The following is a 57,671-nucleotide window of genomic DNA, read 5'->3' on the forward strand; positions in this document are numbered from 1 at the left end:
TTTTTTTCTTTTCAACCGTGATTCCATCCTCGTCATGCTTCTCCTTTGCTACATGCTTGGGCGAATAAACCACCAAAAAATATACAATCGAAACAAAAATGTACATGCTTACCGGGTTGATGTACCTGGCTCTTTTACCTGCCAGATAATCGAGTGTAACTTTACCGGGTTTGGTTAGGAGTGGGGCAAGCGTTTGGAAAAATTTGTTATCGAAATGAAAATAATGGGCAATACTATGACTAATAAAAGCCCAGAAACTTTCTTTTAACTCTAAATTGGGCTGACCGCATTTACTGCAATAATGTGATTCTACATGCGAACCACAGTTTAAACAATCGTGTTCTTTTCTGTACTTACCGGCTGACATAAGAGGTTATTCGGAAATTATTTAATGTGGAAATTATAAATGATTAATGGCTTCTACTTCGGCACGGGTGTGTTTATGCTTAAATATTACAACAAAAACGACTGCAATAATGAGCACATAAATGGTAAAAGTTAGCCAGATGTTATGCCAGTCTTTTACATCTAATGCCCTGCTCAAATCTCCGTTTGGCAGCACATCAATGCCTTTGTTTTTAAGGAATTTAAGCAAGTGTACGTTGTCTTCTTCACTTCTTACATATTTGGAAAGTGAACCAATACTATGATAATAAGTAGTAAAGAAACGGCTAATCATCCAGCCTGAAACCAAACTGCCGAATACGGCTCCAAAGCCATTGGTCATCATCATGAATAAACCCTGGGCAGAAGAACGGATTTTTGGTGCAGTAGATGTTTCTACAAACAACGATCCCGATATGTTAAAGAAATCGAATGCCATACCGTAAACGATACAAGAAGTAATAATCATCCAGAGATTGGTTGACGGATCGCCGTAGGCAAATAAACCAAAACGTAACACCCAGGCAAACATCGCAATGGCAATAACCCATTTAATTCCAAATCTCTTCAAGAAGAAGGGGATAGCGAGGATAAAAAGTGTTTCAGATACCTGCGAAATCGATAAAATGATGGTTGAATATTTAATTACAAATGATTCGGCAAAAACCGGGAATAACTTAAATTCATCTAAAAAAACATCGCCATAAGCATTGGTTAACTGTAATGCCGCCCCTAAAAACATCGAGAAAATAAAAAACAAGGCCATTTTATAATCGGCAAAAAGCTTAAAAGATTCGAGCCCAAGTTTTTGTGCAAATGTTTTCTTGTCGCTGATTAAGTTAAGTGGCTTACAGGCCGGCAGTGTAAAAGAATATACCCCTAAAAGCAAGGCACTTATACCAGCAATGTAAAACTGGTTGGCACTGGCTTTATTGCCCGTTAAATTGGTAATCCACATGGCAGCAATGAAACCGATGGTACCCCAAACCCGGATGGGTGGAAAGTCTTTAATCACATCGAAATTGCCGTTTTTTAGGGTAGTGTAGCTAATAGAGTTGCTTAGCGCAATGGTTGGCATGTAAAAACACATGGCCACCAGTATTACCCAGAAAAAGGTGTGTGGGTTATCTACCTGTGGCAGATAAAACATGGTTGCTGCGTAAAGAATATGCAGAATAGCATAAAGTTTTTCTGCGTTGATCCATTTATCAGCTAAAATACCGGTAATTGTAGGCATAAACAGCGAGGCAATGCCCATTGTAGAAAAAATGATTCCAAAATCTGCGCCATCCCATTGTTTGGTTCCAAACCAATAATTTGCAATTGTAATTAACCAGGCAGCCCATACAAAGAATTGCATGAAACTCATTATAGTTAAGCGAAACTTAACGTTCATAATAATAGTTTAGTTTTGATTTTTGAAAGTAAAAGCTGAATATAGAACTATTTTAAGTCATAATCCAAAATGAGCCTTAATTATTTTAAACAATTTGGATCATTTTGGATTTTAGCTTTTTTATTGGGAAGATTTTGTAGAAAAATCTGAAAAGATTTATTTTTTTTAATACCTAAGGAGGGAAAATTAGGATGTTCCGCGTTTATTCAGTTCATCTCTTAACCTTGCGGCTTTTTCATAGGCTTCTTCAGCTATGGCCTCCTGTAGTTTTTGTTGCAACTCTTCTAAGGTAAGATCGCTATAGCCCGGTTGCTGGCCTGCGGTAGGCAAGGTGTCGGCTTCAGGTTCCTTAGCAATCGAATCCATATTTTCGAGAAAAAGAAAATCATTTCCTTCAATTACAATCCCTGCAGAAGCGAGGATAAATTCGTAGGTATAAATCATGGCGTTAAACCTTACCGCCAGTGCGATTGCGTCCGAGGTACGGGCATCAACTTCATGCGTGTTTTTGCCGTCGCTACAAATCAGTTTGGCATAAAAAACACCGTCAACCAGATTGTAGATAATGATTTCCTGAATGTTGATATGAAAAGTATCAGCCATCGATTTAAACAGGTCGTGCGTTAATGGCCTGCTTGGAGTCATTTTTTCAATTTCTATGGCAATGGCCTGGGCTTCGAAGGCACCGATAATAATGGGTAAGCGCCTGCGTCCGTTCACTTCTCCTAAAACAAGGGCATAAGCACCAGATTGCGTCTGGCTGTAAGATAAACCTACAATATCTAATTTAACTTTTTTCATATTTACGATAAGACCTTACAGGTTTTTAAAACCTATAAGGTCTGTAAAATATTATCCCTTATGTGCTTTTAATGCCTCAATTAATTTTGGTACAACTTCAAAAGCATCACCAACGATACCGTAATCGGCTACTTTGAAGAAAGGAGCTTCCGGATCTTTGTTAATTACTACAATCACTTTCGATGAACTTACGCCTGCCAGGTGCTGGATAGCGCCAGAAATACCAATTGCAATGTATAAATTCGGGCTGATGGCAATACCAGTCTGTCCAACGTGCTCCGAGTGAGGTCTCCAATCTGCATCAGAAACTGGTTTAGAACAAGCAGTAGCAGCACCCAATAAGCCGGCAAGCTCTTCAATCATTCCCCAGTTTTCAGGGCCTTTTAAGCCTCTGCCTGCCGATACTACCAGCTCAGCATCAGGTAACGAAACTTTATCGGTAGCCCTTACAATATCTTTAATAACAGTGCCCAGGTCTGATTGTTTAACATCAGCGGCAAAGTTTTCTATAGTTACATCGGTAGCATTTTCTTTAACACCAAATGCATTCGGGTTTAAAGCAATTACTTTGTTGGCAGAAGTTAATTCGGTAATTGCAAAAGCCTTCCCAGAGAAAGCGGTTTTCTTAACTGCAAATTTACCGTCAGTACTTGGCAATTCAACAGCGCCATCGGCTAAACCTGCTTTAAGTTTTACTGCAATACGTGGCGCTAAACCTTTACCTGAGAAAGAGTTAGATAATACCACAATTGCTGCACCTTCTTTCTCGGCAGCAGCAGCAATAACACTGGCATAAGCCTGGTTAACGAAAGATTTTAACTGATCGGCACTTACATTTAATACTTTGGCTGCACCGTATTTTCCAAGTTCTTTTAATTCACTTTCGGCAACATCGCCAATAGAAATGGCGGTTAAGCTGGTAGATTGTTGATCGGCAATGGCTTTGGCATAAGAAACAGCTTCGAATACTGATTTCTTAAATTTGCCTTCAGCTTGTTCTACATATACTAATACTGACATATATTTATCCTTAAATCCCTTAGCGGGAGTATTATAATTTATTATTATTGATTTATCTCTGCTCGGTCAGGCAACTGAATTGCTAACTGACTAGATTACCTTAGCTTCGCTATGTAACAGGTTAATTAGCTGCTCGGTTTGATCGGCAGGAATTAATTTTACGGTTCCGCGAGGGGCAGGGGTTTCGTATTTAGTTACCCTGGTAACTTCATCGATGGCCACAGCCTCTACAACTGCCAAAGGTTTTGTTCTTGCGCTCATGATACCGCGCATGTTAGGGATTTTAGGTTCTGCTACACCTTCAGCACAGCTGGCTACAAATTTACCCGAAACGGTTAATACTTCTTTACCACCTTCAATTTCTCTTTCGATAGTTGCAGTATCACCGTCTATATCAAGTTTTTTAATAATTGATACTGAAGGGATATCTAAAAATTCGCCAACCATGGCTGCAACCTGGTTACCATTGTAATCGATAGATTCGCGACCGGTTAAAATAACATTGAAATCTTTGTCTTTAGCGTATTCTGCAATTTGCTTAGCCACAAAATAAGCATCTCTTGGAGCTGCATTTACCCTAACGGCATCATCGGCACCAATTGCCAGTGCTTTTCTGATGGTTGGATCGTTGGCGGCTTCGCCAACATTGATAACGGTTACTGTTCCTTTACCACCTTCAGTTAGCTCAATTGCCCTTGCTAAAGCAATTTCGTCGTACGGGTTAACAATATATTGTACTCCTGCGGCATTGAATTCGGTATTATCGTTGGTAAAAGTTATTTTTGTCGTTGTGTCTGGCACATTACTGATACAAACTAATATTTTCATATGTTATATGTTTATTATATAAGGTCTTTCTGCAAATTTAATTAAAAAAGCAAGGAATAAAAATGTCAACAACCCGTTTAAGTAAGTTATTAGATTTTTTAGAAAGTGATCCCAACGATCCGTTTATACTATATGCCTTAGCCACAGAGTATAACGCGCAAAATGATAAAGAAAAAGCCTATTCTTTTTACCTTCAGTTAACTGATCAGCATCCCGATTACGTAGGCACCTATTACCACCTCGGCAAGTTACTGGAGAAAGATGGCCAGAAAGAAAAGGCGATTGAAATTTACCAGAAGGGAATGCAGGTAGCACGAAATAAGCGCGATATGCATGCTTTCTCCGAATTGCAAGGCGCTTATAATTCGGCAGCAGGATTAGATTATGAAGATGATTAACCCAATTTTCAGTTAACAGTTATCAATTGACAGTTTGTAAATTACAGTTATCAGTTTAGATTAATGCAACCCAAACCTATTGCTGCCAAAAAGCAGTGGCTGTTTATCCGGAATGTTATTTTTTTTACATTCACCTCTTTTGGTGGGGCACAGGCGCATCTGGCTTTATTGCTTAAATATTTTGTACAGAGCACTAAATTTATCTCAGAAGAGGAGCTTTTGGAGTTAAATGCGTTGGCGCAGGTATTGCCCGGACCGGCCTCTACGCAAACATTGGTAGGTATAGCCTGGAAAGTGGGAAAGCTGAAACTGGCTATCATTACCTTCCTGATCTGGATTTTACCAACGGCAAGTATTATGACTTTTGCTGCTATCAGTTATGCCATGCTCGATCAGAAGCAAAAATTTAATGCAGTTTTAGAATATATCCAGCCCATTGCCCTCGGTATTGTGGCTTATGGTGCCTGGCAGCTGGGCAAAAAGGTACTTTCTTCTCAGGTATCGATATTCCTGGCCATTGCTTCGGTTATTGCTACATTGGTTTTGCGTAATGCCTATGTTTTTCCATTATCGATATTAATCGGTGGGATGATCTCATCGGCCATCGAAACCCCGAAAGAGGAAGCCGAACTCAGGGTTAAACTGTTTTCGAACGTTAATCCCCGGAAATTAATTTATTTTTTGGGTGCCTTATTGCTTTTCGCCCTGGTGGGCGCTATCATTAACCGTACATCGCCTTTTAGTTTGCCTATCCGTTTACTGGAGAATTTTTACCGTAACGGCATACTGGTTTTTGGAGGCGGGCAGGTGCTGGTGCCTTTAATGTTTACCGAGTTTGTGGAGATGAAGCATTATCTGCATGCCTCGGGTTTTTTATCGGGTTTTGCGCTGCAACAGGCCTTACCCGGACCAACCTTCTCTTTTACCAGCTACCTGGGGGCATTAAGCATGAAAAATTTTGGCTATGGCCTATGGGGGCAGATTTTAGGCGGTTTAATTGGTGTAATCGGTGTTAATTTACCGGGATTAATTCTCGTTTTGTTTATCGTACCTTTTTGGGATGACCTTAAAAAAATCTCGCGAATTAAGCACAGCCTTTCGGGTATTAATGCAGTAAGTGTTGGTTTTATTATTGCCGCGTTTATTCTGCTGTTAATTCCTATGGGTTTTAACTGGCTGTTTTTAGGCATTATGCTGGTTACGTTTTTGTTACTCAACTTTACAAAGGTGAGCCCGCCAATTATCGTATTGGCCGGTATATTACTAGCCTATTTGTTTTAGTATCAGAATAAAATATCTCCGGAAGCTATAATGATCTATCTGGTGGGTGAGGACCCCCACCTCTAGCAAGCGCTATTGAGCGGTGTCTGCACCGCCCAATAGAGAAACATACCTCCCGAACTTTTAATTATAGGTTTTTAGCTAAACAATATATGCTCTGAGCTTATAATTATATGTTTTTAGTTAATCAATATATGCTCCGAGCTTATAATTATATGTTTTTGTTTAATCAATATATGCTCTGAGCTTATAATTATATGTTTTTAGTTAATCAATATATGCTCCGAGCTTATAATTATATGTTTTGTTTAATCAATATATGCTCTGAGCTTATAATTATATGTTTTTGGTTAATAAATATATGTTCCGAGCTTGTAATGATCTAGGTAGGTGGGGACACCCACCTATAGCGTGTCTAGTGGGCGGTGTCCCCACCGCCCATTTGAGCAGAATCATCATTTCGATTGGAGCCAGGCGGTTTTTCACCGGCGGCGGAATGCCTGCCCGTACAGGCGGGGAGAAATCTATAAAGATAGATTTAGTGTCGTTGAGCACTTCGTGGTTCTCGGCTCCGAAGGAGCTGTCATTTTTCTCAGAAATTTAAACGTTTCTATATGTCTGGGACCTGTAATTATAGGTTTTAGCTAAAAAATGTGAAGCGGTTTAAAAATAAATAAAAATCACAGGTGTATCAGATATATAAAACACTCGTCATTGCGAGGAGGAACGACAAAGCAATCTTAATGCGCTTGATAAGCAGCGATCGTTGTAAGATTGCTTCGTCGGCTGAAAAAGCCTTCTCGCAATGAAGACCCCGGAGGGGCTGTCACTAATATTGATTATTTTGAGAAGTGTCTGGTTAAAAACGAAAAGGGCCTGTATCTGATAAGAATACAGGCCTTTTTATTTATGGTGTGATCCTGATTACAAGGATCATAGCTGGATTTAGTTAACCGGGTCCTTCGACTACCTTTTTCGATTCATTGGGAGGCTGAGGATGACAACTGATTATTAAAACGGTGGATCATCATCACTATAATCATCCATTTTTGAAGGACGGATAATCACATTACTTTGCTTTTCAAAATCTTGCGATGGGTACATTCCGGCTGCCGGATCGGCTGCAAAAGAACTTGGTGGTGCATTAAAATCATCTTCAAGATCCTGGAATTTAACAAACTTACCTACGAATTTAAGCGGTACAATACCGGTTTCACCGTTACGGTGCTTCGCAATAATTACCTCACCAATACCCGCCTGCGATCTTCCTTGCTCATCTTCGGTAATACCATAATATTCAGGGCGGTATAAGAACAATACCATATCCGCATCCTGCTCAATTGAACCTGATTCACGTAAATCGGATAACATTGGCCTTTTTCCCTGTAAACCAGGTCTACTCTCTACCGCACGACTTAACTGTGATAGTGCCAGTACCGGCACATCGAGTTCTTTGGCAACAGATTTTAGCGCCCTCGAAATACTACCGATTTCCTGCTCACGGTTACCACCACCTTTACCTTCGCCTTTACCATGCATTAGCTGCAAGTAATCGACAATTACCAGTTGAATGTCGTACTGCGATTTTAACCTACGGCATTTAGCCCTGAACTCAAAAATATTTAGTGCAGGGGTATCGTCAATTAATAGGGGAGCTTCGGTTAAGCGGCCAATTTTACTGTGCAGCTGTTGCCATTCCCACTCCTGTAAATTTCCTTTTCTGATTTTTTCCTGCTCAATTTCGGCTTCTCCCGAAATAAGACGATTAACCAGCTGAACCGACGACATCTCCAAAGAGAACACCACACATGGTTTGGCAAAATCAACCGTTGCGTTACGTGCACAGGTAAGTACGAAGGCCGTTTTTCCCATCGCCGGACGAGCCGCGATAATTACCAAATCCTGTTTTTGCCAACCCCCTGTAATTCTATCTAAGCCTGTAAAACCGGTTGGAACCCCCGTTAAACCATCTGTTTTTGTTCTTAATTCTTCGAGTGATGCTAAGGACTGCTTAATGATATCCTCCATTTTCTGCGTATCTCTTCGCAGGTTATTCTGGGCAATTTCGAAAAGCCCTTTTTCAGCCTGGTCAAGCAAATCGAAAATATCAGTGGTATCTTCGTAAGCATTGGTAATAATTTCAGTCGATATCCTGATCAGCTCGCGCTGGATATATTTCTGAGAGATAATACGGGCATGAAACTCAATATTGGCAGCAGAAGCAACCCTGTTGGTTAGGCTGGTGATGTAATATGCACCACCAACAATCTCCAGCGCGCCCATGGTGCGCAATTCGGAAGTAACGGTTAAAATATCTACAGGTTTCGATTTTTGGAACAAAACGTGGATGGCCTCAAAAATCTTTTGATGGGCGATATTATAAAATACATCCGGCTTTAAAACATCAATTACAGCCGATAGGGCATCTTTTTCGAGCATGAGTGCTCCCAAAACTGCCTCTTCCAGGTCTAGTGCCTGTGGTGGGATTTTCCCCATCGAACTCACTGTATTGCTCAGTCTGCTCTTTCGGGCAGCGAAGCTGTTTTTTCCGCCTTGTTCATTATCGTTACTCATTCCACAAAAGTAGTTAAATTTTGATGGGCTTGCTTGAATAAGTTACTAGCTCTTTGTTAACAAATTGAAGCATAATCAAATTGATTTTTTTAAGCCTTTTGGCCAGGATAATTTTTTTTGAACAATTAAATGTGAATAAGAATAATATTGATGAGGGCTAAAACATTTTATTTGAATACTTTTGCCTAACAATTTCAAAACATGGATAATTTTAGAAGACCACAACGCGCAAAAGAGAATAATGAGTTTATATTTGGTATCAGGGCTGTAATAGAGGCTGTTAAGGCTGGAAGAGATATTGAAACCATTTATCAGCAACGTGGTTTAGGTGGCGAATTGTTTTTAGAATTGAAGGCACTTTTAAAAGATACCTTAATCCCTTTAAATTCGGTTCCTATCGAGAAACTGAACCGGATGTCGCAGAAAAACCACCAGGGGATTATTGCTGTAATATCGCCCATTACCTATCAAAATATTGAAGATATTGTACCTGCCGTTTTTGAAAAAGGAGAGGTGCCGCTGATTCTGGTTTTAGATAGTGTAACCGATGTACGTAACATGGGCGCTATTGCCCGTACGGCTGCTTGTGTTGGCGTTCATGCCATTGTAGTGCCGTTAAAAAATGCGGCGCAGATCAATGCCGATGCCATTAAAACATCTGCTGGTGCTTTGTTTAATATTCCGATTTGCCGTCACGCCAACCTGCATAAAACCTGCTTGTTTTTACAGGATAGCGGCTTACAGGTGGTAGCTTGTACGGAAAAAACAAACGATTTAATATATGCGCCTGATTATACCATGCCAACGGCAATTGTAATGGGCTCAGAAGATGAAGGAATTTCGAACGACTTACTTAGGGTAGCCGATCATTTGGCTAAAATACCAATGGCGGGAAAAATCGAATCGCTGAATGTTTCAGTAGCAGCCGGGGTAATTTTATACGAAGCGATCAGACAGAGGAAGGTGTAAGGTAAGGATGTAAGAGGGAAAATGTGAGATGGAAGAGGGAAAATGGGAAATGGGGGATATCGAACTACGCTCCATCAACCATCTTACCTCATCCATTTTCCATCCTTATATAAATTTATTTCCGAAGCGCGATTTTACTTCTGCAACGAATTCTTTAACGCGTTGCTCTTCGTTTCTGGGGCAAATCATCAGCATATTATTGTTTTCTACTACAATGTAATCGTGCAGACCCTGCATAATCACCAGCTTATCTTTAGGTACATTTACCATGCAGTTCGATGAGTCAAACATAATTACCTGCTCTGAAGGGATAACGGCATTTCCGACATAATCTTTCTCTGCCATCTCGTAAATCGAAGCCCAGGTACCCAAATCCGACCAACCAAAATCGGCTGGAAGCACGTAGACATTTTCTGCCTTTTCCATAATACCAAAATCGATAGAAATATTGGTGCACTGGAAATAAGCGTTGTTGATAAACTCTTTTTCACCTGTTGTATTCATATCAGCCCGGCCCAGATTAAATATCTCATACATATCTGGCAAGTGTTTCTCAAAAGCTTTCAAAATAGCTTTAGACGACCAGATAAAAATGCCCGCATTCCACAAAAAGTCGCCGCTTTGAATAAACGATTTGGCCAGTTCTAGGTTAGGTTTTTCTGTAAAAGTTTTAACCTTGTGTAAATCGGTATCGGTATTGAGTACGTAATCTGTATGCTGTATGTAACCATAGCCTGTATCCGGGCGGTTCGGTTTAATGCCCAAAGTAATCAGGCAATCGTTTTTCGAAGCAGCATCCAAAGACTGTCCGATCGATTTTATAAACTCATCCATATCAGCAATAGTATGATCGGAAGGCGCAACCACAATGGTCGAATTTGGATTTAATTCGGCAATTTTAAAACTTCCGTAGGCAATACATGGTGCTGTATTTCTGAGTAAGGGCTCTGCTAATATTTGGTTTTCGCTTAACTGCGGTAGTTGTTCTTTTACAAGGTTTACATAAATTTCGTTGGTAACAATAAAAATATTCTCAGGCAGACAGATTTTTAAAAATCTGTCATAGGTGCTTTGTATCAGTGTTTTACCAATGCCAAAGAAATCAATAAACTGTTTTGGATATTCTGTTTTGCTTACCGGCCAAAAACGGCTTCCTACGCCGCCGGCCATAATTAAGGCATAATAATCTTTATTCATTTTATGTTTTAAAATTACACAATCCCCTCGTTTAAGAGATCGTGTAAATGGATGATGCCAAAGTAAGTGTTTTGTTCCAGAACTAACAACTGTGTTATGTTATTTTGTTTGATAATCTCCAGGGCATCCACTGCCAATGCATCATGCTGGATGCTCTTTGGTGTTTTGCCCATAATATCTTCGGCTTTTAAATTTTCAATCGTATTGTTGTTTTCCAACATCCTTCTGATATCGCCGTCGGTAATTACCCCAAGTACATGGTTGTTGTTATCTACAACAGCTACAGCACCCAAACGGTTTTTACTAATTTCGATCAGCACATCTTTTACGGAGGCCTCTGGCGAAATGGATGGTTTTTCGTTGGATAGGGCCAGGTCTCTCGCTTTCAAATAAAGTTTTTTACCCAATGATCCGCCGGGGTGGTATTTGGCAAAATCGGTTTCGTTAAACTCGCGGCATTCCAGTAAACATATAGCCAGGGCATCGCCCAGGGCCAGTTGTGCAGTGGTACTGGTTGTTGGAGCCAAGTTATGCGGGCAAGCTTCTTTTTCGAAAGCTGTGTTCAGAATCAGATCTGCCTGTTCGGCCAGGAAAGAGCCTAATTCGCCCACCATACCAATTAAAAGGTTGCCCGATGTTTTGAGCAAAGGAACAAGTACTTTAATTTCGGGCGTATTGCCACTTTTAGAGAGGCAGATAATGACATCGTTTATCTGGATCATGCCCAAATCGCCGTGAATTGCATCGGCAGCATGCATAAATATGGCTGGTGTACCGGTTGAATTAAAGGTTGCCACAATTTTTTGGGCAATAATGGCACTTTTGCCAATTCCGGTTACAATCACCCGGCCTTTGCAGTGTAAAATGCTGGTTACGACTTTTTCAAAATCGTTGTTGATATTTCTGGCAACGTTTAATATTGCTGCTGCTTCGAGCTCTAAGGTGCTTACAGCCGATTGTATAATTGATTTTTTACTTTTCAAAGAGAAAATAATTGTCTGTTAATACTTGAAATTCTTGTAAAATTATGTTATTTTGGATAGAAAAATAGCATCGCATATTTTATTACACAAAATGGACGTGAAAAAGTCGTTATTTGATAACCTACAAAATTTCTTCGGGTTTGACAATTTCAAGGGTGATCAGGAGTCGATCATAACAAATATTTTAGAAGGCAATAACACATTTGTTATTATGCCAACAGGCGGAGGAAAGTCGATTTGCTATCAGTTACCAGCTTTAATGAGCGAAGGGACGGCAATTGTTATTTCTCCGTTAATTGCATTAATGAAAAACCAGGTAGACCAATTGCGGGCTTTTGGTGGAAATGACAGTATCGCTCATTTTCTGAATTCATCTCTCAATAAATCTGAAATTACGCAAGTTAAATCTGATCTCTTAAGCGGTCAGACCAAATTATTGTATGTTGCGCCCGAATCGCTGGCGAAGCAAGATAATATTGAATTTCTAAATCTGATTAAAATCTCTTTTGTTGCCGTAGATGAGGCACACTGTATCTCTGAATGGGGGCACGATTTCAGGCCGGAATACCGCAAAATAAAACAGGTTATTGCAGGTTTGGGCAATAATATTCCCATTATAGCTTTAACGGCGACTGCTACACCAAAAGTGCAGCAGGATATTATGAAGAACCTGGGGATGACAGAAGCTACCCTGTTTAAATCATCCTTTAACAGGCCGAACCTGTTTTACGAAATCCGCCCCAAGCGCGATATTACCAAAGAGATTATCAAGTACATTAAATCCAATCCCGGTAAATCGGGTATTATTTACTGTTTAAGCCGTAAAAAAGTAGAGGAAGTTGCCGAAGCTTTAAACTTAAACGGTATTAGTGCTTTGCCATACCACGCAGGTTTAGACCCCAAAGTGAGGGCAGAAACACAGGATAAGTTTTTGATGGAAGATGCCGAGGTGATTGTAGCTACTATTGCCTTTGGTATGGGGATCGATAAACCGGATGTACGTTTTGTAATTCACCACGATGTGCCTAAAAGCATGGAAGGCTATTACCAGGAAACGGGCAGGGCCGGACGTGATGGCGGCGAAGGGGTTTGTATTGCTTTCTACTCGCAAAAGGATGTAGATAAGCTGGCTAAGTTTATGAAAGATAAACCGGTTTCGGAAAGAGAAATTGGTACACAGATATTAAAAGAAGTAATTGATTATGCCGAATCGGGCGTTTGTCGCCGTAAACAGATTTTGCATTATTTTGGCGAAAACTTTAACGAAACAGGCTGTAACTGCATGTGCGATAACTGCAAGAAGCCTAAAAAACAGTTTGATGTTGAAAATCAGTTATCTACACTTTTAAAATTCATCGACAAAACAGGCGAGAAGTTTGATGATGCCCACTTACTGAACGTTTTCTTAGGTTTAGAAACCGCCCAAACCATTGCTTACGAACACAGCAAAGTGCCTGAGTTCGGTATTGGTAAAGAAGACGGCGAACTGATGTGGAAATCGATTGTGCGCCAGGCAGTGCTAAATAATTTCCTTTTTAAGGATATCGATAATTATGGTTTATTAAAATTAACCAGACAGGGAAAAGATTTTATTGTTAATCCGTATAGCCTGAAGTTTATTTTAAACGAGCCTATTGAAAGTGGTGCCGACGATGATGATGACGACGTTAAACAGGGAACAGGCGCTTTAGATACGCACCTTTTATCGCTGCTGAAAGATTTACGTAAAAAAATTGCCAAGCAGAAAAACGTTCCGCCATTTGTCGTATTCCAGGATCCTTCACTAGAGGAAATGTGTACGCATTACCCAATCGCTATGGATGAACTTCGTCAGATCTCGGGTGTAGGCTCAGGAAAGGCGATGAAATTCGGCACACCTTTTATCGAACTGATTAAAAAATATGTAGAGGATAACGACATTGAGCGCCCTATCGACCTGATTATTAAAACTCAGGCCAATAAATCGCAAATGAAAGTATCTATCATTCAGAATATCGACAGGCAGATAGGTCTAGAAGATATTGCAGATTCAAAAGGCATCACCTACGAGGAAATCCTGAAGGAGGTAGAATCGATTGTAAACTCCGGAACAAAACTCAACCTGAATTATTTCATTGATGAAGTAATTGACGACGACAGACAGGATGAAGTTTTTGATTATTTCAGGGCAGCAGAAAGCGATTCTATTGATGAAGCCTTAAACGAGCTTGGCGAAACTGACTACACGCGCGAAGAAATTCAACTGATGCGCATTAAATTCATGTCAGAACTAGGGAATTAATGTAAGATGGGAGTGGTAACATGGATTATGTATCCAGTTATGATTCCCATCTTCTTTTAATTTTCCATCAAACATCTTCCATCTAACATTTTACATCATTCATCACCCATCATCCATGCTTAACTACTTAGATAAAATAAAAAATACAGATTCAGGAAATTTCTTTTTAATGGCTGGTCCATGTGCTATTGAAGGCGAAGAAATCGCCATGCGTATTGCAGAGAAGATTATTACCATTACCGATAAACTTCAAATCCCTTATATTTTTAAAGGTTCTTACCGCAAAGCCAACAGAAGCAAAGGCAGTTCTTTTACAGGCATTGGCGACGAAAAGGCCTTAAGGATTTTAGAAAGGGTTGGCCGCGAATTTGGTGTGCCTACGGTAACCGATATTCATGAAAGTGACGAAGCGGCTATGGCAGCAGCTTATGTAGATGTGTTGCAGATTCCGGCGTTCCTATGTCGCCAAACTGATTTGTTAATTGCAGCAGCCCAAACCGGGAAAGTAGTTAACGTTAAAAAAGGCCAGTTTTTATCGGCTGGTTCAATGAAATTTGCGGTAGAGAAAATTAAAGAAGCTGGTAATGATAAAGTGATTTTAACCGACAGGGGCAATACTTTTGGTTACCAGGATTTAATAGTTGATTATCGCGGTTTACCCGAAATGCAAAGTTTTGGCGTACCCGTGGTAATGGATTGTACGCATAGCTTGCAGCAGCCCAACCAAAGCAGCGGCGTTACTGGTGGTAAACCCGAATTGATTTCGACCATTGCCAAAGCAGCTATTGCCGTTGGTGCCGATGGCCTGTTCATCGAAACACATCCCGATCCGGCTAATGCGAAATCAGATGGTGCCAATATGCTGCATTTAGATTTGCTTGAAGAAACTTTAACCAAACTGATCCGTATCAGACAAGCGGTTTTGTAATGGTTTCAAACAAAGGAGTTTTTTTAACTGCAGAGTGGCGTAAGCTTGCACTTGCACAGTATGCTGTGGATAAGGAAATTCTTTTAAAATATTTACCGCCTAATACTGAACTGGATAGTTGGGAGGGGAAATATTATGTTAGCCTGGTTGGATTTATGTTTGTCGACGTAAGGCTGCTTGGCTTCAATATTCCTTTTCATAGTACTTTTGAAGAAGTAAACCTGAGGTTTTACGTGAGGTTTAAAGCGGGAGATGAATGGAAACGTGGCGTGGTATTTATTAAAGAATTTGTACCTAAGCCGGCGATTACTTTTGTAGCCAATACGCTTTACAAAGAGAACTACCAAACCCTGCCCATGAAACATATCTGGATTGAACAGGAGCATCAGCTGGAGGTAGCTTATCATTGGAAAAACGAAACGTGGAATAAATTTTCTGTTACTGCAGACCCAATAGCCAAAGATATCGAAGTAGGAAGTGAGGCCGAATTTATCACCGAACACTACTGGGGTTACACTAAAATTGACAACCAGCATACTTCAGAATATGGAGTAGAGCACCCACGCTGGAAAGCCTATGCAGTTAAAGATTATAGTATATCGGTAGATTTCGGACTTAATTACGGTGATGAATTTGCCTTTTTAAACCAGGCAAAACCTGATTCAGTGATGCTGGCAGAAGGATCGGAAATCAGGGTATTAAAAAGGGAAGCGTTTTAGATAGGGATCGTCATTTCAAATTAGCACAGGGTATTGATCTATCGGTTGGTGTCAACACCAACCGAAATAAAAACTTTATATGCTGTTTTAATCTCCATGCCAATGCTTTATTGCTTTCCTTCAGTCCTTATCAGGCGTGTGAGAACACTCACCTCTAGCAAATGTAGGCCGTCATTCCCGCGCAGGCGGGAATCTTAAAGCTATGGCGATGTGATTTCACGATTATTGTAATGCTGAATGCAATGAAGCATCTTTTGCAGAATGTGTTTCATTTGAGGGAGGTTCTTCTCTACCTTACCATTGACAGATATATAAAATAATCGTCATTGCGAGGAGGAACGACGAAGCAATCTTACAACGATCGCTAGTTGAAATTGAAGTATTGCTTACCCTCCCATAGTAGTAAGATTGCTTCTTGCCTCGCAATGACGACTCCGAAGGGACTCTCACTGGTATTGATTTTTATGCAATAAATTATTCCTCAGAATTACATTAAACCTTCGTAATCACGAAAGAGGTTCTTCTGTTATTTTTCCTGCCCAGTTCAGTTTTATTATCCGCAATTGGCTTGCTTGCGCCAAAGCCTTTAAAAGTCAGCCTTTTGGCATCAATCTGGTTTTTAATCAGGTAATCGTACACTGCATTGGCGCGGTTAAAAGATAATTTCTCGTTCAGTTTATCGTCGCCCACATTGTCTGTATGTCCTTGAATTTCGATATTAACCGATTCATTTTGGTGCAGGAACTCAATTAATAAATCGAGCTCACGGATGGAAGCGGGTAGGAGGTTAAATTTATTGGTGTCGAAAAAGATATTGCGAAGGGTTACGTTACCACCTTGTTTTATTTTTTCGATCTCTACTGTTATCTGGTAGGGTTTGTTAATGTCGGCGGCTTTGAGCTCGAAATTTTCTGAATAAAACAGGTAACCTTCAGCGTTTACATTAAACAGATAATCGCTTCCTATGGGCATTACCGCAAGGAATTCGCCCGTTTCAGGATCGGTATAATCATCAAAAACGGTTTTGTTGGTTTTAAGATCGATTACCTGAACGTTGCTTCCGATGGTTTTTTTAGTGTCTTTATCTCTTACTATGCCTTTAACGTAGGTAATTTTAGCAGGTCTGGCTTGCTCCGGAATGCCAAAACTGTAAATGTCCTGCGCACCAAAGCCATTCTTTAAATTAGACGAAAACAAGCCAAAATTTCCATCGGCGCTTACTACCAAACCACTTTCATCATCGAACGAATTAATGGGATAACCAATATTAACCGGTTTCTGCCATTTTCCGCTGTCATCCATGCGGCTGTAGTAAATATCCTTGTTGCCAAAACCCGGCCATCCATCTGAAGAGAAGTAGAGAGTTTTCCCATCTACATGTAAGAAAGGCGTATTTTCATCGTAAGCGGTATTAATATCCGGACCAAGGTTCACTGCTGGTCCCCACTTGGCGTCGTCGGTAATGGTGCTTTTCCAGATATCGTAACCACCAGACCCTCCGGGGCGGTTGCTGATGAAATACAAGGTTCTGCCATCCGGACTAATAGCGGGTTGCGATTCCCAATATTCGGAGTTTACCGGCTTACCCACATTGTAAGGCTCGCCCCAGTCTTTGCCTTCGCGGTGCGAAACGTAAATGTCGCACCTGCCTAAACCGTCGGGGCGGTTACAACCTGTAAAAAACAGGTATTTACCATCTGGCGAAATGGTTTGTGCACCTTCATTATAACGGGTGGTATTTATTTTGGCTGATAACGGCGTAGCGGAAGTCCAGGTATTGTTTTTAAACTGCGAAGTCCAGAAATCTTCGTTGCCATTAACCTGTCGGGTAAATATCAAGGTTTCGCCATCTGCAGTCAATGCAGGGAAATACTCAGCATCTGTTGTATTTACCCCTTCACCGAGATTGCTAGGCGAATATTTTACTGGTTTTTTAACCGCCGAAATGGCGAAATCGCAATCCAGTAAGTATTTCTTTGCTTTTTTAGCGCGATCGGATGAAGCATCGAGGGCTAAAAAGGTGTCGAAATCTTGTTTTGCCTTGGTGTAATCCTGCGTAGCAAATTCGGTTTCTGCCAGGCCAAAAATAACCTCCGGTTTTACGCTTTTATTAATGAGTATGGCTTTTTGATAAGCTCCTTTAGCTTCGGGATATTTCCGCTGGATTTTGTAAACCCCTGCCAGAACAATATAGGCATTTTGGAATAATGGATCGCTTTCAACAGCACTTTTCAATAACTGTTCAGCACCTGCAAAATCCTGCTTTTGGATTGCAGCACCTGCGTTCTCAAAAGAATTTTGTGCTTTTTTATTGCCCGAGCCTTGCGCAAATGCACAAAAGCTCAAAAAACTAAAACATAGGAACAGACAAAACCTCATACATTAACATTTGGTTATAAAGCTAATGTATTGTTTTTAAGGAATATTTAAAAATTTGTGTGTTTGTAAAGAAATTTCCCACTTTGGATTAGCCATCACATAGTCGATAATCATTGGTGTAATTTCCTTTGATTTTGACCATTCAGGCTGGAGATAAAGCTTACATCCCGGCGATACCATTGCTGCATATTCTTCGGCCCATTTAAAATCGCTTTTATTGAAAACAATTACTTTCAGCTCGTTGGCAAAAGGGGTAATGTCTGGCCTTGGCGCTTTAAATTTTTTGGGTGATAAACAAATCCAGTCCCAGTTGCCCGATAGCGGGTAAGCACCAGAAGTTTCGATAAAGGTTAGAATTCCTCTTTCTTTCAGCTTATTGGTCAGGTAATCGAGGTTGTAAATTAAAGGCTCACCACCGGTAATTACAACGGCTTTACCCGGAAAGCGGTCGGCATTTTCTACAATAACATCCGAAGCGGTTAGCGGGTGCATTTCGGCATCCCAGCTTTCTTTTACATCGCACCAGTGGCAACCCACATCGCAACCGCCCAAACGGATAAAATATGCCGCTTTGCCGGTGTTAAATCCTTCGCCCTGTATGGTGTAAAATTCTTCCATTAAAGGAAGTAATGTGCCGTCTTCTGGAATGTCTTGTTTCATTTTTGAGGATGCAAATATCTTAAAAAAATATGGGGAAGCAGTTCCTATTTCGAAATTTAATAGAAAGATGAAATAATACTGATATTTATTTGCCGTATTTTAGCTGTATGAAGTGGTTTAAAGCCTTAAATAACAATCAGATTCCCCGTGCCAACGACATTAAAACCATTTCGGTTGATGGCAAACAGATCTGTGTAATCAATAATGAAGACAAGCTTATCGCTACCCAATCACATTGTCCGCATGCAGGGGGGCATTTTAGCGGTGGCTGGTGTAAAAATGGTAATTTGATTTGTCCTATTCACCGTTACGAGTACAGCCTCGAAACCGGAAGAGGAGCAGAAGGGCAGGGAGATTATATTCGCATCTATCCAACCGAACTGAGGGAAGATGGCTTGTACATTGGCTTTGAAGAAAGCTGGTGGAGTAAACTTTGGGGGTGATTGGTTTATTAGTAGGTTAACTGGTTAATTGTTTAAATCGGTTAACTGGCTCCAAACTCCAAGCGCCCAACTCCAAACTGTTTTATGGGTTAACTGGTTAATTGTTTGAATTGGTTAACTGGCTCCAAACTCCCAACTCCAAACTAAAACTTTTCGCTTTAGTCTTTAAGCTTTTACACTAAAAAAGCGATCCAAAAATGAACCGCTTTCCAGTATTTTTCGGGGATTGGGTTTTACCTTAAACCTTCCGCCTTATAACCTTCTACCTTTAAGAATATATCTCTTTCCTTGCCGATGCCAATGTATTCTTCAATAAACCTACAATGGTCATTAAACCTACGCCGCCTGGTACCGGAGTGATGTAAGATGATATTGGCGCAACATTGTCGAAATCGACATCGCCATACAATTTAAAGCCCGATTTGGTTTCAGTAGAATTTTCGCGGTTAATGCCCACATCGATAATAATGGCACCTGGTTTAACCATATCAGCTGTAACAAAGTTCTTTTTACCGATAGCTGCTATTACGATATCGGCCTGCAAAACCTGTTCTTTTAAATCTTTTGTACGCGAGTGGGTAAGTGTTACGGTACAGTTTCCCGGATTTGCATTACGGGCCATTAAAATACTCATTGGGCTACCCACAATATTACTGCGGCCAACCACAACGCAGTGCTTGCCGGTTGTATCGATATTGTATTCTTGTAACATGAGCAAAATACCGTAAGGCGTTGCCGGAATAAAGCATGGTAAATTGCGCATCATTCTGCCCAGGTTTACGGGGTGGAAACCATCTACATCCTTGCGGTAATCGATCTTTTCAGTTACTTTTTCAGGGTCGATGTGTTTAGGTAGCGGTAATTGAACAATTAAGCCATCTACATCATCATCCTGGTTAATTTCTTCAATTTTAGCCAGCAGTTCAGCTTCTGTAACCGAGTTGTCATAACGGTGAAGAGAAGATTTAAAACCTACCTTCTCACAGTTTTTCATCTTACTTGCCACATAAGTTTCGCTGCCACCATCGTTACCTACTAAAATGGCAACTAAATGCGGCTTGCGCCCTGTTTTATTCAAAAACTCAGCTGCTTCTTCGGCAATCTGAACTTTAACTTTTTCTGATACGTATTTACCGTCTAATAGTTTCATGTTTAAATATCGGGGTAGCAAGTATAAAGTATCAAGATTTCAATTGCTTGCAACTTGATACTTTACACTTGATTCTATTTTTAGTCTAACTTCAAAACCGCCATAAATGCAGATTGTGGGATTTCTACGTTACCCACCTGGCGCATGCGTTTTTTACCTTTTTTCTGTTTCTCCAATAACTTACGTTTACGGGAAATATCACCACCATAACATTTCGCGGTTACATCTTTACGTAAAGCGCTCAATGTTTCGCGGGCAATAACTTTAGCACCGATAGAAGCCTGGATTTTAATTTCAAACTGCTGACGTGGGATCAGTTCCTTTAATTTCTCACAGATTTTCTTACCGAAATCGTAAGCGTTACTGCGGTGAATCAATGAAGATAATGCATCAACAGGTTCATCATTAATTAACATATCTAAACGAACCAAATCCGATTTACGGTAACCAACCTGATGATAATCGAAAGATGCATAACCTTTAGAAATGGTTTTCAGTTTATCATAAAAATCGAATACAATTTCGCCCATTGGCATTTCGAAAACCAATTCTACACGATCCGATGTTAAGTAGGATTGATTAACAATAATACCACGTTTTTGGATACAAAGCGACATTACCGGACCGACAAACTCAGCCTTGGTAATAATATTGGCTTTGATAAAAGGTTCTTCAACAGAATCCAGTTTGCTTGGGTCTGGTAAATCAGATGGGTTATTTACAACAATTTCGACACCTTTGGTTGTATGCGCAATGTACGATACGTTGGGGACTGTCGTAATTACCGTCATGTCGAATTCACGCTCTAAACGTTCCTGAATAATCTCCATGTGCAACATGCCCAGGAAACCACAACGGAAACCAAAGCCTAAAGCTGCAGAACTTTCCGGTTCGAAAACGATAGAAGCATCATTTAGCTGCAACTTGTGCATCGCTTCGCGTAATTCTTCAAAATCTTCGGTATCAACCGGGTAAATACCGGCAAATACCATTGGTTTAACTTCTTCAAAGCCTTGAATAGCACCCTCAGCCGGTCTGGCAACTGTTGTGATGGTATCACCAACTTTTACTTCTCGCGCTTCTTTAATGCCGGAAATAATATAGCCCACATCACCAGTTTTAACCACATTCCGTGGAGCCATATCCAGTTTCAAAATACCAACTTCATCAGCCAGATATTCTTTACCTGTATTGATGAACTTTACTTTGTCGCCTTTTTTAATTTCGCCGTTTACTACTTTATAATAAGCAATGATTCCTCTGAATGAATTAAATACAGAGTCGAAAATTAATGCCTGTAATGGAGCTTCAGCATCACCAACAGGAGCTGGAACTCTGTCTACAATTGCTTGTAAAATTTCAGGGATTCCCATTCCGGTTTTACCAGAAGCAGGAATAATATCATCACGGTCACAACCTATTAAATCAATTATCTGGTCTTTAACCTCTTCAGGCATTGCGCCCGGTAAATCCATTTTATTTAAAATCGGGATAATTTCAAGGTCGTGCTCTAAAGCCAGGTATAAGTTCGAAATGGTTTGGGCCTGTATACCTTGCGAAGCATCAACGATCAGCAAAGCGCCTTCGCAGGCAGCAATTGAACGTGAAACCTCGTAAGAAAAATCTACGTGCCCAGGTGTGTCGATCAAGTTAAAAACATATTCTTCACCACCAACTTTATAGTTCATTTGTATGGCATGACTTTTAATTGTAATGCCCCGCTCGCGCTCCAAATCCATATTATCGAGCAATTGCGCCTGCGCTTCACGCTGCGAAATCGTCGCTGTATATTCTAATAACCTATCAGCCAGGGTACTTTTACCATGGTCGATGTGTGCAATAATGCAAAAATTACGTATATGCTTCATCTTTGCGCAAAGATATGTTTTTTAATGGAAAATGTAAGAGGGAAAATGGAATGCTGTGATGGCTGAATTTTTATTGTTTTGGAAAGCAAAAACAGTGGTTCTTCGGCTGTGTTAGCTTTCTTAAACTTTATCCTGACTTTATTTTCAATGCTCTTCCAACGTGAAGTCGGAAGCTGCATTAATTACTGATAAACAGGATAAACACAGATAACATTGGTCGATCTGTGTTTATCCGTGTTTAATAAACTAAACCTTGATTTTCTTCCACTTGCCTTTTTTAAACAGGATGTATGCAGCTACAGCGATACCTGCTTCGGCGGTTGGTATTGCTATAAATACGCCTGTTGGTCCCATTTCTAAAAACCTGGCCAAAAAGTAGGCTAAAGGAATCTGGAAAAGCCAAAAAGCAAAAACATTAATTTTGGTAGGTGTCCAGGTGTCGCCGGCACCATTAAACGCACTGCTAAAAACCATGGCTGCACCGTAAATAACAAAACCAATACTTAAAATTTTAAGCGCTTTACTGGCAACGGTAATCACTTGCATATCGGCTGTAAAAAACGCTGCAAACAAATGGCCACAGGTTAAAAACAATACACTCACCACAGCCATGAAAATTATAATGTATTTTAAGGTTTGGAAAACAGATTTTTCAGCACGGTCTATATGTCCGGCACCTAAATTCTGCCCAACCAGGGTGGCAGCAGCATTGCTTAAACCCCAGGCTGGTAGCATAAAGAACATCATTAAGCGCAGAGCGGTTTGGTAACCTGCCGAGCCTGTATCGCCACCTGTAGTGGCCACCAGTTCAGCCAAAAACACCCAGCTGCAACTCGCAATTACAAACTGGAAAATGGCCGGTGCCGCAATTTTTACAATGGCTTTAATCTGCTCCCAATCGGGAATAAAATGACTGATGCTGATTTTTAATGCATTTTTACCGTTAAAAAGGTTGTAAACCTGGTAGGTTACACCCAAAGCCCGACCAATGGTAGTGGCAATAGCAGCACCGGTTAAACCAAATGCAGGTATCGGGCCAAAACCGTTGATGAAAACAGGGCAGAGAATAATGTTGGCAATATTTGCGATCCATAAACTTCGCATGGCTATGGCGGCATTTCCGGCACCCCTGAAAATACCATTAATTAGAAACAGCAAAACAATAATGATGCTACCGCCCATCATAATGCGCACGAATGAAGTACCGTGGTCGGCGGTTACTGTAGTTGCGCCCATCAGCAATAAAATATCGCGGGCATAAATTAAGCCTAAAATACTGATAATGAGGTTAACGCTTACGGCAATTAAAATAGTTTGCATACCTGCCTTTGAAGCAGCTTCAGGGTTTTTCTCACCTATTCTGCGGGCTACAACAGCCGTAGCGGCCATACTTAAACCGATAGCCAGCGAATAAATAATAGTTAATACAGATTCTGTTAAACCAACGGTTTGTATCGCGTTACTGCTATTTTCCAAATGGCCAACAAAATATAAATCAACCAGTGCGAAAACAGATTCCATGGCCATTTCAAGCATCATGGGGATTGCCAGTAAAATAATGGCCCTTTTGATACTAATAGCTGTTAGGTCGACCTCGTGGCCCTTTATAGCCTGCACGAGCAGCTCGAAAAAAGAAGATAGTTTGCCCTTTGTCTTTATGGACTGTGACATATAATAAAGTTAAAATGTAATGAATAAACCAAATGATACGCATTACGCGCACATACCTAAAATTAAAATCGGAGGGAATCCTCGGTATTTAGAACCTCAAACGGATTGCAGATACTATCATGGTACTGGTCTTTTTGATAGATCAAAGATAAAGAAAAATTCTAAACGTCAAATTTTGAGGACGATTATTTTAGTTGGTGGTTAATTTTGCCATGGAGGCACGGAACTCACGGATTAATATTTTGATCAAAACGCCTGCATAACTAATTTATACACTAATCCATACGGCTCACAGACCATTGGTTTAACTTTAAAAGTTCTGATGGTTAATCTGCGCAACTAATTTATACACTAATTCATAATCTACGGTTCACAGACAGTTGGTTTAACTTTAAAAGTTCTGATGGTTAATTTGCCACGGAGTCACGGAACTCACGGATTGATATCTTCAAGCAAATGATCTGTGTAATCCAATAAACCTTTAAATACTGTAAGCTTTGATCATTTCCTCAGTAACCTTAGTGCCTCTGTTGGTATTCAGGTCAATTAATACGTAGTCAAAAATGCCATCAGAAGCTACCTTGCCGGTTTTTTTGTTAATGATTTCGAACTGCACTGAGCAACCTTTTTCGTGCATGGTTAAAATTCCCGTGCGGATCAGCATCAAATCGTTCATCAACAGGGGGCGCTTGAAATTGATATCAACGCGGCTTACCACCCAGCCTAAGCCTAATTTGGTGAAATGTTCCCAAGGCATTCCGTAAAATTTTTCCATCTGCTCGTAACGTGCAGCCAATACATAATCCAAATATTTACTGTTGTGCACATGGTTAAACATGTCTATATCATCCGGACGTACGCGCAATTCGCTTTCAAAGATGCTGTATTGATTCTTTTCCAAGGGTAAATGTTTTGTGCAAAAGTATACAATTGTATATTTTTATTGCTCTTTTTTCGTATTTTTGATAGATGGGCAGGTTAAAGCTATATGACACAAGTATTCCACGCGAAACAATTGTTGAAGCGCGTGAAAGTGTTTATCTAAACCGAACCTCCGTACATAGCTTCTTTGCTGTGTTGCAGCTCAACCACATTTCTGTTGCCATGAATGGTGGTAAGCCTTTAAAATCGCCTCAAGGCAAAGGGTTAGTGATCCGCAAACCGACCGTATAATTTTCTTCTATGTCTTTTGATAAAGAAAATCCTGAAATGCTTTTGTTGTTGGCGACATTTGGGCAGTTTAACGTTAATTATTTGATTGTTGGTGGTTTTGCCGTTAACCGATACGGTTATAATCGCACTACCAGTGATAGATATCTATCTTAAAGACACAAAAGATAACAGGCAGAATCTGATTTATGCACTTGATAAAATGGGATATGGCAGATACGATATGTTATTGGATGTGCCTATTATTGCTGGCTACTGTGAAGTTTTAATGGATGATGGTATGTATGCAGATTTAATGACCGATATTCCAGGGTTAGATAAGACTAAGTTTGATGAATACTTTGAAATGGCTACAGTAGACGAAATCAATGGTGTTAAAGTGAGGTTTCTGCACTATAATCACTTATTGGATAATAAAAGAGCAACGAATAGACCGAAAGATCAACTTGATGTTTTAGAGTTGGAACGCATTAATAAGCGAAATTAAGTTTCTTGCTTTGCCTTAAGTTTTCTAAACCCGACATAGTAGGTGTTCTTTTACAAACCTTATGGGTTTCTCCAGCTAAGTTGCAGATTCAAAACCATAAATTTAAATAAAAGATCATGGAAAGGCCGGGAGTGTATCGACCGATTTAAAAAAACGGAGATTGATTTAATAAAATTAATTTATTTCCTTCGGCCCGGATTTATCATTACTCATAAACCTCCATTCTTGTTCATAAAGCGATTTATATTGAACCATAATTTTAATATCAGACTTTTCGATCAATGGCCCCAGGTATTCATCATCTATTTTGATTAAACTTAATCTTTCACCAACAGGTAGCACTTCATTTTTCCATAAATTTGTAAGCATTACCGCTTTTGTTGAATCTAGTTTGTGATCGGTTTTTATTTGTTTAAGAATTTCGGCTATGTTTTGATAAGGCTTAGACTTATAATAAAATGCATAATCGGATACAATTGCTGGCCCTAAACCTTGGTTTGTAATCAGAAGTTCGTAATGATAGGATTGAACTTTATCGTTGTTTTTTTCAGAAAAGCTATTGGAATAGCTCATTAATAACGGTTTTACTGATGCATATTGCTGAGTTCGTTGTAATCTGGTTTGGTATAATGTTATAATTATTGCGCAAATACTTGTTACAACTGCACATACTCCAACAACGGTATTTAATGATAATTTGGGTTCTTTGCTAACTTTCGGTTTTTGCATTTTGGGGTATTAATGGTGTCTAAGTCCTAAAATAGAAAAACTTCAGGATTCATTCTCATTAACGATTAAATATTTACGCTAATAATCAGGGGATTAAGAACTAAAAAAGTATCTGCACTGTCATTTGCTTTTAACCAAAAATAGCTTTATCTTTGCGCCACAATTAATTAATTTATTGCTTTAATATTATTCAAGAAATGTATTTAAGTCCAGAAAAGAAAGCCGAAATCTTTAAACAACACGGCGAAGTAGAAACCAACACTGGTTCTGCAGAAGGTCAGGTAGCGTTATTTACATACCGTATTGCGCACTTAACAGAACACTTAAAGAAAAATCGTAAAGATTTCTCTACACAGTTGTCACTTCAAAAATTGGTAGGTAAACGCCGCGGTATTTTGGCTTACCTATACAAAAAAGATATTGAGCGCTATCGTGCTATCATCAAAACTCTTCAGTTGCGTGATATCATTAAACAAAAATAAGCGCAAGTTTATCAGAAAAGCCATTCTTTAGAGGATGGCTTTTTACTTTACTGCAAAAAAAATAGCAGGGGATTATCATAGATAGATTTTTTAATTCTATCTTCGTTTGCAAAAACAAAAACATATATAAACAAAGGTGTGTAGAAAGAGGAAAACACACCATAATTCTATTTAAATGAATGTAATAAAAAAATCGTTCGACTTGGGCGATGGCAGAATTGTAGAAATTGAAACTGGTAAACTGGCTAAACAAGCTGACGGTTCGGTAGTAGTAAAAATGGGCGATACCATGTTGTTAGCAACAGTAGTATCAACAGTTGGTGCTAAACCAGGTACTGATTTTTTACCTTTATCGGTTGATTATCAGGAAAAATATGCGGCTACAGGTCGTATTCCGGGAGGCTTTTTACGTCGTGAGGCAAGATTATCTGATTACGAGGTTTTAATCTCTCGTTTGGTTGACAGGGCTTTACGTCCAATGTTCCCTTCAGATTATCACGCTGATACACAAGTGATGATTTCATTAATTTCTGCTGATAAAAATATCATGCCTGATTGCTTAGCTGGTTTAGCTGCATCGGCTGCATTATCAGTTTCAGATATTCCTTTCAACGGTCCGATTTCTGAAGTACGTGTTGCTAAAATCGATGGTAAATTGGTAATCAATCCATATGCCAGTGATTTAGAGCGCGCAACTCTAGAGTTTATGGTTGCTGGTTCGGCTAACGATATCGGTATGGTTGAGGGCGAGTGCGACGAGATTCAGGAAGATGAAATGGTTGAGGCATTGAAATTTGCACACGATGCCATTAAAAAACAATGTGCTATCCAGGTTGAATTAACTGAAGCTACAGGTAAAACTGTAAAACGCGAATACAACCACGAAGACCACGATGCTGATTTAAAAGCAAAAGTTTATGCCGATACTTACGATAAAGTATATGCATTAGCAAAATCTGGTTCGAACAAAGATGAGCGTAAAGTTGGCTTCACTGCAATTATTAACGAATTCTTCGAAGCAATGCCTGAAGATACTGCTGATTTAACTAAAGCAATGGCTAAACATTATTATCATGATGTTCAGTACGATGCGATCAGAAATCTATTGTTAGATGAAGGTATCCGTTTAGATGGTCGTAAAACAACTGAGATCCGTCCAATTTGGAGTGAAGTAGGTTATTTACCTGCAGCACACGGTTCGGCTGTATTTACACGTGGCGAAACACAATCTTTAACCACCGTTACATTAGGTAGTAAAGATGATGAGCAAATGATTGATGGTGCTTTCTTTAATGGTTACCAAAAATTCTTATTGCACTATAACTTCCCTGGTTTTTCAACTGGTGAGGTAAGACCAAACAGAGGTGCAGGTCGCCGCGAAATTGGTCACGGTGCATTAGCACAACGCTCTTTGAAAAAAGTATTACCACAAGGTGAGGCAAATCCTTATACTATCCGTGTTGTTTCTGATATTTTAGAATCAAATGGTTCGTCATCAATGGCAACAGTTTGTGCGGGTACATTAGCATTAATGGATGCCGGTATTAAAATCAAATCTCCGGTTTCAGGTATCGCAATGGGTTTAATTACCGACGAGAAAACTGGTAAATATGCTATCCTTTCTGATATCTTAGGTGATGAAGATCACTTAGGTGATATGGACTTTAAAGTAACTGGTACCGAAAATGGTATTGTTGCTTGTCAAATGGACTTAAAAATCAATGGTTTATCATACGAAGTTTTAACTAAAGCTTTATTGCAGGCTAAAGAAGGTCGTTTACACATCTTAAACGAGATGAAGAAAACCATCAGCCAGCCGAATGAGGATTACAAGCCACATGCTCCACGTATTGTTTCTTTAACTATTGATAAAGAATTTATTGGTGCAATTATCGGCCCTGGAGGTAAAATTATTCAGGAAATGCAACGCGAAACCGGCGCATCTATCTCTATCGAAGAAGTTGATGGAAAAGGTATTGTTGAGGTATTTGCTGATAATAAAGCATCAATTGATGCAGCAGTTACCCGTATTCGTAACATTGTAGCTAAACCAGAAATTGGCGAAATTTACCAGGGTAAAGTAAAATCAATTATGCCTTTCGGAGCATTTGTTGAAGTAATGCCAGGTAAAGATGGTTTATTACACATCTCTGAAATTTCGTGGGAGCGTTTAGAAACCATGGATGGTGTGTTAAAAGAAGGTGATAAAATCGAGGTTAAATTGTTAGACATCGATAAACAAGGTAAAATGAAACTTTCACGTAAAGTTTTATTACCAAGACCTGAAAAACCAGCTGCACCAAAAGCTTAATTAGGTAAATGTCATGCTGAACTTGTTTCAGCATCTCAATAACGAAAACCCTTTCAGTTAGCTGAAAGGGTTTTTTGTTTAATGTGAAACGTTTTCTTAGATTTATTGAGTTCTAAATCGCTTCTCTATTATGAAGAATACCGCACTGCTTTTGTTATTTTTAGTTTTGATTATGGCTTGCAACCAACAAGAGCATAAATCAAAAGGCAACACCAATAAAAAAAATACATCGAGAACCTTCGAAAACAAAGTAATTAATTTCAGCGAAAAAAGCTTGATTGCCTTTATGGATAGTGTTGGAAGGCTTTCAACTGATTCATTGGTGAAAAAAACTTCTTTTTATGCCGATTCTGTGTTTTTAGCTATTCAACAAATTAACCGGAAGTTAAATGAATTAGAATATAGTACATTAAAAACGGCTATTAAACAGAGATCAATAAAGATTGATCAAGCTGAAAAAATCTTTGGTAAAATAGAACTCGACAGTATTTATCTGGGTAAAAAAAATATTCCGGTTAAATTTTATGCTTTTGGTAAGGGGAGTAGAAATAAAAAGGAGTTTGCAATTTCTTTTGATGAAGATCGGGTCCGTGAAAGAACGAATCTTTATTTCTTTAATGCTGATTCACTGCTGGCGAAGAAATCGGTGTACAATCATTATGGTCTTGAACTTAATTATTATACAGATAGAGATGGTAAAACGATTGTTTATTATAGAGAAGATTATATTACAGGTTCGGGGATTTGGTGGAATAATTTAAATTTCTACAAATACTATAATAATCGTTTCATACCTGTATTGAATGAACTTTCTAATGGGAATTCTCAAGATGATATTTGGGGGCCGCGTGTGAAATGGTTGGAGTCTATTAAACTTAAAACTAATCCTTTGACTTTAAAGATGATTTATAATCATGGCTTTCGTGAATGGAAACATAAAGATGAATGGAAGTTAAATGATTTGTTAAGCGATTCGACTATTGTAAAATATACTTGGGACGAAAATAGCAAAACATTAAAAGGAGCTTACGAAAAATCGAAGATTACAAAACCACAAATTTTAACTTATTATGTTGAGGATAATGAGCTGCTATATATAAACGTTTTTTTTGATCTGTTAAAGCACAAGATGAGTAATAGAGAAAAAAGAAAATTAATCTTAACTTATTTAAATACAGTCAAAAACCACGAAGAAGACAGGCATTCCAAATGAATAATATATTTTTAAGCCTACATATAGAAGCTTTTCTTTGACATGAAATGATAACTTGAATGCTTCTCACTAAAAACTTTCATGGTTCTTTTGTAACTTGCAGTATTGCTACGAAAAAGGAAATTCTTACCAATTCGTCATGCTGATCCGATAGTTATCGGATTTATTTCAGCATCTTACCTGTTATTAAGACCCTGAAATAAATTCAGAGTGACGATTGCTTTTAGACTTTGCTTATGCAATATGAAAGCGATTTATTCGCATTATTGAAAGGATTAATACCTAAATATGAAATACATTATAGCCCCATCCATACTTTCGGCCGATTTTGGCAATTTGCAACGCGATATTGAAATGATTAACCAGAGTGAAGCCGATTGGTTTCATGTGGATGTGATGGATGGTGTTTTTGTTCCGAATATATCTTTTGGTTTTCCGATCATGGCTGCTGTTAAAAAACATGCAACCAAACCCCTTGATGTTCATTTAATGATTGTGGAACCTGATAAATATATTGGTGATTTTGCGAAAGCAGGAGCAGACCGCATTACTGTTCATTACGAAGCCTGTACACACTTGCATCGTAGCATTCAATTGATAAAGGCATCGGGCTGCAAAGCGGGGGTGGCATTAAATCCACATACACCAGTTACTTTATTGCAGGATGTAATTGAAGACCTGGACCTGGTGCTGATTATGTCTGTTAATCCCGGTTTTGGCGGTCAGGCTTTTATTCACAACACCTATAAAAAAATACAGGATCTGAAGGCATTGATTAAAGGCATTAATGACGATTTAATTATTGAGGTAGATGGTGGGGTAGGCTTGCAGAATATAGCTGCACTGGTATCTGCAGGTGCCAATGCTTTTGTAGCAGGAAATGCAATTTTTGCCACTGAAAGCCCTACAGCAACCATTTCTGAGATGAAACAATTAACCCATAATAGTGTGAGTATTTAATAGTTTTATTGCTAAATTGTTCTGATGATAATGAGTATTTTTTGCAGCAATAAATGCTGATACTTTTTATTGCCAAACAAATACCTGTTGATACTAAAAATGCTCAAATTACGGCTGCTCTTTCTGCTTATCATTGCCGGTTGCGGTTTAGCTGTTGCCCAACCGCTGGTTAGGGTTTCAGGGATCGTGCAAAATGAAGAAAAGCTTCCGCTGGCGCAAGTTACCGTTATCGTATTAGGACAGGCACAATCAACTGTAACCGACGAATTTGGTGTATATACCATTTATTCAAAATCCAAATCCTTTAGTATTAAATATTCCCTCTTGGGTTATCAGCCCCAAACCATCAAATTTAACGAACGTTCTGGGGCAAGGATATTGCAAAAAGTTAATCTGGTAGCCAATATTAACGAATTGGAGCAGGTAAACATTACCAATAAACAAAACCAGCTTAGCAACGCTACCACCATAAACGTTGCCGATATCGGTGCCATGCCCTTGGTTTCAGGTAATTTTGAAACGATGCTTAAAACCTTGCCAGGGGTATCTACCAATAATGAGTTAAGTGCGCAGTACAGCGTTCGTGGTGGTAATTTTGACGAAAATTTAATTTACATCAATGATGTAGAAATTAACCGGCCTGTACTGATCCGCAACGGCCAGCAGGAAGGGCTTAGTTTTATCAATTCTGATCTGGTTAGCAAAGCAAAGTTCTCTGCAGGTGGTTTTGAGGCAAGGTATGGCGATAAGCTTTCGTCTATTTTGGATATCAGATACGATAAACCAGATAGCAATCAAACCATATTAAGTACCAGTCTTTTAAATACCTCTTTAAGTACGAAACGGGTATTTAAGAACAGTTTTTTACTGGCTGGTTTGCGGTACAAAAACAATACGAGTGTTTTAATTAAGCAGGATGAAAAGGGAAGTTACAATCCCAATTATGCTGATGCACAGGTACTATATCAGTACGATTTTTCGCCCAAATTTAACCTCAGTTTTTTAAGTAATTTCAATAGTGGCCAGTTTAAACTAGTGCCTACCAACCGCGAAACCCAGTTTGGTACTTTAAGCACCACATTGAAGTTAAATGTAGATTATACCGGGCAGGAGATAGACGATTACCAAACTTTTGGCAGCGCCCTTACAGCAACCTACTCGCCGAGACCAAATTTAGTGGTTAAATTTATAAACAGTTATTTTAATACAATTGAGCGCGAACGTTTCGATATTAACGGAAGCTACGTTTTTGCAGAAGTAGACAATAGCTTTTCGGGCGAAAATTTTGGCCCGGTTAGTAAAAACAGGGGCATAGGTAGCTATTATAATTATGGCCGAAACAGCTTGAATACCCAGGTTTTTGCCTCGGAAATAAAAGTTGATCAGAATTTTAACAGCCATGTTTTTTCATGGGGACTTAAATTTGACCAGTCGAAGTATAATGATCAGTTGAATGAATACAACTATACCGATTCTGCAGGTTTTATTTTGCCTAATAATGGTAAAAGCATTGTAATGCAGAATGTAATTAACGTTAAGAATAACCTCGATATCAAAAACTACAGTGCCTATATTCAGGATAGTTACTCGCTTTCCAGCTCGGCTGAGCTACAGCTAGGTGCACGCGCTACTTACAGTTCTTTAAGTAAACAACTCTTAATCAGTCCGAGGATGCTGATTGCTTACCGGCCTAACTCTAACAATAAAATTTTAAGGTTTACGGCTGGCGTTTACAAACAACCGCCATCATACCGTACCATCCGCAATTTCTCGGGTGTTTTAAATATCGATCAGAAAGCACAAAGTTCTTATAATACCTCTTTGGGTTATGAATACGCCTTCGATGCCTTTGGCACACGCTTAAAATTTACTTCTGAAGCTTATTTTAAATATTCCGACAGGTTAATTCCTTACAAAATTGATAATTTAAGGATAAAATACCTCGCAAATGAAATATCGAAAGGCTATGCCTATGGTGCCGATTTTAGTATAGGAGGGGAGTTTGTGAAAGACCTGGTTTCTTATTTCAGGATGTCGGTGATGCATGCCAATGAAGATATTATCGGTGATAGTTACGTGCAAAACGGTACCACCATTTATCCGGGTTATCTAAAACGACCAACAGATCAGCGTTTAAATTTCTCTATTTTCTTTCAGGATAGGCTGTTAAACAGTCCGACTTATAAGGTACACTTAAATGCACTTTATGGTTCGCGCTTACCTATTGGCCCTTCACAAACGCCCAGGTATTCAGATCAGTTTTTTGTTCCATCTTATAAGCGTGTAGATATTGGTTTTTCAAAAGATTTCCTCGATGATGCGGCCCTGCACAAACCGAAATTTTTAGACCGTAATTTCAGTTCGGTGATTCTTTTTTTCGAGGTTTTTAACCTGCTCAATATTAACAATACAGTTTCTTACTTATGGCTAAAAGATGTAGACAATGTGCAGTACGCCATTCCAAATTATTTAACAGGCAGACAATTCAATTTAAAGCTGATTGTTAAACTGAAAAATAATTAAATAAGTGAACTGTTCCTTCATAACAAGTGATTGAAGCGACCTTGTAGCTCAAAATCTGCTGAAAAAATCAAACCATTTAAGCTCAAAAAACAGCTTTTGTATTGTATTGGTTCAGTGTTTTTATGAGGTTACAGATCTTATTGCAAAAACTGCAACAAAAACATCAATTTTAGTCTTTTTTTTAACAATATTTAATTTTTTATAATACGATTTTGTGGGCATAACTGCTTTAAAAATTTTACATTTACGCCTATAAAACATTATATAATAAGATGAAGCATAATTTTGGCGCAGGCCCTTGTATTTTACCTCAAGAAGTGTTTAAACAAGCAGCTCAGGCTGTTTTAGATTTTAACGATGGATTATCGATTTTAGAGATTTCGCACAGAACAACCGAATTTGAGGCAGTTGTTGCAGAAGCTGATAAATTGGTAAAGGAATTATTAAATGTGCCATCGGGATATTCCGTTTTATTTTTACAGGGAGGTGCAAGTTTACAGTTTGCAATGGTGCCAATGAACCTATTGGGTGATGGACAAACTGCAAGTTATTTAGATTCTGGTGTTTGGGCCAGCAAGGCTTTAAAAGAAGCTAAATTAGTGGGTAATGTAAATGTAGTGGCTTCTTCGAAAGATGCTAATTATACCTTTATTCCGAAAGATTTCGAGATTCCGGCTGATAGTGCTTATTTCCACTACACTTCGAACAATACCATTTACGGTACTGAACTTTTCGAAACCCCTAAAACCACTGTTCCGGTAGTTTGCGATATGTCATCTGATATCATGAGCCGTGTGATTGATGTTTCACAGTTCGATTTAATTTATGCTGGTGCACAAAAAAATGTGGGTCCGGCAGGATTAACCATTGTGATTGTTAAGGACGAAATTTTAAATAAAATCGACCGTAAAATTCCATCAATGCTGAACTATCAGTCTCATATCGATAATGGTTCGATGTACAATACTCCACCGGTTTTCTCTATCTACGTTGCTTTATTAAACCTGCGTTGGTTAAAATCAAAAGGTGGTGTTGCTGAAATCGAAAGAGAGAACAAGCAAAAAGCCGAAGCACTTTACAGAGAGATTGATCGTAATCCATTGTTTAAAGGTACTTGTGCATTGGAAGACCGTTCTAAAATGAATATTTGTTTCGTGATGGAAAATGCCGAACTGGAAAAACCATTCCTGAAATATGCAGAAGAGCAAGGTATTGTAGGTATTAAAGGCCACAGAAGCGTTGGTGGTTTCCGCGCATCGATGTACAATGCTTTACCAATTACAAGTGTACACGCTTTAATTGATGCCATGCAGGCATTTGAGGAACAACAGGCAAAAGTAAATTAATGTAAATTGTAACCACAGATGATCGCTGAGATTATTTAATCAATGTAATCTCTCAATCTGTGTAATCATATATAACAATGTTTAAAATATTAGCAAACGACGGAATTGATCCGATCGGAAAAGAATTATTAGAAAAAGCAGGTTTCCAGGTAGATACCGAAACTATTGCACAAGATCAACTGGCTGAAGCTTTAAAAAACTATGATGCGATTACAGTTCGTAGCGCTACAAAAGTTAGAAAAGAGCTGATTGATGCCGTACCGAATATTAAATTAATTGGTAGAGGTGGTGTAGGTATGGACAATATTGATGTAGAATATGCACGTAGTCAGGGTATTGCGGTTGTAAATACGCCTGCAGCTTCTTCTTTATCGGTAGCCGAACTGGTATTTTCTCACTTATTTACCGGCATCAGGTTTTTACAGGATGCTAACCGTAAAATGCCTGTTGAAGGTTCAAGTCAGTTTAATAACCTTAAAAAAGCTTATGCAAAAGGAACTGAATTAAGTGGTAAAACCATTGGTATTATCGGTTTCGGTCGTATTGGCCGTGCAACAGCTAAAGTTGCTTTAGGTTTAGGCATGAATGTTTTGGCTTACGATTTATATCCAACTGAAACTGAAATTACTTTAGATTTCCAGGGAGGTCAATCGGTAAGTATTCCAATTAAAACTGTTTCTTTAGACGAAGTAATTACCGGAAGTGATTTCTTAAGCTTACATACACCATTTGCGGATAAGCCGATTTTAGGTGCTGAAGAGTTTGCTAAAGTGAAAAAAGGTGTTGGTATTGTAAACTGCTCACGCGGTGGAACAATAGATGAGCCTGCTTTAATTGAGGCATTAAACTCAGGTAAAGTTTCTTTCGCAGGTTTAGATGTTTTCGATAACGAACCTACACCATTGGCTGAAATTTTAACACACCCTAAAATCTCGTTAACACCGCACATCGGTGCATCAACAAACGAAGCTCAGGAGCGTATTGGTTCTGAATTGGCTACCTTGATTATCGAGCACTTTAAGAAATAATATATAGCAGACCTTGCAGGTTTTTAAAACCTGTAAGGTCTTTTTAATCCAGCGCTTTTAATAAAGCCCAGTAGCGATAACCTAAAATCGCCTTTTGCCACGTGCGCAGCTTATTCGGATCTTTTTTATACAAACTGGGTAAAACAGCATTATTAATTTTAACCAGGATTTTAAACAGCGCTTTTTTCATACTTTCTATATTGCTGTAGTTTTTTATTAAAGAAATAGAAGCCGCCAGCCATTACCAAAATTAAAAATACCACAAGGTAATTAACCAGGTTTTTACCTTTATCCCTTTTGTCGGCAGCTAACTTTAACTGCTCATTCTGATCCTGTAATTTTTTGATGGTTTGCATGTAGCGCTGTATACGCTCTTCTGAATGATCAGAAACGGCTATTTTCTGTTGGTTCTGAAGATCTTTGTAGTCCATCAGTACTTTAAGCTCGGTAAAAATGTTATTATCGGTTAAAACAACCTGACGCAGAATTTCGTTGGAATTTTTAATGTCGCGCTTGGTTTGCCAGCCAAAAATCCCTGTACGCTGGTTAAGGCTTTCATCGTACTGACCAAATTTAGCACTTCGTTCGGCCAATAGTGAATTTATTTTGGCCCGTTGGGCAGCATAAGCCGTGGTATCTTGTTGCGCAAAAAGCTGAAGATTGGATAAGAGGACAAAAAGTAGGTAAAAATATTTCTTCATCTGCTATAAACGTGAAAAAGAGTGAACTTGTTTTATTTTCCTAAAGATGCGTTAAGTGAGCTTTAGTCTTTCCGCTTTAGCGTTTATGCTTTTGCCTCTCAGCTTCCGTCTTTATGCTTTCAGCTTCTAACCAGCCTTGGAATGAAACTCCACCCTTACAATATCGCCCAGGTGTAAGCCTAACAAACCACTGGCTTTACCTTTATTAATGGCAATTTCGAGGTGATTACTAATACCAAAGAGGCAAAGTTTTTCACCTTCCTGTACTTCGTTGTAATGCCAGCTCAATTGGGTAATGGTTTCGCTTTTTCTAAAATGCAGCGTAAAATCGCGGTTTTTCTGTATGCGGGTAAAGAGATCTTTGGTAATGTTGGTAATTACGTTGCAGAAAGTATCGATATAAACTACACTTCCACGAATCACATCTTTCTCAATAACAGGATGTAAAAGCATTTTTTGCTCAATCTCTGCTACAGGCAAACCAATATCCTTTAGCTTACCACCTTTAGCCAGGTGTGTTGCAGCTTTTACAAAAATATCAACAAGAGGAAAGTGGAGATATTTCAAATCCTGCATAATATTCAGCTCTACCACATCTTCCGGATGTTCATCAAAAAGCAGGGAGAAAATACCATTATCGGCACCTACAAAATAATGATCGCGGTGCTTTACAGCTATGTATTTCGTGTTTTCACTATACACAGAATCGATGCCGATTAAGTGTACCGTATTTTTTGGGAAATAGGGATAAGCGTTCTTTAAAACGAAAGCTGCGTAAGAAATATTGAACGAAGGAACTTCGTGGGTAATATCAATTAAATTAACATTAGGCATAAGACTCAGCAGACTACCTTTTAGTGCACTCTGGTAAAAATCTTTTGAACCTAAATCTGTTGTTAAAGTAATTATCCCCATTAAAAATTCATTATTATTGCTTATTCTTGTGTACAGGCCTAAGCGTCTGCAAATATTCAAATTTTAATTAATATACCCCGATAACTTTTTAAAATACTACAGTTTGAACGAATTAAAATTAACTCTGGATACCGTAAATCCTGCTCACTTTTGGGGGCCGAATAATGAGAATTACGAAATGATTAAAGGTGCTTTCGCGAAGTTGAAACTTGTAGCGAGGGGAAGTGATGTTAAGGTTCTCGGTGATGAACAGGAACTTAAGTCTTTTGAAGAGAAGTTTAACCAGCTGATCGCCCATCTCGAAAAATATAGTTCGCTAACCAATAACGATGTAGAATCGATACTGGGAGCGAAAGCAACAAACCTGGCAAAAAAAGATGCCGAACAGCCAACCGGTGGCGGCGGAGAAGTGATTGTTTTCGGTACAAACGGCTTATTGGTTAAGGCCAGAACGGCTAATCAGCGCAAAATGGTGAGCAGTATTGCTAAAAATGATATTCTTTTTGCCATCGGCCCTGCCGGAACCGGTAAAACCTACACTGCAGTTGCTTTAGCGGTAAGGGCATTGAAAAATAAAGAAATTAAGCGCATCATTTTAACCAGACCGGCTGTAGAAGCAGGAGAGAACCTAGGCTTTCTTCCGGGCGATTTAAAAGAAAAGATCGATCCGTATTTGCGTCCGCTTTACGATGCGTTGGACGATATGATCCCCGCTGAAAAGCTGAAGTTTTATATCGAAAACCGTACGATAGAAATTGCTCCTTTGGCATTTATGCGTGGCCGTACGCTTGATAATTGCTTTGTAATATTGGATGAGGCCCAAAACGCCACCGACATGCAGTTAAAAATGTTTTTAACCCGTATGGGTCCGACTGCTAAATTTATCGTTACCGGCGACGTTACCCAGGTCGATTTACCGAAGAAACAGATGTCGGGCTTGTTTAATGGCTTAAGGATATTAGAAGACATTAAAGGCATTGATATTATTTATTTAAGCGGAGAGGATGTAGTTCGACATAAACTGGTTAAAGATATTCTTAAAGCTTATGGTGATATTCAGTAAACGGATGATGTAAGATGGATGATGTAAAATTTAGGATGTTAAAGCCTTCAAAACCATTATCCATCTAATATTATTATTATGGAAAGTATATATTTACAAAATAACCTAAAACTTTCTTTCGAGAAACTGCCACATACCATTCGTGTAATCATTTCGAAAAACAATGAAGAATGGGTTTGTAAAAAGGAAAGGCTTAGAAAGCTGCTCGAATTTGTTAATATTGATGAGGCACACATTTTTAAAGGAAGGCTTCAGTTGATTAAAATGAATGATCATATCACGCTTCAAGTGAAAAATGAAAATATCAGCACCATTTTGACAAAGACTTTTATTGAGGTTTTAAATAAGCTGAAATGAACTTAATCCCGTAGCTTATTAATTGCGGCTTTTTTAGTAAATTATATCTTCGGACTTCTAACCCCAGTCTTCGGACTTTCCATCTTTTTTCCTATTTTTACCCCCTCATGAAAGCACTTAAAGAAACCCATTTTAATTTTCCAAATCAGAGCAATTTTTACAAAGGTAAAGTTCGCGATGTGTATACTATAGCTGATCAGTTTATGGTAATGGTGGTGTCAGATCGCATTTCTGCATTTGATGTGGTATTGCCAGAGGCTATTCCGTTCAAAGGACAGGTGTTAAATCAGATTGCAGCCAAGTTTTTAGCCGCTACACAAGATATTGTACCCAATTGGGTTTTAGCTGTGCCAGATCCGATGGTAACTATTGGTCGCATTTGCGAGCCTTTTAAAGTAGAAATGGTAATCAGGGGTTATTTAGCTGGTCACGCATGGCGCGAATACAGTGCCGGTAAACGTTCGGTTTGTGGTGTTGCTTTACCTGATGGTTTAAAAGAGAACGATAAATTGCCTCAACCAATTATCACCCCAACTACTAAAGCAGCTGTTGGCCACGATGAAGACATTTCGAAAGAAGATATTTTAGCCAAGGGAATTGTTTCTTTAAGCGATTACGAGCAATTAGAACAATATACTTACGCACTTTACCAGCGTGGAACTGAGATCGCTGCAAAAAGCGGATTGATTTTGGTAGATACGAAATATGAATTCGGTAAGGCAGATGGCGTAATTTATTTGATTGATGAAATCCATACACCTGATTCATCACGTTATTTTTATGCAGAAGGATATCAGGAACGCCAGGATAATAATGAGCCACAAAAACAGCTTTCGAAAGAATTTGTGCGCAAATGGTTAATCGAAAACGGCTTTCAGGGTAAAGACGGGCAGGTAGTGCCAGAAATGACTCCGGAAATTGTAAACTCTATTTCGGAGCGTTACATCGAACTTTACGAAAAGATTGTAGGTGAGACCTTTATAAAAGCAGATGCAGATGCCATTTCGAGCCGCATCGAAACTAATGTTTTAAAGGCACTTGAAACACTTTAATTTTCGAAAGAAATTTATACATTAGTGCAATAAAGATTAGAGAGATGAAATTTTCAGTAGATAAACACGACAAATATGTAAGCTTAAGGTTGGAAGAAACCAGGTTTACAAACGATAATGCACCCGGTTTAAAATCTGAACTGTATTTACTTAATGCAGAAGGATTTAAAAATATAATTGTTGATCTTAGCCATGTTACGGAGTGTAATGATGCGCAGGATTTAAGCTGTTTATTGGTTGGCGACAGGCTTTGCAAAGCGGCTGGTGGATTGTTTATCGTAACCGGAATTAGCGATGAGCTTGCTACAATTGTAGAATTATCAAACATATTTCAGTCTGTAACGTTTGTTAATACATTAGAAGAGGCAACCGATTTCATCTTTATGGATGAACTGGAAAAAGAATTCAGAGGCGCTAAATAATCTATATTATCCAATAATATTATAGCCTCGTAGTTTTTCAAAATCTACGAGGCTTTTTATATCTCATCGTTATGAAATTTGAAGTTACCATTTTAGGAAGCAGTTCGGCAACTCCTGTTTTTAACCGGAATCCATCGGCACAGCTTTTGAATTGTAACGAAAAATGCTATTTAATTGATTGTGGTGAAGGCACTCAGCAACAGCTGGCTAAATTTAATTTGAAGGCCGCCCGCATCGATTATATATTTATTAGTCACCTACATGGCGATCATTACTTTGGTTTGATCGGTTTACTTTCCAGTCTGCATTTAAACGGCAGGATAAAGCCAATGCAAATTTTTGGGCCAAAGCCACTGCTCGAAATTCTCGAAATCCAGTTTAAATATTCAGATACGGTTTTGCGCTACCCGATAGAGTTTTTTCCGATTGAGGCAGATGAACCGAAACAGATTTTCGAAAACAGCGACCTGATTGTAAAAACAATTGTCTTAAATCACCGTATTCCCACTACAGGCTTCCTTTTTCAGCAAAAGAAAAGGCAACGTAAACTGATTAAGGATAAGGCCGAAAAGGTACCGATGGCTTATTACACCGCTCTGAAGAAAGGAATTGATGTAGAGCTGCCTAACGGAGAAATTTTAAGAAGTGAAGATTATACTGTAGCTGCCGATCCGCCGAGAGCATACGCTTACTGTTCTGATACGTTATTTGATGAAAGTTATTTTCCGACGATAATGGGCTGCGATACGCTTTATCACGAAGCTACCTTCATGCACGATTTATTGGATAGGGCGAGAGAAACGCATCATACTACTGCTCAACAGGCTGCTGAGGTGGCTAATATCATTGGCGCAAAGAAATTGTTGATCGGCCATTTCTCATCGCGCTACAAAACCTTACAAATGCTCTTCGAAGAAGCTCAGGCCGGTTTCGAAAATACAGAGCTGGCAGTGGAGGGGAGGACCTTTCAGCTTTAAGGGGGTTACCCAATTTAATTATACGATAACTGTGCTGATCTCTTTAAATCTGTGGGAGGGTTAAAGTGGTTTCCCGCTGATTACGCAAATTCCGCTGATTAGTTGTTTTAAGATACTCAGGATTTTCGGGCCTACAGTTAATTTAATCTGCGCTGATCTCTTTAAATCTGCAGGAGATTTTGTGGTTCCCGCCGATCACGTAAATTTCGCGGTTGGTTAAGTAATTATTAGTACTTCTAATATGTATATCTTCATTTCTGATTTGTACTCCGTGTTTCTGTGGCAAAAATTAAGCATAAAAAAAGCCCTGAATTTCTCCAGGGCTTCCGAATTTATAAAAATTAATTACTTGTCTTTTTTGTTGCCACCTCCAAACACCGAGAAGTGAACATAACGCTTCGGATTGGCTTTTAAGTCGATCATTAAAGCATCCAGGTTTTTAGAAGCATTATTTAAGTTTTCGTACATTTTATTGTCGTTCAACAACAAACCTAAGCTTCCTTTACCGTCTTTAATACCTGAAATTACACTTTGTAAATCGGCAATGGCGTTGTTGGCGTTATCTAATGTTTGTTTAAAATTAGCAGCTGCAAATTTATCGGTAACGGTGTTAATGTTGGTTAAGATATCGCTAATCTTTTTATTGTTGTTGTTCAGGTTAGCGGTAATTCCTTCCACATTTCTAAAAATAGCTTCAATACGGGCACTTTCAGATCCTACCAAACCATCTACTTTTTTCGATGTGGTTTCTAGTGAAGCTAAAGTACCAGCAATACTGTTGAAGCTTTTGTCAACATTTTTCTGAAAATTAGGATTCAGGATTGAGTTTACACTGCTTAAAATAGAGTCCATTTTACCAATAATCAATTCAGCTTTCTTTTGTACCGGCTGAACCTGCTCCATTAATCCTTTTTCTACATTGGCATTTAAAGTATAACCATCTTCAGCCATTTTTTTTGAGTTACCCAGCGACATTACAATGGCTTTGCTACCCAATAAATCGGTTCCTTCTAAACGGGCAATACTGTTTTCCGGAATTTCGTATTTACTATTGATGCTTAAAGTGGCAATGATAGTTCCGTCGGTTTGAAGCTCGAGCTTTGCCACCCGGCCAATCTGGTAACCATTAATCAGGATGGGTTTAGATACAGTTAAACCATCAACTCTGGTGTATTTTGCAAATAAAGTGGTTTCGTTTGAGAAGATAGAATTCCCTTTTAAAAAATTATATCCAATTATTAATAAAGCAATGGCAAACGCAGCTAAAATACCTACTTTGGTTTCGTTCTTAATCTTCATGTTGTTTCTTTAATGGCTACAAGTCTTGTTATCGATCTAAACTTGTTAGAGCGTAATTCATTTTTAAGCTAAACTTTATAAATACACAAAGCCAGCATTAATTGTTTGGTAAATGTTTTATATTTCTGCAAAGTTAAAATAACTATCATTTATAATGCCACTTATTTAACTTCGATATTCTTTTTATAGGTTTTTATTGCATCCACAATAGAATTCGCTATCTCACTCTGGCCTTTTGCTGAGTTAATGTATTTCTCTTCTTCCGAATTTGAAATAAAACCAACCTCAGTAAGTACAGCGGGCATTCCACAACGTTGTAATACCAATACGCCTTGCTCTTTAACCCCTCTGCTTAACCGCTCATCCCTGTTGATGTAGCTGTTCTGGATCAATTTGGCAAATTTAATACTTTTATCACGAAAGGTATTTTTTAGTAAAGATAAAAGTATAAAGCTGGCCGGATTGCTGGGATCGTAACCATCGTATTTGGTTTTATAGTTTTTTTCGAGTTTGATATCGGCGTTTTCACGGATAGCAGCATCCTGCTCTTTCAAACGGTGCGAGCCGGCTACCAATGTCTCTACACCTTTTATATGTTTATTGCCTGGTGGCATGGAATTACAGTGAATGGAGATAAACAAATCTGCGTTAGCCGCATTGGCTATTTCTGCACGTCTGTATAAGTCAACATCAATATCTGTTTTTCTGGTGTAGATGAGCTTAATTTCTGGTAATTCTTCTTTTAAGAGCTCGCCCAACTTAAGCGCTACTTTTAACGAAACATCTTTTTCTTTTGAAAAACTGCCCGAAGCACCCGGTTTACGGCCGCCGTGACCCGGATCAATTACAATGGTTTTAATTTTGTAACCCTGCGCAAATGTGTGTGTAACAGCTACTACCGAAAGAAAAAATAGGCTAACCAGAAGTTTAATCTTCATTTAATTGGGGTTGTTAAAATGATGTTTCAGCTATACGCCTGTAATTTTTAATTGCCTTAATAATACCATCAACTATCTCTTTTTGTCCTTCGGGAGAGTTCATATAATCTTCTTCATCCGGATTACTCACAAAGCCGATCTCGGTTAAAACTGCCGGCATTGCTGCTCTGGCCAGTACTGCGAGGCTTTTTTCCTGTACACCACGATTAATACGGCCAGCATTAACGTACTCTTGTTGAAGCATTGAGGCAAACTTTAAACTCCTGTCCCTGTTGGTTTGTTTCATTAAAGATAACATAATATCGCTTTCGGGCGTATTGGCAATAAAGCCTTCGTAGTTTTTTTGGTAGTTATCTTCCAGAAACATCGATGCATTTTCACGTTTAATTACTTCGTCCTGCTCGCCCAAGCGCCCTGTTCCCGATACAAACGTTTCGGTACCACGGGTTGAAGTGCTTTTTGAAGTAACCGTTCTGTAAACCGGAACTTTTCTGCCCCTAACTTTTTTATAATAATCAACCACCCGCGAAACGCGAACCGGCATATCGTTTAAGTGGATAGAGATAAAAAGATCGGCTTTTGAGTTGTTCGCAATATTAATGCGCTCATAAAGGGGAATAAATACATCCGATTCTCTGGTGTAGATCACTTTGATGTCTTTCAGGCTATCCTGAAGTGCCCGGCCAAGGTTTAAAGCTGTTTTCAGGGCTACATCTTTTTCCTTCGAATAAACGCCATGTGTAGCACCGTCTTTGCCGCCATGGCCCGCATCAATTACAATTGTTTTAATTTTATATTCCTGTGCAAAGGCCTGATTATCAAAGGTGTTTGATAGCGTCAGACAAATAATAAATGTTAAAATGGATTTAAGATACATCAATGGTATATTTTTCACTAATTTTGAACGTTTTTGATTAAACATTTGTGCAAAAATAACATTCAAATACGAATTTGAAACTTCTTAAGAGCTCTATTTTACTAATTTCTGTCATTTTATTAACACACGTTGTTAGTAAAGCTAACGCATTTTCTCATTTTTCATTGCAGCAAATCATTAAGCAAGACACAACTAAAAAGGATACAACCCAGAAAAAGGGCAAAAACAACAGTAGTATCGATCAGAAAGTCGAGTACAAAGCCGAAGATTCGGTGAAAATGAGTGCCGACAAAAGTATTGTTTATCTGTATGGAAATGCCCGGGTTATTTATGGCGATTTCGAGCTCGATGCCAGCTACATTAAATACGATAAAAAGCAAAATACCATTTTTGCTACCGGAGTAAAAGATCCGAAAACGGGGAGGTATACTGGGAGGCCGATTTTTAAATCAGGTGCCGATGGAACTGCTATAGCCGATTCTATTTTTTACAATTCGGAAACTACACGAGCCAAAGTATATGGCGTTTTTTCTGAGCAGGAAGGCGGTTTTTTCTCTGGCGGACAAAGTAAAAAGCAGATAGACGACGAATTGCACATTAAAAATGTAATGTACAGCACCTGTAATTTACCGCATCCGCACTTTGGTTTAATGATTTCTAAAGGGGTGGTAACCGAAAAGCAAATTATCACAGGTCCGGTTTATATGGTTATTGAGGATATTCCAACTTTTTTTGGCCTTCCTTTCGCATTTTTTCCAAAGCCGAATAAACGTACTTCAGGTGTAATATTACCCACACCGGGTGAGGATGCAACCCGTGGATTTTTCTTGCAGAATGGTGGTTACTATCTGGGTTTAAACGATTACTGGGATGCCAAAATAATGGGCTCTATTTACACCAATGGCTCTTACGAAACCAGTTTATTAAGTAATTACACCAAACGGTACAAGTTTAACGGTAACATTAACCTGTCTTATTCAAGCTTTAAAGATGGGTTGGAAGGAACCGAAGCTTTTAGAAACCCAACCAAAAACTTCAGCATTAACTGGAGTCACAGTCAGAATGCCAATGCTAAGCCGGGTACTACTTTCAGTGCCAGTGTAAGGTTGGTATCGAGCGGTAAAAGAGGATATTATAGAAATACGGCCGCAGGTACTTCGTACGATATTAATGCCATTTCTACCAACTCAACCAGTAGTAGTATCAGTTACGCCAAAACATTTTCAAATAACATGAACTTGTCTTTGGCTGCATCAAGTGACCAGACATTAAGTACCAGAGCCATATCATTGCGCTTACCAGAACTTACATTCAACGTTCCTACATTTAACCCTTTTAATCGGAAAGATGCCGTTGGAGAACAAAAATGGTATCAGAAAATAACTGTTGGTTATAGCTTACAGGGAACAAACCGGATTGATACTTTCGATAGTTTACTTTTTGATAATGATGGTTTGAAACGTTTAAGAAGCGGGTTTGCACACAGTATTCCGGTTAACATGTCGTTTACAGCCTTAAAGTACTTAAACTTTAGTTTGGGCGGGACCTATAACGAAGTATGGAATTTCCAGAGTGTAAACAGACGATACACGCAGTTTGCCGATAATACTTATACCTTTAGAGAAGATACGCTTAGTGGTTTTAAGAGGGCGGGGAGTTATAGTCTTTCTACCAGTATGTCGACCAAGATTTACGGCAGAAGAGATTTTAACCCGCAGGGTAAAATACAGGCCTTAAGGCATGTAATGACGCCGAATGTTTCTTTCTCTTATTCACCCGATTTTACTAAGGCCGGAGCGGGACCTTACAGACCAGCTATCGACCAAAATGGAAACGAGATTTTAACCAACGGCTTGCCATTAAAATATTCTATTTTCGATGGTATGGCACAGCCGGGATCTTTCGGTGGGCCAAATGCTTCAATTGGTTTCGGGATTGACAATACGGTAGAGTTGAAGGTGCGAAATAAGAACGATACAACCGGTACAGGATCGAAAAAGATCCCCATTATACAAGGTTTGAGTTTTAGCGGATCATACAATTTTTTAGCTAAGCAATACAAGTTATCTACCATAGGTTTTAGTGGTCGTTCGCAGTTTACAGATAAATTGGGGATCAACTACAATGGTACTTTAGATCCTTACGCGCTAAAAGACACAACAGTAAATGGGCAGAGCATGAAAATAAGAGAAGACCGCTTGTTTTACCAAAAAGGGAAATTCTTGCCACGGCTTACAAATTTTGGTTTCTCTTTCGACTATAGCTTAAACCCAGAAGCTTTAAAACGTAAAAATGAAGCTAACGACAAATTAGGAGAAGCAGCCAATAAAAAAGGACTGACTGATATTCAATCGGAACAATTGGCCGCAATTAGCCGCGACCCGAATGCCTTTGTGGATTTTAATATTCCGTGGAATTTTTCGTTTTCATACAGTTTCCAGTATTCAAATGATGGAAATATTAGTACGATTTCCAATACACTTAACTTTAATGGTGATGTTAACTTAACTCCTAAATGGAAAGTTACCTTCAACTCAGGTTACGATTTTAAAAACAGAGGCTTAACGCCAATGAATTTGGCCATTTACCGCGATTTACATTGCTGGGATATGAGTGTTAACTGGGTTCCTTATGGTGCTTACAAGAGTTATTCGGTAACCATTAAAGTAAAAGCATCGATACTACAGGATTTGAAATTGAGCAAAAGACAAGGTTTTTACAGCACATACCAATAAATTTATGCTAGCCGAAATTATTACCATTGGCGACGAAATTCTGATAGGCCAGATTGTAGATACCAATTCTGCATGGATGGCCCAACAGCTAAACCTAACCGGAATTTCGGTAAAACAAATCACTTCGATATCTGACGACGAACAACACATTCTGGATGCTTTAGCCCTGGCTGAACAAAGAGCGGATATTATTCTTATTACGGGCGGTTTAGGACCAACTAAAGATGATATCACCAAAAAAACACTGGCCAGGTATTTTAACATGGGCTTTAGGCGCGATGAAGGTGCCTTAGAAATGGTGCGTCAGATTTTTGAAAAATTTAAACGCCCCCTAATTGATGTTAATATTCAGCAGGCCGATGTACCGGATGGTTGCGAAGTAATTGTAAATAAAAACGGAACAGCGCCCTGCATGTGGTTTGAAAGAAACAACAAAATCTTTGTTTCTATGCCTGGTGTTCCATTCGAAATGATGTACCTCATGGGGGATGAAATTCTTCCCCGTTTAAAACGCAGGTTTGAACTTCCGGCCATTGTACATAAAACAATTCTTACAGCAAACATCGGCGAATCATTTCTGGCCAAAGAAATAGAAGAAATTGAAGATGCATTACCGGCTCACATTAAGCTGGCCTATTTGCCCAAACTAGGGCAGGTGCGTTTGCGTTTATCGGCGAAAGGCGATGATGAAGCTAAATTAAAAACTGAGGTGGAAGTTTTTGCCAAACAGATTATGGCAAAGGTGGATAAATTTGTGGTGATCGATGAGGACATTCCTTTAGAAAAGGCTATTCTAAACATCATGAATGACCGTGGCCTAACACTGTCTACCGCCGAAAGCTGTACCGGTGGATATATTGCTCATCTAATTACCCAACATCCGGGCTGTTCTTCAGTGTATTGGGGCGGTGCGGTTACCTATGCCTACGAGCTCAAAGAATCTGTGCTTGGTGTAAAACCAGCTACACTGTCTACATTCGGGGCAGTTAGCGAAGAAACGGTAAAGGAAATGGCAGAAGGGGCTATCCAGCACTTTAAAACCGATTATGCTATTGCAGTTAGTGGAATAGCCGGACCAGATGGCGGAACAGCAGACAAACCAGTTGGCACGGTTTGGATTTCAGTTTCTTCGAAAGATAAAACCGTAGCTAAACTGTTTAATTTCAGCAACAAACGCCTTCAAAACATCGAACGTTCGGCAACTGCAGCATTAACCATGTTATTAAATCTACTTAAAGAAACAGTTTAGAAGGAATAAAAACTGTATTTTTGTGGCGTTACCAATATAAAATACTGTAATTTAATATGGCTCAATACGAACTATTGTTACCAAAAATGGGTGAAAGTGTTGCGGAAGCAACGGTGATTAAATGGGTAAAGCAACCGGGTGATGCTATTGATTTAGATGATACCATTCTGGAAATCGCTACCGATAAGGTAGATTCTGAAGTTCCTTCGCCGGTTGCGGGTAAATTGGTTAAACAATTATTTAAGGAAGACGAAGTTGCCCAGGTTGGTGATGTAATTGCGATTATAGAAACCGAAGGAGGATCTGCTTCTCAGGTAGAAGAAATTGCTGTTGCCGCTCCGGTAGCAGAAGAGAAAACTGAAACGATTCCGGGGATTGAACAATTGCCGGTGCAAAATACAAGCCAGCAAGCCGATTTTAGTGCTGCAGAGCGTTTTTATTCACCTTTGGTTAAGAACATTGCCGCACAGGAAAATATTTCGCTTGCAGAGCTTGATGCAATTAAAGGCTCTGGTGCCGATGGCCGCTTAAATAAAGACGATTTATTAAACTATATCGCCAACAGAAATGGCGGAAGCGGTGTTAAGTTATCAGCTACCATAGCCATAACGGCACCACCTCCGGTTGAAAAAGCAAGCGAGAGCAAGCCAAATACTCAGCCCTTAGCACAACCTTCTGGCGCAAGTAAGCCATCTACCACATCGGTAAGCGGTGGTGATGAGATTATTGAGATGGACAGGATGCGTAAGCTAATTGCCGATCACATGGTGATGAGCAAAAGCACTTCGCCACATGTTACGTCATTTGTTGAAGCCGATGTAACCAATATGGTTTTATGGCGTAATAAAGTGAAAAACAGTTTCGAAAAACGCGAAAACGAGAAAATTACTTTTACGCCGATTTTTGTTGAAGCCGTTGCAAAAGCAATTAAAGATTTCCCGATGATTAATGTTTCGGTTAATGGAACACAGATTATCAAAAAAGCGGATATCAATATTGGTATGGCAGCAGCATTGCCAAGCGGAAACCTGATAGTTCCGGTAATCAGAAATGCCGATCAGTTAAATATTGTAGGTTTAACCAAAGCCGTAAATGATTTAGCCGTACGTGCCAGAAACTCGAAATTAAAACCCGACGAAACCCAGGGTGGAACCTTTACTTTAACCAATGTAGGTAGTTTTGGCAATGTAATGGGCACACCAATTATTAACCAACCACAGGTTGCTATTCTGGCTGTGGGTGCTATTAAAAAGAAACCTGCAGTATTAGAAACCGAGCACGGTGATGTAATTGCTATACGCCACATGATGTTCCTTTCATTGTCATACGACCATAGGGTAGTTGATGGTTCGTTGGGAGGTATGTTTGTGCGCAGGGTTGCCGATTATTTAGAGGCCTGGGATTTGAACAGAGAGATATAACAAGTTTACAGTTAAAAGTTTTCAGTTGGCATAACGCCAGCAATCTAAACCTTTTACCAGTTTAACCATTAAAGAATGTTAGATTCAATTTTAAAAAAGATAGTAGCCGATAATGTGTTGCATGCCAAATGGTTAAATACATTGTCTTACATGGAAAATGCAGGTGCTAAAAAGATTTCAGCATCCGAGCATAAAGAAAATGTTAATCTCATTATTCTTAAACATGCTGCCGAAGAACATCGCCATGCCTATTACCTGAAAAAGCAGATTGCAAAGGTTGATGAAGCCTTTTGTAAAACTTATACCAATGCAGAGCTTTTATCGCCCAACAACACTAAATATTATTTGCACGCTCTAGATATTGCGGTTTGCCGTTACTTGAAAGCAGCGTTTAATCTTTCTGGTTACGATTTAAAATTTGCAGCTTACCTTTTTGTTACTTACGCAATAGAGGTTCGTGCCGATGAGCTTTATCCAATTTACCAGGCGGTTTTAGATGAGGCGAAGAGTAAGGTAAATGTAAAGTCGATTATTTTAGAAGAAGAGGGCCATTTAGAGGAAATGATTAATCAGCTGGTTAACTTTTCACCTGACTGGGAAAATCACGCCGCTGAAGTAATTAAAATAGAGAAAGACCTGTTTGATAGCTGGGTAGCTGCTTTAAATGTAGAGCTGCCGGTAAATGCTTAATTGATATAGCATTGTTGCAAAATTATAATTCTGAACAGTCAAGTTTTAAAAAAACTTGACTGTTCTCGTTAAAACCAATTCCATTTACCATTGTTTCTAAATAAAAACAAGTAGTATGTCTAAATTCTCCGATTTAATCAATGGCGAAAAACCCGTTTTGGTTGATTTTTTTGCTGAATGGTGTGGTCCTTGCAAAATGATGAAACCCGTTTTGGATCAGTTAAAGTCGCAGGTGGGCGATTCTGCATCGATTATCAAAGTAGATATCGATAAAAACCAGCCTGCGGCAGCAGCCTTTAATGTGCAGAGTGTGCCTACGCTGATTTTGTTCAAAAAAGGGAAACCTGTTTGGCGCCAGAGCGGTGTGGTGCAGGCTGCACAGTTGAAGCAGGTTATCGATCAGCACGCTTAATTAAACCTCTACAACGGTTTTGGGTGTTACAGCAAATATCCTTTCGTTATTTTTAGGGTAAACGGTATACAAGCCTGTAAACAGGCTAAAAGCAGGCAAAACAGCATAACTGCTGCCAAAGTAAAAACAAGGAAATTTGAGCCGTTGTTTAGCCTTACCTACTATGGTTACACCCGGATGGATGTGCCCGCTAATGGGATAAAGTTCAGCTGCATCATTTTTAGGTGCATCGTGAATGAAGCAAAATGGCCCTAAGCAATAACTGGGATCGTGTATTTCAATTCCCATTTTCGTATAATCTGCATGGGCCAGTTTATCGTGATTCCCTTTTACGAGCAGTAATTTTAAATCAGGATATTGTGCTCTCCACCTCGAAAAATCATCAATATCTGTGTTTAAACCATGATGAAACATGTCGCCGGTAATGAGTAGGGTTTGGGGTTGATATTTTCCAATTAAACCACTTAACCGTTGCAAATCGCTCAGGGCAATGGTAGCTGGCACTTGCACTCCGGCTTGCCTGAAATGAGCAGACTTTCCTAAATGTAAATCGCTTATGGCTAAAAGTTGGTGGCCAGGTAAAAATAAAGCCCGCTCTTTATCTAAAATCAGTTCTTCTCCGTGGCTTGTAATGGTCATTAATAAATATGTGATAGTGTTACCATTTAAGAAATATAATAACTTATAAGGCGTATTGCCCTAAACTTATATTTTCTCAAATGCCCTATATAGTTAAAAATATTACTTAATTTTTTCTGATTCTGCTTTCATCCTTGCAATGCGCTGCTCCAGTTCTTCCGAACTCATATTTTCCCGCAAACTATCTACCTTAATCGGAAAAGAAAGCGGGGTAAAGCTTTTCGGGTGGGCAATTACAATTGCGCCATATTGAATTCTTTCCAATGCAGCGGCCAATCGCGGTTCTTCCAGTTGCTGATAAAAAACTTCATCGTATGCTTGCCGTAAAAGTAAATTATGTTGGTCATAATCACTAAAAACATTAAAAAATAAACCTGCCGATGACTGTAGATGTTTATTGGCCACATATTTTCCGGGGTAACCCTGAAAAACCAAACCCGAAATGCAGGCAATATCGCGAAATTTCCTCCGAGCCATTTCGGTAGAATTGATGCTGAGGGTGATGTCTTCCGTTAAATTTTTAGGCGAAAAAACTTCGTAAGCAATTGATTCGTCCATCGGTATTTCTGTTTCACTGAGCAGCTCAAATCCATAATCGTTCATGGCAATAGAGAAACTGATGGGCAGCAATTTGCTCAGGCGGTAAGCTACAAGCGCAGCAAGCACTTCGTGTACCAGCCTTCCTTCAAAGGGATAGGCGAACAAATGGAAACCTTCTTTGTTGTTAATCAGTTCGATTAGTAATTCATCGTTACGCGGCACATGCGAGCGTTTTTCCTGCAATAAAAATAGGGGGTAAACCGAATCCAGCTCCTCATCCTGATGGGTTTTATCCAGTGCTTCATTGTATTTCTTACGTAAAACCGAGCCTAAATTTGACGACAAGGGCAACCTGCCGCCATTCCAGCTCGGCGATATCGCATTTTTTTGTTTGCTGTTGCGCACAATTACCGTCATATCCTTTACATGGATAAATTCGAGTACGCGACCAGCCAGTCTGAAGTTATCGCCTGCCTTTAGCCGGGTTACAAAATATTCTTCTACCATGCCAATGTAGCCTCCTGAAAGGAATTTTACCTTCAGCATGGCATCACTTACAATGGTTCCGATGTGCAGGCGATGGCGCATGGCGAGCTGACGGCTTTTTACTTTCCAAAGCCCGTCTTCATCCTTAGTTACTTTCTTAAATTCGTTATAGGCACTTAAACTATCGCCGCCTGAGGTAATAAACTGCATTACCCAGCCCCATTCCTCAGGGAGGATCATTTTAAAAGCATGGGTGTTTTTAATCTCATTGTAAATCACCTTGTCGTCAAAGCCATCGCCAATAGCGAGGGTAACCAGGTATTGTACCAACGTATCAAAAACCATAATAAAGGGTTCTCTGCTTTCTATATTGTTGGTTTTGGCGGCTTCTTTTATTGCGGCGGCCTCTACCAGTTCCAGCGCATGGGTAGGCAGGAAATATATTTTAGAGGTTTCGTGAGGCGAGTGTCCCGACCGGCCGGCACGCTGTAAAAAACGGGCTACACCCTTAGGCGAACCTACCTGTACTACCGTATCAACAGGCTTAAAATCTACCCCTAAATCTAAGGATGAAGTGGCGATAACAGCTTTTAACTGACCCGTATGCAAAGCATCTTCAATCCAGTTGCGAAGCTCGAAATCTATTGAACCATGGTGTATGGCAATGCGTCCGGCCAGTTCGGGTTCAATATTGAGCAGATGCTGGTACCACATTTCCGATTGGCCGCGGGTATTAATGAAAATTAGGGTTGTTTTGCTTTTTTCGATAATCGGCAATAGTTTGTAAGCCAGCTTTAGCCCTAAATGCCCTGCCCATGGGAGTGTTTCAATATCATCCGGCAGGATAGATTTAATCAGGATTTTCTTTTCCAGGTCAGCCTTAACAATAATGCGTTTGGTGTTGATATCAGGTTCTAAAACATCCAGTGCTTCTTCAATATTTCCAATGGTAGCAGATATCCCCCAAACCCTTAAAAACTGTTGTTTTTCCTGCCTTTGTAAGCCTTTAATGCGCGAAACAGCCAGTTCAACCAGTACCCCGCGTTTACTGCCTAATAGCTCATGCCATTCGTCGGCCACAATGCATTTCAGGTTTTTAAATAAAGTTGATGATCCTTTTTGGGCCAAAAGCAAATGCAGGCTTTCAGGGGTAATCAGCAGGATTTCAGGCATCGATTTTTTTTGCTGAACTTTTTCCGCTTGACTGGTATCGCCATTTCTTACACCTACATGCCAGTCTAGTTCCAGTTCCAGTAAAGTTTCGCGCATCGCCCGGGCAATATCTTTAGCCAGGGAGCGGAGCGGGGTAATCCAGATCAGTTGCAACCGGTCTTTTGCTTTTTTATTACTGCTTTCGGAGGCGTTCATGGCCTCAATTACAACTGCCAGAAATAAAGAAAAGGTTTTGCCGAAACCAGTAGGGGCATTTACCAGGCCACTATAACCATTAAGATAATACTGCCAGGCCGCTTCCTGAAACTGAAACGGCCTGCGCTTATGTGTTTTAAGCCATTGTTTTATCTTTTTATAACCTTTGGTTTTGGTTTGGTCCATTGTTTAATTTTTTATACAAACTTTGCATGTTTTTAAAACCTGTGAGGTTTAAGCGATTAGATTACAAAGTAGATTGCAGCAACTGCCTTAAATCTTCCAGTGTATTAATTTCTGCTGCTTTTTTATCTTTTCTCCACCGCAATATACGGGGAAAACGCAAGGCTAGTCCTGCTTTATGTCGTTTGCTTTCGGCAATACCTTCAAATGCAATTTCGAAAACCAGTTCGGGTTTAACGGTACGCACAGGGCCAAATTTTTCGATGGCATTACGGGTTACAAAACTATTAACCTCTTTAATTTCTTTATCGGTTAAGCCCGAATAAGCTTTGGCTATGGTTACAAGATTTTCGCCATCGCGTACGGCAAAAGTATAATCGGTAAAGAAATTTGCCCTACGGCCACTTCCTTTCTGCGCATAAATCATTACAGCATCAACGGTATATGGGTTGATTTTCCATTTCCACCAATCACCCCGTTTACGGCCGCTGTGGTATAACGAATTAAGCTTTTTGAGCATAATGCCTTCGCTGTTTATAGCCCGAGAAGTTTGTCTTAACGCAGCGAGTTCTTCCCATGTGCTGCAATTTATAACCGGGGAGAGGATTACCACGCTTTCACCTAAATTGCCAATAACACTGTTTAAAACTTGTCTTCTTTCGCTTAGCGGTTGTGTTCTAAAATCCTGTGCTTCGTATTCCAGTAAATCATAAACAAAAAAAACGATAGGAGCGTCTTCCAGCTGTTTTTTGTTAATTGTTTTACGGTTCAGTCGTTGTTGCAATGTGCTGAATGGCAATACTTTTTTATCTTGCACGGCAAGTATTTCTCCGTCTAAAACGATTCCATCAGGCAATGCATCAGCCAAAAAATGCAATTCGGGGAATTGTTCGGTTACCAGTTCTTCGCCACGGCTCCAGATAAAAAGCTCGCCATTTCGTTTTATAATTTGGCCACGTATGCCGTCCCATTTCCATTCTGCCTGCCATGCCGTAATATCGCCCAGGTTTTCGGGCTCCTGCTCCAAAGCATAAGCCAGACAAAAAGGGTATGGCCAGGAACTATCGGTATTTACATGGATTCCATTAACGAGCTCATGGAAAGTAATTTCGTAAGGGTTCCATTTCCCCATAATACTGTGCATAATCTGCGCACTATCTAAACTGCTTTGTTTAGCCAAAGCATTAACCAGCATTTTGTTTGAAACGCCTATTCTGAAATTTCCGGAAATCAGTTTGTTAAAGATAAAGCGTTCCTGCGTTTCCAAATGGTTCCAGGCATTTAAAATGAAAGCCTTTTTGGTATCATCGTCTTTTCCTTCTAGGCTATGCAGGTCTTCAATCCATTTGTAAAGCTGTAAATCGGAAGTGTGTTGTGCAGGCGGCAGGAGGAGGGCAATGGTTTCGCTTAAATCCCCCACATTGGCATAGCTTTCAGAAAATAACCATTCTGGCGTTTGGGTAATTTCGATTGCCCAATATTTAAGCAAGGCTGATTTGATCGGCCTTTTTGGCTTTTTTCCGGTAAATAAAGCAATTACCCAAACTTTATCTTTATCATCAGCAGTGTTGAAATAATGAACCAAAGCTGCTATTTTATCATTGGTTTTGTTGCTGAGCTCGAGCTGCTGAATCAGTTGTGCGAAATGTTTCATGGTAATTTACTTTCGTTTTGCCCGGCTAAATCAACTTTGTTTTCTTCATCATCTTCCTGCCCGAATTTGGTCAGTACTTCACTGGCTTCAATACCTTTCTCATTTAAAAAACGGCTAAATGCAGCTGTAAAACCATGTGTTACATATACCTTTTCGGCTCCGGTTGCGGTAATGGCTTCCATGAGGCCAGTCCAATCGGCGTGGTCGCTCAGTGCAAAACCTGCATCAGCACTCTGCCAGCGGCGATGTGCCCTAACCTGCATCCATCCAGAACAGATGCCTGTAACCGGATGGGCTAAATTTTTGATCCATCGGCTATCACGCATAGCAGGTGGAACAATCACAATTCCTTTTTGCAAGGCTTCTTTAGTGGTTTCCGGTACTATCCTGATGGTTTCGGGTAAATTTACACCCGCATTTACAATTACCTTGTTCAGGTTAGCAATACTGTTGTGCACATATATCGGAACGTTGCCCGCCAGGTTTTTAATCAGACGTTGCGCCTTGCCCAAACTATAGGCAATTAATACACTTGTTCGTTGCTGGCTGATATTATCGCTTACCCAGTTTTGAATGCCGTTAAAAACCACTTCTTGTTTTTGCCATTTGTAAACCGGTAAGCCAAAAGTACTTTCAGAAACAAATGAGTGGCATTTTACGGGCTCGAAAGGCGTAGTAATGCCATCATCTTCAATTTTATAATCGCCCGATATTACACATATTTCACCCTTATAAGCCAATCTTACCTGTGCCGATCCAATAATATGCCCTGCCGGGAAGAATGAAATGTTTACGCCATTGCGGGTAATACTTTCTCCGTATTCGAGCGTTTCTACATTTAAGTCTTCACTAATTCTGCGTTGAATTATAGGCTTGGTAAGCGTATGGCAGAGATAATATTTGTTGCCAAACCGAACATGGTCACTATGTCCGTGTGTGGTTACAGCGTAATCTACAGGCCACCAGGGGTCTATGTAAAAATCTCCCTGCTTGCAGTAAATGCCTCTTTTGGTAAATTCGATTAGTGCCATGCCTATTTAAACAATAAATGTATCAATTGGTTTTAGTTTAATATCGGGTAATTAGCCGATAAATTAAAATATCGGGTAATTAGCCGATAAATCGAAATATCGGGTAATTAGCCGATATTGTTTGTTGTTTCTAATTATTTTAGCGATATTGGTATTATGATTTGCATTATAACAGGCGATATTATAGGCTCACGTAAAATAAAAGACACCTGGTTAGCAAGCTTAAAAGGGGCGCTAAAAGTTGTTTCGGGTAAGCATAACAGGTGGGAGATTTTTCGGGGCGATAGTTTTCAGGTAGAAGTAAGTGCAGCAGAAGCACTGAAAACAGCCATATATTTAAAGGCTTGTATCAGGTTAAACAAGGCAGCAGATGTGCGGATGGGCCTGGGGATTGGTGCCGTGCAAGGCAAAAGAAAAAAACTGACGGAAGATAGTGGTGATGCCTTTGTGTACTCAGGTGTTGCCTTTGATAGCTTAAAACAG

Annotated in this window: 51 protein-coding genes (2 of these 51 cut by a window edge); 26 read left to right on the forward strand and 25 right to left on the reverse strand. The window is 39.3% G+C overall.

The window, feature by feature from the left end; all coding sequences use genetic code 11:
* The 5 genes from HWV58_RS05825 to HWV58_RS05845 form a co-directional block, all read right to left on the reverse strand.
* Positions 1–367 carry the beginning of a DUF3667 domain-containing protein gene (locus tag HWV58_RS05825; protein ID WP_175633193.1) on the reverse strand. Its footprint begins 764 nt before the window's first position, so 367 of the gene's 1,131 nt are visible here — the first part of the coding sequence; its start codon is at positions 365–367; its stop codon lies beyond the left edge, outside the window.
* A gap of 33 nt (positions 368–400) precedes the next feature.
* Positions 401–1,780: a nucleoside permease gene (locus HWV58_RS05830; RefSeq protein ID WP_175633194.1), complete on the reverse strand. Its 1,380-nt coding sequence runs from the start codon at positions 1,778–1,780 to the stop codon at positions 401–403.
* Between the two features lie 186 nt (positions 1,781–1,966).
* Complete coding sequence (locus tag HWV58_RS05835; RefSeq protein WP_175633195.1) at positions 1,967–2,581, reverse strand: bifunctional nuclease family protein; 615 nt, start codon at positions 2,579–2,581, stop codon at positions 1,967–1,969.
* Between the two features lie 51 nt (positions 2,582–2,632).
* Positions 2,633–3,601, reverse strand: a complete 969-nt coding sequence (locus HWV58_RS05840) for an electron transfer flavoprotein subunit alpha/FixB family protein (protein WP_175633196.1) — start codon at positions 3,599–3,601, stop codon at positions 2,633–2,635.
* A 90-nt stretch (positions 3,602–3,691) separates the two neighbouring features.
* Positions 3,692–4,429: an electron transfer flavoprotein subunit beta/FixA family protein gene (locus HWV58_RS05845; RefSeq protein WP_175633197.1), complete on the reverse strand. Its 738-nt coding sequence runs from the start codon at positions 4,427–4,429 to the stop codon at positions 3,692–3,694.
* Between the two features lie 62 nt (positions 4,430–4,491).
* Here HWV58_RS05845 and HWV58_RS05850 point away from each other — a divergent pair, with 62 nt between their 5' ends.
* On the forward strand, positions 4,492–4,827 hold the full coding sequence (locus tag HWV58_RS05850; RefSeq protein WP_175633198.1) for a tetratricopeptide repeat protein: 336 nt from the start codon (positions 4,492–4,494) through the stop codon (positions 4,825–4,827).
* 63 nt (positions 4,828–4,890) lie between these two features.
* Complete coding sequence (chrA, locus tag HWV58_RS05855; protein WP_175633199.1) at positions 4,891–6,108, forward strand: chromate efflux transporter; 1,218 nt, start codon at positions 4,891–4,893, stop codon at positions 6,106–6,108.
* Between the two features lie 1,011 nt (positions 6,109–7,119).
* Here the strand turns inward: chrA and dnaB are convergent.
* Positions 7,120–8,682: a replicative DNA helicase gene (gene dnaB / locus HWV58_RS05860; protein ID WP_166211723.1), complete on the reverse strand. Its 1,563-nt coding sequence runs from the start codon at positions 8,680–8,682 to the stop codon at positions 7,120–7,122.
* 201 nt (positions 8,683–8,883) lie between these two features.
* On the opposite strand from dnaB, the gene rlmB reads away from it, so the two are divergent.
* Positions 8,884–9,651: a 23S rRNA (guanosine(2251)-2'-O)-methyltransferase RlmB gene (gene rlmB, locus HWV58_RS05865; protein WP_175633200.1), complete on the forward strand. Its 768-nt coding sequence runs from the start codon at positions 8,884–8,886 to the stop codon at positions 9,649–9,651.
* Between the two features lie 105 nt (positions 9,652–9,756).
* On the opposite strand, the gene HWV58_RS05870 is transcribed toward rlmB, so the two are convergent.
* A complete protein-coding gene (locus HWV58_RS05870; RefSeq protein WP_175633201.1) occupies positions 9,757–10,848 on the reverse strand; it encodes a mannose-1-phosphate guanylyltransferase in 1,092 nt (363 codons plus the stop codon).
* Between the two features lie 14 nt (positions 10,849–10,862).
* On the reverse strand, positions 10,863–11,831 hold the full coding sequence (locus tag HWV58_RS05875; protein WP_175633202.1) for a KpsF/GutQ family sugar-phosphate isomerase: 969 nt from the start codon (positions 11,829–11,831) through the stop codon (positions 10,863–10,865).
* Between the two features lie 91 nt (positions 11,832–11,922).
* On the opposite strand from HWV58_RS05875, the gene recQ reads away from it, so the two are divergent.
* From recQ to HWV58_RS05890, 3 genes are all read left to right on the forward strand, one after another.
* On the forward strand, positions 11,923–14,112 hold the full coding sequence (gene recQ / locus HWV58_RS05880; RefSeq protein WP_175633524.1) for a DNA helicase RecQ: 2,190 nt from the start codon (positions 11,923–11,925) through the stop codon (positions 14,110–14,112).
* A gap of 115 nt (positions 14,113–14,227) precedes the next feature.
* A complete protein-coding gene (gene kdsA, locus HWV58_RS05885) occupies positions 14,228–15,040 on the forward strand; it encodes a 3-deoxy-8-phosphooctulonate synthase (RefSeq protein WP_175633203.1) in 813 nt (270 codons plus the stop codon).
* On the forward strand, positions 15,040–15,759 hold the full coding sequence (locus HWV58_RS05890; RefSeq protein WP_175633204.1) for a YqjF family protein: 720 nt from the start codon (positions 15,040–15,042) through the stop codon (positions 15,757–15,759). The genes kdsA and HWV58_RS05890 overlap by 1 nt, the downstream gene beginning before the upstream one ends.
* A 492-nt stretch (positions 15,760–16,251) precedes the next feature.
* Here HWV58_RS05890 and HWV58_RS05895 read toward each other — a convergent pair whose 3' ends face one another.
* Positions 16,252–18,138, reverse strand: coding sequence for an OmpA family protein (locus HWV58_RS05895; protein WP_175633205.1), 1,887 nt, complete (start codon positions 18,136–18,138; stop codon positions 16,252–16,254).
* Positions 18,139–18,174: 36 nt separating this feature from the next.
* Entirely contained in the window at positions 18,175–18,798 is a 624-nt protein-coding gene (locus tag HWV58_RS05900; RefSeq protein ID WP_124562455.1) for a 7-carboxy-7-deazaguanine synthase QueE, read from the reverse strand.
* 107 nt (positions 18,799–18,905) lie between these two features.
* Here HWV58_RS05900 and HWV58_RS05905 point away from each other — a divergent pair, with 107 nt between their 5' ends.
* Complete coding sequence (locus tag HWV58_RS05905) at positions 18,906–19,241, forward strand: Rieske (2Fe-2S) protein (protein WP_175633206.1); 336 nt, start codon at positions 18,906–18,908, stop codon at positions 19,239–19,241.
* A gap of 268 nt (positions 19,242–19,509) precedes the next feature.
* On the opposite strand, the gene HWV58_RS05910 is transcribed toward HWV58_RS05905, so the two are convergent.
* The 4 genes from HWV58_RS05910 to HWV58_RS05925 all read right to left on the reverse strand — a co-directional run bounded on the left by HWV58_RS05910 (position 19,510) and on the right by HWV58_RS05925 (position 24,831).
* Positions 19,510–20,391 carry a bifunctional 5,10-methylenetetrahydrofolate dehydrogenase/5,10-methenyltetrahydrofolate cyclohydrolase gene (locus tag HWV58_RS05910; RefSeq protein ID WP_175633207.1) on the reverse strand — a complete coding sequence of 294 codons (882 nt, stop codon included), beginning with the start codon at positions 20,389–20,391 and terminating at the stop codon, positions 19,510–19,512.
* 80 nt (positions 20,392–20,471) lie between these two features.
* Positions 20,472–22,259, reverse strand: a complete 1,788-nt coding sequence (gene lepA / locus HWV58_RS05915) for a translation elongation factor 4 (protein ID WP_175633208.1) — start codon at positions 22,257–22,259, stop codon at positions 20,472–20,474.
* 246 nt (positions 22,260–22,505) lie between these two features.
* Positions 22,506–23,930 carry an MATE family efflux transporter gene (locus HWV58_RS05920; RefSeq protein WP_175633209.1) on the reverse strand — a complete coding sequence of 475 codons (1,425 nt, stop codon included), beginning with the start codon at positions 23,928–23,930 and terminating at the stop codon, positions 22,506–22,508.
* A 481-nt stretch (positions 23,931–24,411) separates the two neighbouring features.
* The gene (locus tag HWV58_RS05925) at positions 24,412–24,831 is read right to left on the reverse strand and encodes an acyl-CoA thioesterase (RefSeq protein WP_175633210.1); all 420 of its coding nucleotides are present in this window, start codon (positions 24,829–24,831) and stop codon (positions 24,412–24,414) included.
* Positions 24,832–25,236: 405 nt separating this feature from the next.
* Between HWV58_RS05925 and HWV58_RS05930 the strand changes: the two genes are divergently transcribed.
* Complete coding sequence (locus tag HWV58_RS05930) at positions 25,237–25,587, forward strand: hypothetical protein (protein ID WP_175633211.1); 351 nt, start codon at positions 25,237–25,239, stop codon at positions 25,585–25,587.
* 174 nt (positions 25,588–25,761) lie between these two features.
* Here the strand turns inward: HWV58_RS05930 and HWV58_RS05935 are convergent, their stop codons facing one another.
* Positions 25,762–26,316, reverse strand: coding sequence for a hypothetical protein (locus tag HWV58_RS05935; protein ID WP_175633212.1), 555 nt, complete (start codon positions 26,314–26,316; stop codon positions 25,762–25,764).
* A 197-nt stretch (positions 26,317–26,513) separates the two neighbouring features.
* On the opposite strand from HWV58_RS05935, the gene rpsO reads away from it, so the two are divergent.
* From rpsO to HWV58_RS05970, 7 genes are all read left to right on the forward strand, one after another.
* The gene (gene rpsO / locus HWV58_RS05940) at positions 26,514–26,798 is read left to right on the forward strand and encodes a 30S ribosomal protein S15 (RefSeq protein WP_047797868.1); all 285 of its coding nucleotides are present in this window, start codon (positions 26,514–26,516) and stop codon (positions 26,796–26,798) included.
* 175 nt (positions 26,799–26,973) lie between these two features.
* Entirely contained in the window at positions 26,974–29,109 is a 2,136-nt protein-coding gene (pnp, locus tag HWV58_RS05945) for a polyribonucleotide nucleotidyltransferase (protein WP_175633213.1), read from the forward strand.
* A gap of 130 nt (positions 29,110–29,239) precedes the next feature.
* Positions 29,240–30,322, forward strand: a complete 1,083-nt coding sequence (locus HWV58_RS05950) for a hypothetical protein (RefSeq protein ID WP_175633214.1) — start codon at positions 29,240–29,242, stop codon at positions 30,320–30,322.
* Between the two features lie 288 nt (positions 30,323–30,610).
* Positions 30,611–31,282, forward strand: coding sequence for a ribulose-phosphate 3-epimerase (gene rpe, locus HWV58_RS05955; protein WP_175633215.1), 672 nt, complete (start codon positions 30,611–30,613; stop codon positions 31,280–31,282).
* Positions 31,283–31,381: 99 nt separating this feature from the next.
* A complete protein-coding gene (locus HWV58_RS05960) occupies positions 31,382–33,805 on the forward strand; it encodes a TonB-dependent receptor (protein ID WP_175633216.1) in 2,424 nt (807 codons plus the stop codon).
* A gap of 272 nt (positions 33,806–34,077) precedes the next feature.
* Positions 34,078–35,151: a 3-phosphoserine/phosphohydroxythreonine transaminase gene (gene serC / locus HWV58_RS05965; protein ID WP_124562444.1), complete on the forward strand. Its 1,074-nt coding sequence runs from the start codon at positions 34,078–34,080 to the stop codon at positions 35,149–35,151.
* A 77-nt stretch (positions 35,152–35,228) separates the two neighbouring features.
* The gene (locus HWV58_RS05970; RefSeq protein WP_175633217.1) at positions 35,229–36,179 is read left to right on the forward strand and encodes a D-2-hydroxyacid dehydrogenase; all 951 of its coding nucleotides are present in this window, start codon (positions 35,229–35,231) and stop codon (positions 36,177–36,179) included.
* 43 nt (positions 36,180–36,222) lie between these two features.
* On the opposite strand, the gene HWV58_RS05975 is transcribed toward HWV58_RS05970, so the two are convergent.
* The 3 genes from HWV58_RS05975 to HWV58_RS05985 all read right to left on the reverse strand — a co-directional run bounded on the left by HWV58_RS05975 (position 36,223) and on the right by HWV58_RS05985 (position 37,795).
* Positions 36,223–36,369 carry a hypothetical protein gene (locus HWV58_RS05975; protein ID WP_175633218.1) on the reverse strand — a complete coding sequence of 49 codons (147 nt, stop codon included), beginning with the start codon at positions 36,367–36,369 and terminating at the stop codon, positions 36,223–36,225.
* Positions 36,350–36,880 carry a hypothetical protein gene (locus HWV58_RS05980; RefSeq protein ID WP_175633219.1) on the reverse strand — a complete coding sequence of 177 codons (531 nt, stop codon included), beginning with the start codon at positions 36,878–36,880 and terminating at the stop codon, positions 36,350–36,352. Before HWV58_RS05980 ends, HWV58_RS05975 begins: the two co-directional genes overlap by 20 nt.
* Positions 36,881–37,006: 126 nt before the next feature.
* Entirely contained in the window at positions 37,007–37,795 is a 789-nt protein-coding gene (locus HWV58_RS05985; protein ID WP_175633220.1) for an SAM hydrolase/SAM-dependent halogenase family protein, read from the reverse strand.
* Between the two features lie 103 nt (positions 37,796–37,898).
* Between HWV58_RS05985 and HWV58_RS05990 the strand changes: the two genes are divergently transcribed.
* From HWV58_RS05990 to HWV58_RS06010, 5 genes are all read left to right on the forward strand, one after another.
* Positions 37,899–38,858, forward strand: coding sequence for a PhoH family protein (locus tag HWV58_RS05990; RefSeq protein ID WP_039480308.1), 960 nt, complete (start codon positions 37,899–37,901; stop codon positions 38,856–38,858).
* A 78-nt stretch (positions 38,859–38,936) separates the two neighbouring features.
* The gene (locus tag HWV58_RS05995; RefSeq protein WP_175633221.1) at positions 38,937–39,215 is read left to right on the forward strand and encodes a hypothetical protein; all 279 of its coding nucleotides are present in this window, start codon (positions 38,937–38,939) and stop codon (positions 39,213–39,215) included.
* Positions 39,216–39,322: 107 nt separating this feature from the next.
* Positions 39,323–40,267: a phosphoribosylaminoimidazolesuccinocarboxamide synthase gene (locus tag HWV58_RS06000; RefSeq protein WP_175633222.1), complete on the forward strand. Its 945-nt coding sequence runs from the start codon at positions 39,323–39,325 to the stop codon at positions 40,265–40,267.
* Positions 40,268–40,311: 44 nt separating this feature from the next.
* Positions 40,312–40,689, forward strand: a complete 378-nt coding sequence (locus HWV58_RS06005; protein ID WP_175633223.1) for an STAS domain-containing protein — start codon at positions 40,312–40,314, stop codon at positions 40,687–40,689.
* 71 nt (positions 40,690–40,760) lie between these two features.
* On the forward strand, positions 40,761–41,666 hold the full coding sequence (locus tag HWV58_RS06010) for a ribonuclease Z (protein WP_175633224.1): 906 nt from the start codon (positions 40,761–40,763) through the stop codon (positions 41,664–41,666).
* Between the two features lie 345 nt (positions 41,667–42,011).
* On the opposite strand, the gene HWV58_RS06015 is transcribed toward HWV58_RS06010, so the two are convergent.
* The 3 genes from HWV58_RS06015 to HWV58_RS06025 all read right to left on the reverse strand — a co-directional run bounded on the left by HWV58_RS06015 (position 42,012) and on the right by HWV58_RS06025 (position 44,780).
* A complete protein-coding gene (locus HWV58_RS06015; protein ID WP_175633225.1) occupies positions 42,012–42,965 on the reverse strand; it encodes an MlaD family protein in 954 nt (317 codons plus the stop codon).
* 161 nt (positions 42,966–43,126) lie between these two features.
* Positions 43,127–43,903, reverse strand: coding sequence for an N-acetylmuramoyl-L-alanine amidase family protein (locus HWV58_RS06020; RefSeq protein WP_175633226.1), 777 nt, complete (start codon positions 43,901–43,903; stop codon positions 43,127–43,129).
* Between the two features lie 13 nt (positions 43,904–43,916).
* Complete coding sequence (locus tag HWV58_RS06025) at positions 43,917–44,780, reverse strand: N-acetylmuramoyl-L-alanine amidase family protein (protein ID WP_175633227.1); 864 nt, start codon at positions 44,778–44,780, stop codon at positions 43,917–43,919.
* Between the two features lie 164 nt (positions 44,781–44,944).
* On the opposite strand from HWV58_RS06025, the gene HWV58_RS06030 reads away from it, so the two are divergent.
* From HWV58_RS06030 to trxA, 5 genes are all read left to right on the forward strand, one after another.
* Complete coding sequence (locus HWV58_RS06030; protein WP_235972661.1) at positions 44,945–47,515, forward strand: putative LPS assembly protein LptD; 2,571 nt, start codon at positions 44,945–44,947, stop codon at positions 47,513–47,515.
* Positions 47,516–47,519: 4 nt separating this feature from the next.
* Positions 47,520–48,764, forward strand: a complete 1,245-nt coding sequence (locus HWV58_RS06035) for a competence/damage-inducible protein A (RefSeq protein ID WP_175633229.1) — start codon at positions 47,520–47,522, stop codon at positions 48,762–48,764.
* Between the two features lie 56 nt (positions 48,765–48,820).
* Positions 48,821–50,185, forward strand: coding sequence for a dihydrolipoamide acetyltransferase family protein (locus HWV58_RS06040; protein WP_175633230.1), 1,365 nt, complete (start codon positions 48,821–48,823; stop codon positions 50,183–50,185).
* Between the two features lie 75 nt (positions 50,186–50,260).
* Positions 50,261–50,875, forward strand: coding sequence for a hypothetical protein (locus HWV58_RS06045; protein WP_175633231.1), 615 nt, complete (start codon positions 50,261–50,263; stop codon positions 50,873–50,875).
* Positions 50,876–50,990: 115 nt separating this feature from the next.
* Positions 50,991–51,287: a thioredoxin gene (trxA, locus tag HWV58_RS06050; RefSeq protein ID WP_175633232.1), complete on the forward strand. Its 297-nt coding sequence runs from the start codon at positions 50,991–50,993 to the stop codon at positions 51,285–51,287.
* Here trxA and pdeM read toward each other — a convergent pair whose 3' ends face one another.
* From pdeM to HWV58_RS06070, 4 genes are all read right to left on the reverse strand, one after another.
* Positions 51,288–51,926, reverse strand: a complete 639-nt coding sequence (gene pdeM / locus HWV58_RS06055; protein WP_175633233.1) for a ligase-associated DNA damage response endonuclease PdeM — start codon at positions 51,924–51,926, stop codon at positions 51,288–51,290.
* 102 nt (positions 51,927–52,028) lie between these two features.
* Positions 52,029–54,506 carry a ligase-associated DNA damage response DEXH box helicase gene (locus HWV58_RS06060; RefSeq protein ID WP_175633234.1) on the reverse strand — a complete coding sequence of 826 codons (2,478 nt, stop codon included), beginning with the start codon at positions 54,504–54,506 and terminating at the stop codon, positions 52,029–52,031.
* Positions 54,507–54,567: 61 nt separating this feature from the next.
* Positions 54,568–56,157 (reverse strand): ATP-dependent DNA ligase, encoded by a 1,590-nt coding sequence (locus tag HWV58_RS06065; protein WP_175633235.1) that lies wholly within the window; start codon positions 56,155–56,157, stop codon positions 54,568–54,570.
* Positions 56,154–57,188 (reverse strand): ligase-associated DNA damage response exonuclease, encoded by a 1,035-nt coding sequence (locus HWV58_RS06070; RefSeq protein WP_175633236.1) that lies wholly within the window; start codon positions 57,186–57,188, stop codon positions 56,154–56,156. Before HWV58_RS06070 ends, HWV58_RS06065 begins: the two co-directional genes overlap by 4 nt.
* Before the next feature lie 156 nt (positions 57,189–57,344).
* Between HWV58_RS06070 and HWV58_RS06075 the strand changes: the two genes are divergently transcribed.
* Positions 57,345–57,671, forward strand: the 5' portion of a protein-coding gene (locus tag HWV58_RS06075) for a transcriptional regulator (protein ID WP_175633237.1). Its footprint extends 279 nt past the window's final position; only the first 327 of its 606 coding nucleotides appear in the window; the start codon lies at positions 57,345–57,347; its stop codon lies off the right edge, out of view.

Source organism: Pedobacter ghigonis, assembly GCF_903166585.1.
Taxonomy (GTDB): domain Bacteria; phylum Bacteroidota; class Bacteroidia; order Sphingobacteriales; family Sphingobacteriaceae; genus Pedobacter; species Pedobacter ghigonis.

Coding starts and splice junctions, on each gene's coding strand:
- HWV58_RS05830 (WP_175633194.1), bottom strand. CDS start 1,780: ATGAACGTTAAGTTTCGCTTAACTATAATGAGTTTCATGCAATTCTTT.
- HWV58_RS05835 (WP_175633195.1), bottom strand. CDS start 2,581: ATGAAAAAAGTTAAATTAGATATTGTAGGTTTATCTTACAGCCAGACG.
- HWV58_RS05840 (WP_175633196.1), bottom strand. CDS start 3,601: ATGTCAGTATTAGTATATGTAGAACAAGCTGAAGGCAAATTTAAGAAA.
- HWV58_RS05845 (WP_175633197.1), bottom strand. CDS start 4,429: ATGAAAATATTAGTTTGTATCAGTAATGTGCCAGACACAACGACAAAA.
- HWV58_RS05850 (WP_175633198.1), top strand. CDS start 4,492: ATGTCAACAACCCGTTTAAGTAAGTTATTAGATTTTTTAGAAAGTGAT.
- chrA (WP_175633199.1), top strand. CDS start 4,891: ATGCAACCCAAACCTATTGCTGCCAAAAAGCAGTGGCTGTTTATCCGG.
- dnaB (WP_166211723.1), bottom strand. CDS start 8,682: ATGAGTAACGATAATGAACAAGGCGGAAAAAACAGCTTCGCTGCCCGA.
- rlmB (WP_175633200.1), top strand. CDS start 8,884: ATGGATAATTTTAGAAGACCACAACGCGCAAAAGAGAATAATGAGTTT.
- HWV58_RS05870 (WP_175633201.1), bottom strand. CDS start 10,848: ATGAATAAAGATTATTATGCCTTAATTATGGCCGGCGGCGTAGGAAGC.
- recQ (WP_175633524.1), top strand. CDS start 11,923: ATGGACGTGAAAAAGTCGTTATTTGATAACCTACAAAATTTCTTCGGG.
- kdsA (WP_175633203.1), top strand. CDS start 14,228: ATGCTTAACTACTTAGATAAAATAAAAAATACAGATTCAGGAAATTTC.
- HWV58_RS05890 (WP_175633204.1), top strand. CDS start 15,040: ATGGTTTCAAACAAAGGAGTTTTTTTAACTGCAGAGTGGCGTAAGCTT.
- HWV58_RS05895 (WP_175633205.1), bottom strand. CDS start 18,138: ATGAGGTTTTGTCTGTTCCTATGTTTTAGTTTTTTGAGCTTTTGTGCA.
- HWV58_RS05900 (WP_124562455.1), bottom strand. CDS start 18,798: ATGAAACAAGACATTCCAGAAGACGGCACATTACTTCCTTTAATGGAA.
- HWV58_RS05905 (WP_175633206.1), top strand. CDS start 18,906: ATGAAGTGGTTTAAAGCCTTAAATAACAATCAGATTCCCCGTGCCAAC.
- HWV58_RS05910 (WP_175633207.1), bottom strand. CDS start 20,391: ATGAAACTATTAGACGGTAAATACGTATCAGAAAAAGTTAAAGTTCAG.
- lepA (WP_175633208.1), bottom strand. CDS start 22,259: ATGAAGCATATACGTAATTTTTGCATTATTGCACACATCGACCATGGT.
- HWV58_RS05920 (WP_175633209.1), bottom strand. CDS start 23,930: ATGTCACAGTCCATAAAGACAAAGGGCAAACTATCTTCTTTTTTCGAG.
- HWV58_RS05935 (WP_175633212.1), bottom strand. CDS start 26,316: ATGCAAAAACCGAAAGTTAGCAAAGAACCCAAATTATCATTAAATACC.
- rpsO (WP_047797868.1), top strand. CDS start 26,514: ATGTATTTAAGTCCAGAAAAGAAAGCCGAAATCTTTAAACAACACGGC.
- pnp (WP_175633213.1), top strand. CDS start 26,974: ATGAATGTAATAAAAAAATCGTTCGACTTGGGCGATGGCAGAATTGTA.
- HWV58_RS05950 (WP_175633214.1), top strand. CDS start 29,240: ATGAAGAATACCGCACTGCTTTTGTTATTTTTAGTTTTGATTATGGCT.
- rpe (WP_175633215.1), top strand. CDS start 30,611: ATGAAATACATTATAGCCCCATCCATACTTTCGGCCGATTTTGGCAAT.
- HWV58_RS05960 (WP_175633216.1), top strand. CDS start 31,382: ATGCTCAAATTACGGCTGCTCTTTCTGCTTATCATTGCCGGTTGCGGT.
- serC (WP_124562444.1), top strand. CDS start 34,078: ATGAAGCATAATTTTGGCGCAGGCCCTTGTATTTTACCTCAAGAAGTG.
- HWV58_RS05970 (WP_175633217.1), top strand. CDS start 35,229: ATGTTTAAAATATTAGCAAACGACGGAATTGATCCGATCGGAAAAGAA.
- HWV58_RS05975 (WP_175633218.1), bottom strand. CDS start 36,369: ATGAAAAAAGCGCTGTTTAAAATCCTGGTTAAAATTAATAATGCTGTT.
- HWV58_RS05980 (WP_175633219.1), bottom strand. CDS start 36,880: ATGAAGAAATATTTTTACCTACTTTTTGTCCTCTTATCCAATCTTCAG.
- HWV58_RS05985 (WP_175633220.1), bottom strand. CDS start 37,795: ATGGGGATAATTACTTTAACAACAGATTTAGGTTCAAAAGATTTTTAC.
- HWV58_RS05995 (WP_175633221.1), top strand. CDS start 38,937: ATGGAAAGTATATATTTACAAAATAACCTAAAACTTTCTTTCGAGAAA.
- HWV58_RS06000 (WP_175633222.1), top strand. CDS start 39,323: ATGAAAGCACTTAAAGAAACCCATTTTAATTTTCCAAATCAGAGCAAT.
- HWV58_RS06005 (WP_175633223.1), top strand. CDS start 40,312: ATGAAATTTTCAGTAGATAAACACGACAAATATGTAAGCTTAAGGTTG.
- HWV58_RS06010 (WP_175633224.1), top strand. CDS start 40,761: ATGAAATTTGAAGTTACCATTTTAGGAAGCAGTTCGGCAACTCCTGTT.
- HWV58_RS06015 (WP_175633225.1), bottom strand. CDS start 42,965: ATGAAGATTAAGAACGAAACCAAAGTAGGTATTTTAGCTGCGTTTGCC.
- HWV58_RS06020 (WP_175633226.1), bottom strand. CDS start 43,903: ATGAAGATTAAACTTCTGGTTAGCCTATTTTTTCTTTCGGTAGTAGCT.
- HWV58_RS06025 (WP_175633227.1), bottom strand. CDS start 44,780: ATGTATCTTAAATCCATTTTAACATTTATTATTTGTCTGACGCTATCA.
- HWV58_RS06035 (WP_175633229.1), top strand. CDS start 47,520: ATGCTAGCCGAAATTATTACCATTGGCGACGAAATTCTGATAGGCCAG.
- HWV58_RS06040 (WP_175633230.1), top strand. CDS start 48,821: ATGGCTCAATACGAACTATTGTTACCAAAAATGGGTGAAAGTGTTGCG.
- HWV58_RS06045 (WP_175633231.1), top strand. CDS start 50,261: ATGTTAGATTCAATTTTAAAAAAGATAGTAGCCGATAATGTGTTGCAT.
- trxA (WP_175633232.1), top strand. CDS start 50,991: ATGTCTAAATTCTCCGATTTAATCAATGGCGAAAAACCCGTTTTGGTT.
- pdeM (WP_175633233.1), bottom strand. CDS start 51,926: ATGACCATTACAAGCCACGGAGAAGAACTGATTTTAGATAAAGAGCGG.
- HWV58_RS06060 (WP_175633234.1), bottom strand. CDS start 54,506: ATGGACCAAACCAAAACCAAAGGTTATAAAAAGATAAAACAATGGCTT.
- HWV58_RS06065 (WP_175633235.1), bottom strand. CDS start 56,157: ATGAAACATTTCGCACAACTGATTCAGCAGCTCGAGCTCAGCAACAAA.
- HWV58_RS06070 (WP_175633236.1), bottom strand. CDS start 57,188: ATGGCACTAATCGAATTTACCAAAAGAGGCATTTACTGCAAGCAGGGA.